General features: G+C 44.5%; 64 protein-coding genes (1 of these 64 running past the window's edge). 49 read left to right on the forward strand and 15 right to left on the reverse strand.

The window, feature by feature from the left end:
* Nucleotides 1-44 precede the first annotated feature (44 nt).
* The 4 genes from QVD32_RS04410 to QVD32_RS04425 are packed head-to-tail and all read right to left on the reverse strand — an operon-like array spanning nt 45 to nt 4,811.
* Complete coding sequence (locus tag QVD32_RS04410; protein WP_118686982.1) at nt 45-2,135, reverse strand: M3 family metallopeptidase; 2,091 nt, start codon at nt 2,133-2,135, stop codon at nt 45-47.
* A gap of 19 nt (nt 2,136-2,154) precedes the next feature.
* Nucleotides 2,155-3,231: an endonuclease/exonuclease/phosphatase family protein gene (locus tag QVD32_RS04415; protein WP_021891326.1), complete on the reverse strand. Its 1,077-nt coding sequence runs from the start codon at nt 3,229-3,231 to the stop codon at nt 2,155-2,157.
* Nucleotides 3,232-3,238: 7 nt separating this feature from the next.
* The gene (locus QVD32_RS04420) at nt 3,239-4,132 is read right to left on the reverse strand and encodes a rhomboid family intramembrane serine protease (protein WP_008862891.1); all 894 of its coding nucleotides are present in this window, start codon (nt 4,130-4,132) and stop codon (nt 3,239-3,241) included.
* Nucleotides 4,113-4,811, reverse strand: coding sequence for a rhomboid family intramembrane serine protease (locus QVD32_RS04425; protein WP_118686981.1), 699 nt, complete (start codon nt 4,809-4,811; stop codon nt 4,113-4,115). Before QVD32_RS04425 ends, QVD32_RS04420 begins: the two co-directional genes overlap by 20 nt.
* 252 nt (nt 4,812-5,063) lie before the next feature.
* Between QVD32_RS04425 and QVD32_RS04430 the strand changes: the two genes are divergently transcribed.
* Nucleotides 5,064-5,336 carry an HU family DNA-binding protein gene (locus QVD32_RS04430; protein ID WP_008862889.1) on the forward strand — a complete coding sequence of 91 codons (273 nt, stop codon included), beginning with the start codon at nt 5,064-5,066 and terminating at the stop codon, nt 5,334-5,336.
* Nucleotides 5,337-6,209: 873 nt separating this feature from the next.
* Here the strand turns inward: QVD32_RS04430 and QVD32_RS04435 are convergent.
* The gene (locus QVD32_RS04435; RefSeq protein WP_021891324.1) at nt 6,210-8,363 is read right to left on the reverse strand and encodes a cation:proton antiporter; all 2,154 of its coding nucleotides are present in this window, start codon (nt 8,361-8,363) and stop codon (nt 6,210-6,212) included.
* A gap of 315 nt (nt 8,364-8,678) precedes the next feature.
* On the opposite strand from QVD32_RS04435, the gene QVD32_RS04440 reads away from it, so the two are divergent.
* Nucleotides 8,679-9,683, forward strand: coding sequence for an aspartate-semialdehyde dehydrogenase (locus QVD32_RS04440; RefSeq protein WP_021891323.1), 1,005 nt, complete (start codon nt 8,679-8,681; stop codon nt 9,681-9,683).
* 196 nt (nt 9,684-9,879) lie between these two features.
* Here the strand turns inward: QVD32_RS04440 and QVD32_RS04445 are convergent, their stop codons facing one another.
* The 3 genes from QVD32_RS04445 to QVD32_RS04455 are packed head-to-tail and all read right to left on the reverse strand — an operon-like array spanning nt 9,880 to nt 14,995.
* The gene (locus tag QVD32_RS04445) at nt 9,880-12,378 is read right to left on the reverse strand and encodes a family 20 glycosylhydrolase (RefSeq protein WP_021891322.1); all 2,499 of its coding nucleotides are present in this window, start codon (nt 12,376-12,378) and stop codon (nt 9,880-9,882) included.
* A gap of 46 nt (nt 12,379-12,424) precedes the next feature.
* Nucleotides 12,425-13,654: a TPM domain-containing protein gene (locus QVD32_RS04450; RefSeq protein WP_118686980.1), complete on the reverse strand. Its 1,230-nt coding sequence runs from the start codon at nt 13,652-13,654 to the stop codon at nt 12,425-12,427.
* Between the two features lie 9 nt (nt 13,655-13,663).
* The gene (locus QVD32_RS04455; protein WP_040296300.1) at nt 13,664-14,995 is read right to left on the reverse strand and encodes a deoxyguanosinetriphosphate triphosphohydrolase; all 1,332 of its coding nucleotides are present in this window, start codon (nt 14,993-14,995) and stop codon (nt 13,664-13,666) included.
* 268 nt (nt 14,996-15,263) lie between these two features.
* Between QVD32_RS04455 and dut the strand changes: the two genes are divergently transcribed.
* The 6 genes from dut to QVD32_RS04485 are packed head-to-tail and all read left to right on the forward strand — an operon-like array spanning nt 15,264 to nt 21,950.
* The gene (gene dut / locus QVD32_RS04460) at nt 15,264-15,704 is read left to right on the forward strand and encodes a dUTP diphosphatase (protein WP_021891320.1); all 441 of its coding nucleotides are present in this window, start codon (nt 15,264-15,266) and stop codon (nt 15,702-15,704) included.
* Between the two features lie 25 nt (nt 15,705-15,729).
* Nucleotides 15,730-17,478: a tetratricopeptide repeat protein gene (locus QVD32_RS04465; RefSeq protein WP_021891319.1), complete on the forward strand. Its 1,749-nt coding sequence runs from the start codon at nt 15,730-15,732 to the stop codon at nt 17,476-17,478.
* Nucleotides 17,475-18,305 carry a lipoprotein insertase outer membrane protein LolB1 gene (gene lolB1, locus QVD32_RS04470; protein ID WP_021891318.1) on the forward strand — a complete coding sequence of 277 codons (831 nt, stop codon included), beginning with the start codon at nt 17,475-17,477 and terminating at the stop codon, nt 18,303-18,305. Before QVD32_RS04465 ends, lolB1 begins: the two co-directional genes overlap by 4 nt.
* Nucleotides 18,302-19,546 (forward strand): murein hydrolase activator EnvC family protein, encoded by a 1,245-nt coding sequence (locus QVD32_RS04475; protein WP_021891317.1) that lies wholly within the window; start codon nt 18,302-18,304, stop codon nt 19,544-19,546. The genes lolB1 and QVD32_RS04475 overlap by 4 nt, the downstream gene beginning before the upstream one ends.
* Before the next feature lie 17 nt (nt 19,547-19,563).
* Nucleotides 19,564-20,499, forward strand: a complete 936-nt coding sequence (locus QVD32_RS04480; RefSeq protein WP_118686978.1) for a GNAT family N-acetyltransferase — start codon at nt 19,564-19,566, stop codon at nt 20,497-20,499.
* A complete protein-coding gene (locus QVD32_RS04485) occupies nt 20,496-21,950 on the forward strand; it encodes an oligosaccharide flippase family protein (RefSeq protein WP_118686977.1) in 1,455 nt (484 codons plus the stop codon). The genes QVD32_RS04480 and QVD32_RS04485 overlap by 4 nt, the downstream gene beginning before the upstream one ends.
* On the opposite strand, the gene QVD32_RS04490 is transcribed toward QVD32_RS04485, so the two are convergent.
* On the reverse strand, nt 21,951-23,051 hold the full coding sequence (locus QVD32_RS04490) for a glycosyltransferase family protein (RefSeq protein ID WP_118686976.1): 1,101 nt from the start codon (nt 23,049-23,051) through the stop codon (nt 21,951-21,953).
* Entirely contained in the window at nt 23,029-24,132 is a 1,104-nt protein-coding gene (locus QVD32_RS04495) for a glycosyltransferase family protein (protein ID WP_118686975.1), read from the reverse strand. The genes QVD32_RS04490 and QVD32_RS04495 overlap by 23 nt, the downstream gene beginning before the upstream one ends.
* A gap of 426 nt (nt 24,133-24,558) precedes the next feature.
* On the opposite strand from QVD32_RS04495, the gene QVD32_RS04500 reads away from it, so the two are divergent.
* Entirely contained in the window at nt 24,559-25,134 is a 576-nt protein-coding gene (locus QVD32_RS04500; RefSeq protein ID WP_008862875.1) for a DUF4251 domain-containing protein, read from the forward strand.
* An 83-nt stretch (nt 25,135-25,217) separates the two neighbouring features.
* Nucleotides 25,218-26,162 carry a glycosyltransferase family A protein gene (locus QVD32_RS04505; protein WP_118686974.1) on the forward strand — a complete coding sequence of 315 codons (945 nt, stop codon included), beginning with the start codon at nt 25,218-25,220 and terminating at the stop codon, nt 26,160-26,162.
* Here the strand turns inward: QVD32_RS04505 and QVD32_RS04510 are convergent.
* Entirely contained in the window at nt 26,151-27,233 is a 1,083-nt protein-coding gene (locus QVD32_RS04510) for a M20 family metallo-hydrolase (RefSeq protein ID WP_118686973.1), read from the reverse strand. The genes QVD32_RS04505 and QVD32_RS04510 overlap by 12 nt on opposite strands.
* Nucleotides 27,234-27,510: 277 nt before the next feature.
* On the opposite strand from QVD32_RS04510, the gene QVD32_RS04515 reads away from it, so the two are divergent.
* The 3 genes from QVD32_RS04515 (at nt 27,511) to argB (ending at nt 31,304) form a co-directional block, all read left to right on the forward strand.
* Complete coding sequence (locus QVD32_RS04515; RefSeq protein WP_118686972.1) at nt 27,511-29,319, forward strand: AMP-dependent synthetase/ligase; 1,809 nt, start codon at nt 27,511-27,513, stop codon at nt 29,317-29,319.
* A gap of 84 nt (nt 29,320-29,403) precedes the next feature.
* Nucleotides 29,404-30,526 (forward strand): peptide chain release factor 2 gene (prfB, locus tag QVD32_RS04520; RefSeq protein WP_118686971.1). Its coding sequence is split into 2 segments (ribosomal slippage): nt 29,404-29,466 and nt 29,468-30,526, totalling 1,122 coding nucleotides; the frame shifts between segments, so codons are not numbered across the junction.
* A gap of 4 nt (nt 30,527-30,530) precedes the next feature.
* A complete protein-coding gene (gene argB, locus QVD32_RS04525) occupies nt 30,531-31,304 on the forward strand; it encodes an acetylglutamate kinase (protein ID WP_021891308.1) in 774 nt (257 codons plus the stop codon).
* A gap of 192 nt (nt 31,305-31,496) precedes the next feature.
* On the opposite strand, the gene QVD32_RS04530 is transcribed toward argB, so the two are convergent.
* Together QVD32_RS04530 and QVD32_RS04535 are read right to left on the reverse strand one after the other, a co-directional pair.
* Nucleotides 31,497-31,958: a hypothetical protein gene (locus tag QVD32_RS04530; RefSeq protein WP_021891307.1), complete on the reverse strand. Its 462-nt coding sequence runs from the start codon at nt 31,956-31,958 to the stop codon at nt 31,497-31,499.
* A gap of 314 nt (nt 31,959-32,272) precedes the next feature.
* Entirely contained in the window at nt 32,273-33,466 is a 1,194-nt protein-coding gene (locus QVD32_RS04535) for a putative sugar nucleotidyl transferase (protein WP_021891306.1), read from the reverse strand.
* A 179-nt stretch (nt 33,467-33,645) separates the two neighbouring features.
* Between QVD32_RS04535 and QVD32_RS04540 the strand changes: the two genes are divergently transcribed.
* From QVD32_RS04540 to rplQ, 36 genes are all read left to right on the forward strand, one after another.
* Nucleotides 33,646-33,891 (forward strand): hypothetical protein, encoded by a 246-nt coding sequence (locus QVD32_RS04540; RefSeq protein WP_008862866.1) that lies wholly within the window; start codon nt 33,646-33,648, stop codon nt 33,889-33,891.
* A gap of 22 nt (nt 33,892-33,913) precedes the next feature.
* The gene (locus tag QVD32_RS04545) at nt 33,914-35,602 is read left to right on the forward strand and encodes an asparagine synthetase B family protein (RefSeq protein WP_021891305.1); all 1,689 of its coding nucleotides are present in this window, start codon (nt 33,914-33,916) and stop codon (nt 35,600-35,602) included.
* Nucleotides 35,603-35,729: 127 nt separating this feature from the next.
* Nucleotides 35,730-36,278, forward strand: coding sequence for a dTDP-4-dehydrorhamnose 3,5-epimerase (gene rfbC / locus QVD32_RS04550; RefSeq protein WP_040296275.1), 549 nt, complete (start codon nt 35,730-35,732; stop codon nt 36,276-36,278).
* A gap of 250 nt (nt 36,279-36,528) precedes the next feature.
* On the forward strand, nt 36,529-36,933 hold the full coding sequence (gene rpsL, locus QVD32_RS04555; protein WP_008862863.1) for a 30S ribosomal protein S12: 405 nt from the start codon (nt 36,529-36,531) through the stop codon (nt 36,931-36,933).
* A gap of 167 nt (nt 36,934-37,100) precedes the next feature.
* Entirely contained in the window at nt 37,101-37,577 is a 477-nt protein-coding gene (gene rpsG / locus QVD32_RS04560) for a 30S ribosomal protein S7 (protein ID WP_008862862.1), read from the forward strand.
* 25 nt (nt 37,578-37,602) lie between these two features.
* Nucleotides 37,603-39,723: an elongation factor G gene (fusA, locus tag QVD32_RS04565; RefSeq protein ID WP_021891302.1), complete on the forward strand. Its 2,121-nt coding sequence runs from the start codon at nt 37,603-37,605 to the stop codon at nt 39,721-39,723.
* A gap of 19 nt (nt 39,724-39,742) precedes the next feature.
* Nucleotides 39,743-40,048, forward strand: coding sequence for a 30S ribosomal protein S10 (gene rpsJ / locus QVD32_RS04570; protein ID WP_008862860.1), 306 nt, complete (start codon nt 39,743-39,745; stop codon nt 40,046-40,048).
* 18 nt (nt 40,049-40,066) lie between these two features.
* Complete coding sequence (gene rplC, locus QVD32_RS04575; RefSeq protein ID WP_008862859.1) at nt 40,067-40,681, forward strand: 50S ribosomal protein L3; 615 nt, start codon at nt 40,067-40,069, stop codon at nt 40,679-40,681.
* Nucleotides 40,681-41,301, forward strand: coding sequence for a 50S ribosomal protein L4 (gene rplD, locus QVD32_RS04580; RefSeq protein ID WP_008862858.1), 621 nt, complete (start codon nt 40,681-40,683; stop codon nt 41,299-41,301). Before rplC ends, rplD begins: the two co-directional genes overlap by 1 nt.
* Before the next feature lie 17 nt (nt 41,302-41,318).
* Nucleotides 41,319-41,609 (forward strand): 50S ribosomal protein L23, encoded by a 291-nt coding sequence (gene rplW / locus QVD32_RS04585; protein ID WP_008862857.1) that lies wholly within the window; start codon nt 41,319-41,321, stop codon nt 41,607-41,609.
* A gap of 7 nt (nt 41,610-41,616) precedes the next feature.
* Nucleotides 41,617-42,441, forward strand: a complete 825-nt coding sequence (gene rplB, locus QVD32_RS04590) for a 50S ribosomal protein L2 (RefSeq protein WP_008862856.1) — start codon at nt 41,617-41,619, stop codon at nt 42,439-42,441.
* A 20-nt stretch (nt 42,442-42,461) separates the two neighbouring features.
* Nucleotides 42,462-42,731: a 30S ribosomal protein S19 gene (gene rpsS / locus QVD32_RS04595; RefSeq protein WP_008862855.1), complete on the forward strand. Its 270-nt coding sequence runs from the start codon at nt 42,462-42,464 to the stop codon at nt 42,729-42,731.
* Nucleotides 42,732-42,775: 44 nt separating this feature from the next.
* Complete coding sequence (gene rplV / locus QVD32_RS04600) at nt 42,776-43,186, forward strand: 50S ribosomal protein L22 (protein WP_118686969.1); 411 nt, start codon at nt 42,776-42,778, stop codon at nt 43,184-43,186.
* Nucleotides 43,187-43,193: 7 nt separating this feature from the next.
* Entirely contained in the window at nt 43,194-43,919 is a 726-nt protein-coding gene (rpsC, locus tag QVD32_RS04605; protein WP_008862853.1) for a 30S ribosomal protein S3, read from the forward strand.
* 13 nt (nt 43,920-43,932) lie between these two features.
* Complete coding sequence (rplP, locus tag QVD32_RS04610; RefSeq protein WP_008862852.1) at nt 43,933-44,364, forward strand: 50S ribosomal protein L16; 432 nt, start codon at nt 43,933-43,935, stop codon at nt 44,362-44,364.
* A gap of 3 nt (nt 44,365-44,367) precedes the next feature.
* On the forward strand, nt 44,368-44,565 hold the full coding sequence (gene rpmC / locus QVD32_RS04615) for a 50S ribosomal protein L29 (RefSeq protein ID WP_008862851.1): 198 nt from the start codon (nt 44,368-44,370) through the stop codon (nt 44,563-44,565).
* Between the two features lie 17 nt (nt 44,566-44,582).
* Nucleotides 44,583-44,840 carry a 30S ribosomal protein S17 gene (rpsQ, locus tag QVD32_RS04620; RefSeq protein WP_008862850.1) on the forward strand — a complete coding sequence of 86 codons (258 nt, stop codon included), beginning with the start codon at nt 44,583-44,585 and terminating at the stop codon, nt 44,838-44,840.
* Between the two features lie 2 nt (nt 44,841-44,842).
* Nucleotides 44,843-45,208 (forward strand): 50S ribosomal protein L14, encoded by a 366-nt coding sequence (gene rplN / locus QVD32_RS04625; RefSeq protein ID WP_008862849.1) that lies wholly within the window; start codon nt 44,843-44,845, stop codon nt 45,206-45,208.
* 21 nt (nt 45,209-45,229) lie between these two features.
* Nucleotides 45,230-45,550: a 50S ribosomal protein L24 gene (gene rplX / locus QVD32_RS04630; RefSeq protein ID WP_008862848.1), complete on the forward strand. Its 321-nt coding sequence runs from the start codon at nt 45,230-45,232 to the stop codon at nt 45,548-45,550.
* A complete protein-coding gene (gene rplE, locus QVD32_RS04635) occupies nt 45,550-46,107 on the forward strand; it encodes a 50S ribosomal protein L5 (RefSeq protein ID WP_008862847.1) in 558 nt (185 codons plus the stop codon). The genes rplX and rplE overlap by 1 nt, the downstream gene beginning before the upstream one ends.
* A 3-nt stretch (nt 46,108-46,110) precedes the next feature.
* Nucleotides 46,111-46,380 carry a 30S ribosomal protein S14 gene (rpsN, locus tag QVD32_RS04640; protein WP_008862846.1) on the forward strand — a complete coding sequence of 90 codons (270 nt, stop codon included), beginning with the start codon at nt 46,111-46,113 and terminating at the stop codon, nt 46,378-46,380.
* Nucleotides 46,381-46,438: 58 nt separating this feature from the next.
* Nucleotides 46,439-46,834, forward strand: a complete 396-nt coding sequence (gene rpsH, locus QVD32_RS04645; RefSeq protein ID WP_008862845.1) for a 30S ribosomal protein S8 — start codon at nt 46,439-46,441, stop codon at nt 46,832-46,834.
* Nucleotides 46,835-46,853: 19 nt separating this feature from the next.
* Nucleotides 46,854-47,408, forward strand: coding sequence for a 50S ribosomal protein L6 (rplF, locus tag QVD32_RS04650; protein WP_008862844.1), 555 nt, complete (start codon nt 46,854-46,856; stop codon nt 47,406-47,408).
* Between the two features lie 19 nt (nt 47,409-47,427).
* On the forward strand, nt 47,428-47,769 hold the full coding sequence (gene rplR, locus QVD32_RS04655; RefSeq protein WP_008862843.1) for a 50S ribosomal protein L18: 342 nt from the start codon (nt 47,428-47,430) through the stop codon (nt 47,767-47,769).
* A 5-nt stretch (nt 47,770-47,774) separates the two neighbouring features.
* The gene (rpsE, locus tag QVD32_RS04660) at nt 47,775-48,293 is read left to right on the forward strand and encodes a 30S ribosomal protein S5 (protein ID WP_021891301.1); all 519 of its coding nucleotides are present in this window, start codon (nt 47,775-47,777) and stop codon (nt 48,291-48,293) included.
* Nucleotides 48,294-48,308: 15 nt separating this feature from the next.
* Nucleotides 48,309-48,485 carry a 50S ribosomal protein L30 gene (gene rpmD / locus QVD32_RS04665; protein WP_008862841.1) on the forward strand — a complete coding sequence of 59 codons (177 nt, stop codon included), beginning with the start codon at nt 48,309-48,311 and terminating at the stop codon, nt 48,483-48,485.
* Nucleotides 48,486-48,515: 30 nt separating this feature from the next.
* On the forward strand, nt 48,516-48,962 hold the full coding sequence (gene rplO, locus QVD32_RS04670) for a 50S ribosomal protein L15 (RefSeq protein ID WP_021891300.1): 447 nt from the start codon (nt 48,516-48,518) through the stop codon (nt 48,960-48,962).
* A 4-nt stretch (nt 48,963-48,966) separates the two neighbouring features.
* Nucleotides 48,967-50,289, forward strand: coding sequence for a preprotein translocase subunit SecY (gene secY, locus QVD32_RS04675; RefSeq protein WP_008862839.1), 1,323 nt, complete (start codon nt 48,967-48,969; stop codon nt 50,287-50,289).
* Nucleotides 50,290-50,304: 15 nt separating this feature from the next.
* On the forward strand, nt 50,305-51,087 hold the full coding sequence (gene map / locus QVD32_RS04680; RefSeq protein WP_021891299.1) for a type I methionyl aminopeptidase: 783 nt from the start codon (nt 50,305-50,307) through the stop codon (nt 51,085-51,087).
* A gap of 7 nt (nt 51,088-51,094) precedes the next feature.
* Complete coding sequence (gene infA / locus QVD32_RS04685) at nt 51,095-51,313, forward strand: translation initiation factor IF-1 (protein ID WP_008862837.1); 219 nt, start codon at nt 51,095-51,097, stop codon at nt 51,311-51,313.
* 11 nt (nt 51,314-51,324) lie between these two features.
* A complete protein-coding gene (gene ykgO, locus QVD32_RS04690) occupies nt 51,325-51,441 on the forward strand; it encodes a type B 50S ribosomal protein L36 (protein ID WP_008862836.1) in 117 nt (38 codons plus the stop codon).
* Nucleotides 51,442-51,479: 38 nt separating this feature from the next.
* Nucleotides 51,480-51,860, forward strand: coding sequence for a 30S ribosomal protein S13 (gene rpsM / locus QVD32_RS04695; RefSeq protein WP_008862835.1), 381 nt, complete (start codon nt 51,480-51,482; stop codon nt 51,858-51,860).
* 9 nt (nt 51,861-51,869) lie between these two features.
* Entirely contained in the window at nt 51,870-52,259 is a 390-nt protein-coding gene (gene rpsK, locus QVD32_RS04700) for a 30S ribosomal protein S11 (protein WP_008862834.1), read from the forward strand.
* Nucleotides 52,260-52,379: 120 nt separating this feature from the next.
* The gene (gene rpsD, locus QVD32_RS04705; RefSeq protein ID WP_008862833.1) at nt 52,380-52,985 is read left to right on the forward strand and encodes a 30S ribosomal protein S4; all 606 of its coding nucleotides are present in this window, start codon (nt 52,380-52,382) and stop codon (nt 52,983-52,985) included.
* 11 nt (nt 52,986-52,996) lie between these two features.
* A complete protein-coding gene (locus tag QVD32_RS04710) occupies nt 52,997-53,989 on the forward strand; it encodes a DNA-directed RNA polymerase subunit alpha (protein WP_008862832.1) in 993 nt (330 codons plus the stop codon).
* 4 nt (nt 53,990-53,993) lie between these two features.
* Nucleotides 53,994-54,509 carry a 50S ribosomal protein L17 gene (gene rplQ / locus QVD32_RS04715; protein ID WP_021891298.1) on the forward strand — a complete coding sequence of 172 codons (516 nt, stop codon included), beginning with the start codon at nt 53,994-53,996 and terminating at the stop codon, nt 54,507-54,509.
* Nucleotides 54,510-54,512: 3 nt separating this feature from the next.
* Here the strand turns inward: rplQ and QVD32_RS04720 are convergent, their stop codons facing one another.
* A complete protein-coding gene (locus QVD32_RS04720) occupies nt 54,513-54,641 on the reverse strand; it encodes a hypothetical protein (RefSeq protein ID WP_021891297.1) in 129 nt (42 codons plus the stop codon).
* A 219-nt stretch (nt 54,642-54,860) separates the two neighbouring features.
* Nucleotides 54,861-56,372, reverse strand: partial view of a choice-of-anchor J domain-containing protein gene (locus QVD32_RS04725; protein WP_147401583.1) — the 3' portion only. The gene runs 387 nt beyond the window's last position; 1,512 of the gene's 1,899 nt are visible here — the last part of the coding sequence; its start codon lies beyond the right edge, outside the window; the stop codon is at nt 54,861-54,863.

A 56,372-nucleotide genomic window follows, 5' to 3' on the forward strand; every position in this document is an offset into this window, starting at 1 on the left:
GCTGTGCCGCGGCACAGCTCCCTTTTCCTGTATAGAGGAAATTGTTATTTCAATCCCCGATTGCGAAGCAGGGCATCGGGATTAGGCTCTGCTCCACGGAATTGGCGATAAAGTTTCATGGGGTCTTCGCTCCCGCCTTTTTCGAGAATGTTTTCACGGAATGCTTTGGCTGTCGCAGGGTCGAAGATACCGTGTTCTTTGAATGCGTCGAAAGCATCGGCATCGAGAACTTCGGCCCAGATGTAGCTGTAATATCCTGCACAGTAATCGTTGGTGAAGATGTGCGAGAAGTAGGTGCTACGGTAGCGATAGGTGATTTCGTCGATGAGTCCGACGGATTGCGCTACTTCTTTTTCGAATTGGCGCACATCGTATTCTTCAACTTCGTCTATTTCGTGCCAACGCATGTCGAGGATAGCCGCAGCTAAAAATTCGGTGGTGGCGAATCCTTGATTGAATTTAGAGGCTGCCTCCATTTTGGCGATTAACGAGTCGGGAATGACTTCGCCGGTTTGATAATGTTTGGCATATAATTTCAAGACTTCGGGGTGCGTTGCCCAGTGTTCGTTGATTTGCGACGGTAGCTCTACGAAATCGCGTGCGACACTGGTCCCGCTTACCGAGGGGTAGTGGCAACGGGTGAGCATGCCGTGCAGGGCATGTCCGAATTCGTGGAAAAGAGTTTGCACTTCGTCGATGGTAAGCAAAGAGGGAGTATCGGCGGTAGGTTTGGTGAAGTTTGCCACGTTGTAAACGATGGGGCGTACTTCTTTACCGTCTTGTACATAGGCTTCACGGAAGTTGTACATCCAAGCTCCGGCACGTTTCCCGGCACGGGGGAAGTAATCGGTATAGAATACGGCCAAATGTTTGCCGTCGGCATCTTTCACTTCGAATGCGCGGACATCGGGGTGATAGACCGGCATATCTTTCAATTCGGTGATAGTGATTCCGTATAATTTATTGGCAACCATGAACGCACCTTCACGTACGTTGTCGAGGCTGAAATAGGGTTTCAGTTCGTCTTCGTTCAAATCGTATTTGGCTTTGCGTACTTTTTCGGCATAGTACCACCAATCCCACGGGGCGAGTTTGAAACCGCCGCCTTCGGCGTCGATGATCTTTTGCATGTCGGCTACTTCTTCTTTTGCACGAGGTATCGCATAGGTCCATACCCGATTGATGAGATCGTTGACGTTCGCATCGGTTTTTGCCATGCGATCGTCGAGGGCAAAGTCGGCGTAGGTATTGAATCCCAGTAAATTGGCCTTCTTTAAACGGAGGTTGACCATTTTCGATACGATTTCTTTATTGTCGAATTCGTTGTCGTTGTCGGCTTTGTTGATATAGGCTTTATAAACTTTTTTGCGCAGATTGCGGTTGTCGGCGTATTGCAGGAATGGGATGCGGCTGGGCGCATCGAGGGTAAATACCCATTTACCGGCTTTGTTGCGAGCAGCCGCTTCATCGGCAGCTGCCGTGACTACTGCCTCGGGCAAGCCTGCGAGGTCGGTTTCATTGTCGATAACCAGTTCAAAAGCGTTTGATTCGGCTAAGGCATTGTCTCCGTATTGTATGGAAAGCATAGCTAATTCTTTGTTAATCTCGCGAAGCGTGGCTTTATCTTCTTCGGAGAGAAGAGCTCCCGCACGAACAAAGTCTTTGTAGTGGTTTTCGAGAACTTTCATCTGTTCGGTGTCGAGGTTCTCTTTATCCCGATTCTCGTATACCGTTTTAATTCGGGCGAAAAGTTCTCCGTTGAGCGAGATGTTGTCGTAATGCTCGGTCAGTTTGGGCGAAATCTCTTTGGCGATGGCTTGGAGTTCGTCGTTCGTTTCCGCCTCGGTCAAACTGCTGAATATCAGATTGACCTGAGTCAGTTGCATACCGCTGAATTCGAGCGGTTCGATGGTGTTTTTGAATGTAGGAGTCTCGGGGTTGGCAATGATTGCGGCAATTTCGGCATCGTGCTGACGGATGCCTTCTTCAAAAGCCGGCATGTAGTGCTCGGGTTTTATTTGTTCGAACGGCGGAACCCCGAAAGGAGTGCTGAACTCGCTAAGCAGCGGATTCTCTTTTTGATTGCAAGAGATCATCATAAGACAAGTTAACGATGTTACTAAAAGTTTTTTCATGAGGTATAATATTACTGTGTTAATGATTTTCGGAATTTTCCCATACAAACCTTGTGACAAGGGGATAATGATCTGAACTTTTATGTCGTTGGCGGACAAGCCATCGGGCTTCCATATTGCCTTTGTATAGGATATGGTCGATGCGGAACCAGAAGCGATTGGCGTGATATGTGATTCCCGGTCCTAATCCCAATTCGTTGTAAGCGTCGCGAAAACCTATACTGTGGAACTTTCGGACGGAATAGGACAAGGGTGAGTCGTTGAAGTCGCCGCAGACGATGATATTACCGGGAATGTTTTGTATTTTCTCGGCTGTTAGGTCGGCTTGGCGATTTCGAATCTCGGCTGCGTTCATGAGTTTGGACAACAAGTGTTTCTTTATTTCGTCCAGTCGGTCGGTATTGGGGTGTGCCGTGATTTCATGATATAGTTCTTTGTCGGTTTGAGTCAATCCAATAGATTCCATGTGTTGGTTGACAACGGTGACTGTATGGTCTTCTATCTTTACCCGGTAAATGGCGATGGCGCTCGACTCGGAATATACCGTATCGAACAACAATGTCGCCGGGTATTTCGACAGGAAATTCATACCGTGGGTCGTAGGAATGCGGTAGGGATACAGCGTGTTTACACTGTCTATTTGTTCCCCGGTGATTTTCAATCCCGGATTCGGAGCGATCAGACCCGGACTTTCCTGCAAGCAAACGAGATCGGCATTTTGCGAGAGGATAAAGGAAAGGGTCCGGTTTTGCCGGGTATCTGTTCCTTCATAATCGAGGAAGAAGTAGGCATTATAAGTCATCAGGGAAAAACCGGGTTGGCTGTTGTCTATCGGCTGAGGTTTATGTACCGGACAGTATCGGGCTATTCCTCCCCAAGAGATGACCAGTGCGGCGAGCGGAACCCATATATAACGGGGATTATAGGCGAGCCATATAAAAAAGAACGCTATGCAGGCAAACAGATTCAGCGGAAATAAGAGTTCGACCAGTATGCCTATGCGGGAGGGAAAGTATGCCGAGTAGGAGCCGATGACGAGCAAAAGCCCCCATAGCAGATTGAGCAGCAATAATATGACTTTGACGACATGTTTCATTACCACGTTATTTTTTCCCGGCTTCGAACAGTCTTTTCTTTTCTTCGGCAGAGAGCGAGGTATACCCCGATTTTTTTATTTTGTCGAGAATCGAATCGATTTCGTCGTTTTCTTTCTTTTTGCGGGCTCGGTATTCCATATCGGTCTCGGGCCGGGAAGAGGATCGGTTCGAAGGTCGTGACACTTTGATTTTCGGGCGGGGTTTGAATCCCGTTACGATTTTGTCGATGAGTTTGTTGACAGGCGCCGTCAAATCTTTCCCTTTTTCCCATCGCACAATAAACCAGTAACCGAGGAGGGCTCCTCCGAGGTGAGCGATGTGCCCTCCTCCGTTGGCCGATGTGACACTCAATAAGTCAATGACGATAGTAACCAGTGCGATGTATTTCAAAGATATAGCTCCGAGAAAAAGCAGGTTGACTTTGTAGTCGGGCATTCGGAATGCCGTGGCTACGACAATGGCGATTATCGAGGCAGAGGCTCCGCACATCAATCCCTCTTTGCCATCGAAATAGGGAAACAAATTGTACGAAAGCAGATATAATAAACCACCGGCTATACCTCCTAAAAGATATAGCCCTACCATTTGTTTTTCACTGAACGACATGAGAAATATTTGCCCGAACCAATATAGCCAAAGCATGTTGAACAGAATGTGCCATACATCGTAATGGACGAACATGTATGTGAGCAGAGTCCACGGATGGGTGATGAACTCATAGGGTATCGATGGCATTTCGATGAAGGGCAGTATGACATATCCGTCGATATTGAACAGCATCAAAACGACCCATGTGAGTCTCAGTAGCAGAAAGATCGCTACGTTGATATAGATGAGTTTCAGCAATACGGAGCCTTGCCGGAATTGCTGTTTCAGTTTGTCAATAATAGAATCCGCCACCGCCTATTCCTTTCTTTTTCCAATAACGAATCAAGAAGAAGCCGAAGAGCATGCCGCCTAAATGTGCAAAGTGAGCCACGCTGCTCATGCTTCCGCTGACACCGAAGAATAATTCGAGTAACCCGTAAAAGATGACAAAGTATTTTGCCTTGATGGGAATGGGTATGAATATGATGAACAACGGAGCATTCGGAAATAACATGCCGAAAGCCAATAAAATACCGAATGCTGCGCCAGAAGCTCCTACGGTTATAAAGTTGTTGAGTAGTTGGGGCGTTTGTTCCCAACCGTACAATGCTACGGTTTCCGATATGGCTGAACGTAGTTCGAAGTACCATGCCGCTTCTTGCACCAATGCCGCTCCCATTCCTGTGGTAATGTAGTAGAATAGAAAACGTTTCCCTCCCCATACGGCTTCGAGAGTTCTACCGAACATGAAAACGGAGAACATATTGAAGAAAATATGTTCTATTCCGCTGGTGTCGTGTAAAAACATGTAGGTAATCAATTGCACGACATTGAAATCGTCGGCTGCAAAATAGTGTAACCCCAGCCAATAGTTCAAATTTATTCCGGCAATTTTAGGTAGAGTTAAAGCTGCCAGCCACACGATGAAGTTAACGATAATCAAGTTGAGTGTCACCGGTGGTATAGATCCCAAAAATGACCTGTTTTGCATATATTAAATGTACTTATCTTACAAAGTGTAAACCATTCATTCCAAGCAGAGTAAATGTATTATACTCTGATTGTGCGGACAAAAGTAATGATTTTTCGAGTATTTAGTCAAATATAGCTTGCTTATATTATAAAATCGAGGCTTTTATTATATTTTTTTACTTTATTGTTTGCAGTATTTCATTTTAATCTTTACATTTGCGGTGCTGCTCTTCATGGAGAATTATTTACTTAACTTTAAATTATACGCGTTATGAACAAAACTGAACTTATCAATGCCATGGCAGAAAAAGCCGGTTTGAGCAAAGTTGATGCTAAAAAAGCATTGGATGCTTTCGTAGAAGCTGTTTCTGAATCTCTTGTTAAGGGTGACAAAGTGGCCCTTATCGGTTTCGGAACTTTCGGTGTTACTGAAAAAGCAGCTCGTACGGGTATCAACCCTGCAACCAAACAAAAAATCACTATCGCTGCTAAGAAAGTGGTTAAATTCAAAGCCGGTGCAGAATTGGCAGACAAAGTAAAATAAGCATTTATTTTATTATGGCATAGAAAAGGAAAGGCTGGGAAGGTCTCTCCTTTTTTTATTTATATTCCTCGACAGTCGTTTATAGCTCGGTCGATAGGTAGGGGGAATGGATCAGTCGATAATTGATGGGTATATCGATTCCGTAGGAAATCAGAGGGTATTGTCCTTTTATACCTCTACTCCCTCCATCAAAAATTATGTAATCTTTTCAACCCCCTTGCCCTGCGGGCACTCCCCCTCTATTTCCTTACAGAAACACCCCATAATGCTACGGGGCACGGCAGGGGGAGAGGTTATATAAATATTCCATTTTTTCTAACACTAATCAAAAATCTCTAAGATATTATTCTTAACCCCTCTCATCGTCGCTATCGCTCCTCTGTTTCTCCCCTATATTTTGCTGTGCAAAACACAGGGGAGAAGTGTGAATACCTTCGATAACGGGAACAGAGTGATGCATCTCCCTCTCCTCCTTGCCGTGCCCCGTAGCATTATGGGGTGTTTCCGAATAAACATCGGGGGAGAGTCCAGAGAACGAAGGGGTTAATACAAACAAAAACTTTACTCTCAAATATCCCGTTTTTATCGGGTGGTGAAAGCACAAGGAAATAGAAGGGAAGTACCCGCAGGGTGAAGGGGTTAAACTCCACAATCAAAGATTATGTAATCTTTTCGACCTTTCTCCGAAAAGACTGGAATGAGGTTGTCTGCGAAGATTTTATCGCTAAAATCCATGTCTATTCCACGGATTTTTTACTGAATCTTAGAAGCTGTTTTAAATTTATTCCGAGACAGGGGCTCAATATGGCCGGAACATACCTGCTTGCAATGATAATATTATTTCTCAATAAATTTAAAACAACTTCTTAATTATCAAAGGTTTATTTTCTTTTTGCGGTTACGGTGAGTCCACCGTTTTTTATAAGTGATAAGCTGTCTGAAAATTTTTTCGAGTCCTAATATCTCGGAGTGGTTGAGCATGTCGTGGGACAGCGGTTCCATGAAAGAGACGGGTGTCGGTTCTGCTGTGCCGAATTGTTCGGGATAGAGGACTATTAGATTGTTGTTGGCGAAATATTTGGAGAGGAAAGAAGGAATATTGTCGGCTTCGGAATTGAACGAAACCGATGTGGGGCGCGCACTGACAACGATAAATAGGTCGTCGTCGAGTACAACATTGGCAAGAAGCAGAATATCGTCCCAGCTTTCCAAAATTTCAAATTCGTTTCTGATGTTGTATCTTCCGGCTCGTAATCGGGCTTTCAAATAGGGAATGGTTTCGGCGTAAGCATAGAATATAGCACGGCAACCTATTTGTTTCGCCATGTTCGCCACTCGGTCTATCCACCGGGCGAATCCTGTTTCGTATTCAGCCTTGCGGGGAACGGCTATGACGATACGGGTAACCGTGTTTATGGGATTGACACATTTCGAAATGAGTATCATTTTATTCGTGCTTTTCAAGAGCGATTCTATTTTTGCGCCGAAAAACGTGTCAACGATATTTGCTTTGTGATGTAATCCGAGTACGACCTCCGTTATATTTTTTTCTTTCATGGTGTGGATAATCCCGCTGGTTATGTTCATGTCGTATCGGGCGATCGGGATTAATTTCGTATCGGCGGAAGATGCTACTTTCCCCGCATATTCGAGAACGGCTTGTGAGAGGAAGTTGCTTTTTTTATCGTCGTCGGTTACATGCAAAGCGTAAAGTGCAGATTTCTTTTGCGGAGATTTTAACAAGAGGGCCAGATTGATCAGGTTCTCGATTGTGTCGGGATTAGCCACAGGAATTAATATCTGCTCGTTCTGTATGGGTGACTTGTAACTGGCGGGTTCGTTATTTTGTATTTCGATAACTATGCGCCGGGCGGCCTTTTCGGTAACCAATGTACTGATAATGCAGGTCACTAAAATCATGACGATAGTGCCGTTGAGTATTTCTTCGTTGAAAAGTCCTATGTCGTGACCGATGATGACGGCCGCGAGCGTGGCGGCGGCCTGAGCGTTGCTCAGTCCGAAGATGAGTTGCCGGTCGGATTTCGTCATGTGGCAGGTTTTTTGAGTGAGCCATGCTGCCAACCATTTGCAGATGGTTGCCACTACCGACATGTTTACGGCGACGATGATCGTTTCGGTGCTTTTGAAAATTACTCTCAAATCGATGAGCATGCCTACACCTATGAGAAAATAGGGTATGAACAGGGCGTTGCCTACAAATTCGAGGCGGTTCATCAAGGGGGAAACGTTGGGGATAAAACGGTTCAGAACAATGCCTGCGAAAAATGCTCCCAAGATGGCTTCCAGCCCGATAACTTGCGCCATATAAGATGCCAGGAAGACAAGGGCCAAGATAAATATGAATTGCGTGACATTATCATTGTAGGTCTTGAAAAACCATCGGGTGAGCCGGGGATAAATGTATAGTATGGCTATGCTGTAAATTGTTATGTTCACCGATAGTCTGAGCCAGAAAAATTCGGTCAAGTCGCCTCGTACCATACCAGAAATTACAGCTAAAATAATCAAGGCTCCCAAAACTGTGAAAATGGTTCCGGCGATAGTGATAGGGACGGCTCGGCTACGGGATATTCCATATCTGCTGATAATGGGGTAGGCTATCAGCGTATGCGAGGCGTACATACTTGCCAATAGTATGGAAGTCATTAGGTTGAGATGGAGGGTGTAGTAACTGATCGCGGTTCCTAAAATCATGGGTATGAGAAACGTGTATAGCCCGAATATGATCCCGTCTTTTTTGCTTTTCTTGAAATCATACATGTCGATTTCGAGTCCTGCCAAAAACATGAGGTAAAGGATTCCCACGTTTCCGAAAATTTCAAAACTACTGTCGCGAGCCAATAGATTCAGACCGTTGGGGCCGATGATTACACCTGCTATGATCAGACCGATGATGTGGGGGACACGTATGCGGTTGAGTAATATCGGGGCAAACAAAATAATGACCAGCACGATGAAAAATATCAGCACCGGATTTTCGATAGGTAGAGTCGCGATACCGCTCATAACCCCTGTAATTTAAATGCGAAACTTATAAATGGTGACAAAAATAGAGTGACCCGAGTACGAAAGCAAATTGATTTGTTTCTGCCAAACGTGGAATCTATTTTCGCTTTGTGGCAAAATTAATGATAAAAGTTATTTCTTGCAAGGATTTTCGACCTTCTGTTCAAAATGTGTTACTGATGGCTAAAATACAGCGAGAATGATATAATAATGAGCGTTTTGTTATAGAATTTCATAAATAATTGTATATTTGCGCCAATTTTTAGTATTCTGGAATAATAAGGATTCCTAAGTAGTAATTATAAAAGAAAGAAAATGAAAGTCGCTATTGTGGGCGCCAGTGGCGCTGTCGGACAAGAGTTCCTAAAAGTTTTGGACGAGCGGAATTTCCCGATTGACGAGCTGTTGTTGTTCGGGTCCTCTCGCAGTGCGGGTCGTGAGTACACCTTCCGAGGTAAACAAATTACGGTCAAGGAATTGAAACACAATGACGATTTCAAAGGTGTGGATATAGCTTTCACATCGGCAGGTGCAGGAATTTCTAAGGAATTTGCCGAAACGATTACCCGATACGGTGCTATCATGATCGATAATTCGAGTGCATTCCGCATGGACGAAGATGTTCCTTTGGTTGTTCCAGAAGTGAACGGCGACGATGCATTCGTGCGTCCTCGTGGGATTATCGCAAATCCTAATTGTACTACCATACAAATGGTGGTTGCCCTGAATGCCATAGAGTCACTTTCTCATATCAAGAGAGTGCATGTCGCAACTTATCAGGCGGCGAGCGGAGCCGGTGCATCGGCGATGGCCGAGTTGAGAAAACAATATGAACAGATCGTTGCGGGTGAAACTCCTACGGTAGAGAAATTTTTCTTTCAGTTGGCCTATAATCTGATTCCTCAGGTCGATGTTTTCACCGACAATTTATACACGAAGGAGGAAATGAAAATGTTTCACGAAACCCGTAAGATCATGCATTCCGATATAGCCGTGAGCGCTACTTGCGTGCGAGTGCCGGTGATGAGGGCTCATTCGGAGGCTATCTGGATAGAAACAGAACGACCTGTTTCTGTGTCAGAAGCTCGTGAAGCATTCGCTCATGCGAAAGGTGTAGTCTTGGAAGACGATCCGGAGAACAGGGTGTATCCCATGCCATTGAATAAGGCAGGTAACGATCCTGTGTATGTGGGGCGTGTCCGGTCTGATATTTCTAATCCGAATGGCTTGTCTTTCTGGACTGTGAGCGATCAGATTAAGAAAGGCGCCGCCTTGAATGCCGTTCAGATCGCCGAGTATTTATTGGAGCATTCGAAGTAACAAAGTAGAGAATAGAGACTTCCGTGAGTTTTCGGTTGTGGGCTATATTCGTACTATTTTTTGTTTGTGAATATGGTTTGTGTTTCGGTATAAAACGGAGCAAACTTATTTCTACTTTCGTTTACTATTGTGATTGGTATATAATGAAGAAGGCTGTATAATTTATACAGCCTTCTTCATTTCTGTTTTTTATTGATTAATCGTTCTTGTAGTCTGTGGTGAGACTTTCTTTCCCAAGATAGAAAAGTTTTGCTTTGACAACTGTGGCACTGCAATCGACAGGAGCTTCCCAAAGCGTGGAGGTTGCGGTCGGTTCGCTTCCGTCGGTGGTGTATCTTATTTCAGCCTGCGGAATGGGAGAGTTGGCATATAGTTTTCCTTCGACAATTTTAATTCCGGGCTGTGCCACGCGGAAATTAAAACCGTCGGCAGCCAGACGGGGCAGTTCGATTTCGGCTATCTTGGCGTTGTAAATGGCCCGAGCCTTTTCATATAGAGCCTGTTTATCGTCGTTCGGGACAGGGGACCACTCGGGATAGGCATTCCAGCCGCGTTCTACCAGACCGAAAATTTTGGGGAATACATAGTATTGTACCATATCGAAACTGCCGATGGTCTCGGAGAAAAGTTGCGCCTGTACGCCTTTGATGCGTGGACGCGATTGTTCTGTGAGCTGTATCTTCCCTTTTCCGGCTGTTTTGAGATTGTTCTTTTCTCCTGCCGTATTTTCTCTTGCCGAGCAGTAAATGTTGTAGGGTAATATGTTGAACGATGTAAACTCATTGACGTAACCTCCCCATGTGAGTCCCGGTTCGTCTTTGTGCGGATTATAGGCCAAATCGATGTAAAGGTTGTTGACATTGCAAAGTATTACGTCGTATCCTTCGTTGGCTACGGTGTAAGGAACAACATCGCGTTTGCCGATCGTGCTCCAACAATATACACCGGCGAAGCGGGGAGCTATGCGGGCGTTCATTTCGGGAGAGTGGTGTAGAGCGACTTCTTGCCAGCCCGAAGTTTTCACTCCTTTTTTCGACAGCATTTCCGTGATGTTTTCCAAGAAGTATTCCGATAGCTCGTGGGTATCTTTCATGCCTTTTTCCTCCATGAATTTGTGGCAGAGCGGGGAACCTGTCCAAGACCCTTTGGGTACTTCGTCTCCTCCGATGTGAATCGTTGCCAAAGGTACACCGGCATCTTTGTACATTTTAATGATTTCGTCGCTGACTTTATCCATGAAACGATAGACGGAGGGCAAGGCTACATTCATAATATTGTCGGTATAGGCTTGTGCCGATACATATTTCGATGTGTCGGCCGATTCGGAAAGGAGATATTCCCGGGCTTTTTCCATGTCTTCTCCTTTCAATCGGTTGAATCGAGCTTCCATCGCTTTGATAGCCGCGCGTGCATGTCCCGGCGATTCTATTTCGGGTATGACGGTGATGTGTCGTTTTGCAGCGTATTGCAGTACCTCGATGAAATCTTCTCGGGTATAATATCCGTTTGCCGTGGCTGTGGTATCGTTTGGATTCCAGCCTCCGTAATATACGGGATACAGGCGTTGGCTTTCGTCTTCGGTGAATCCTCGGCGAGACCCTATTGCAGTGAGTTCTTCCAATCCGGGGATTTCTAATCTCCAAGCCTCGTCGTCGCTAAAATGGAAATGAAGCACGTTTATTTTATAAGCGGCGAGTTGGTTTATCAGTTTAAGCAAGTCGGCTTTTTTCGTGAAATTTCGTGCGATGTCGAGCATCATACCCCGATATAACAAGTCGGGATAATCATTGATCGCTATATTTTCGAATTTAGCGGGAATAGTCTGTTTTTTGAGTAATGAGACGAGGGTTTGAGTCCCGTTGAAAATAGCGTGTGGGGTTCCGCCACTGATGGTTATGTAATTGTCTTTTACGTCGAGACGGTAGTGCTCGTCGTTTTTGGCTTGCATGTTTTGGGGGAAATGGCACAGGGCTATAACGGTCTGACCTTTGTCTGTGACGTTGTATCCCATTTCTTTTAGATTTTGAATCAGTAGTTTCGCTTCGTCGGCAAAACCATCTTCGACACTCAAAGATATATCTTTGGATATTATACTTGTGCCTTCTCTCGGAGTTACTTCTTTCAGGGAAGGCAGCATGTCGTAGGTTTGTATCTTATATGTGGTTTCGAGGGCTTGATTGTCGGCGTATACTTTTTCCCCGTCGGGATAAGATGGAGCTATTCTCCCCTGAACCGTCCATTGTTCTTTGCGATCGAACGGTGCGATAGAGAGCGGGATAGAGATTTGTGTACCATTGTTCGTGACAAAAAATGGCGATTTGGGAGTGAATAAAGTTTGAGTAAAAATACCTTGATTCAAATAGCTTATTTTAATCGAGTCGCCGGGAGCCAATGGAGTCCATGATTCTGATGGCGCTATTTTGTAATAACCGGCATTTATCATCTCTATGATTACGGGGGAATCTTCGTTTACTTTTACTTGTCTGGGAGAGAGCTGAGTGTAATATATTTCCCAATCTGATTCCAATGGTTTAGTTGAAGTGTTGGTAATCGTAAACGAGCTTTCGTAAAATCCGGGAGCTGCTCCGTTTTTTACCATTTCCCATTGCAGGGAGACCGGACTTTCCTTTGTGTTGTTGCAAGCACAAAGTGCAGTGACAGTCGATGCGATAAGTAAATGTTTCAAATGTTTCATTTTCATGGTGAGTTATTTAGTGTGAATAATCATTAGTCGTTTGTATTTACCAACCGGAAGTCGAACCTCCGCCGCCTGTGGCTCCGCCCCCGAAGCCTCCACCGAATCCGCCTCCGAAACCTCCGCCTCTACGACCACTTCCGACAACTGCGGCGGCTACGATAATGGGTATGATATACTGTTTACAGTCTGTTTTGTGACAGTGAGCGCAATGATATCTTTTTTCTCCCAATCCGGTACTGACCGTCGTAGCTCTGCGTAGAATGTGGTCGCCTTCGAAACTGTAAGCCCGGCTGTGGCAGTACGGGCATTTCTGGTATTGAGTAAATTGGTTTTCATAAGGATATACCAATGTATTCCCGCAATGGTCGCAGAGCCATACGTCGTAATCTACCGAGTTCAGCCGTTCTTCCGTGTTTTCTTGCGGTGTGAGGTATCGGTTGTCTTCTTCTTCGTCGAGCTTTCTCATTTTGTTTCCGCAAGATTCACAATTGCGAGGCTTGTTGCGAAGACGCTTCAACCGTCGTCCGAGCCCTCCGTAAAGGAGAAGTACGAAGAATGGGAACAAAAAGCTGCCGGCTAAGAGATACGGGCGAAATCCGGCCAGCCGTTTGTATCGCTCGTAGGCGTCTTTTTTTGCATAATGAGCGATGTTCCAAAGCATAGCAAATAACAAAATGTGAGATACGACGAGGGAAACCGTGAGGTATATACCGATGATTCTCTCCCAGTCGATTCCTTTTTTTACCGGTGCGGCGGCAAGTTCTTTTACGGCCTCGGGAGTTGTTAAAATTCGGGTAATGACATTCATTCCGTCGAGGATTCCTTTATCATAGTCTCCTTGTTTGAATTGTGGTATAACGTATTGCGTTTGTATGCGTTTACAAATAGCATCGGGTAATATTCCTTCTATACCATACCCTGTGCGGAATGTAATTCTGCGTTGGTCGAGTATCAACAAAACCAGCAGTCCGTTGTCGTTTTGTTTTCCTATTCCCCATCGGGTAAAAAGTTCCGTGGCGAAGTCGTCTATGTCGTCGTCCCCAATGGACTGTAAGGCGACGACTGCAACTTCGGAAGTGTTGGCTTCTTGTAGGGAGAATAGCATTTGGTCGAGGGTGTTTACTGTCTCGGCCGATAAAATACCGTCTGGATTGCTTACGAAACGTCTCCCGTCATCGAGGTGCACATTGGGGACTTTATCGACCGTGTATTCAGTTGCCCGTATGAGCGGGCAGACGAGTAGCAATAAGGAGATTATAGCGATTTTTTTCATAATTCATATTTAGAGAGACGGCAAACTCATGCCGTTGATTTTTCGATAGAGGTCGAGGGCGTAGACATCGGTCATACCCGATATATAATCGATGACGGCCTGAACTTTACCGTATAGCGTGGTGGAATGTACTTCGTATTGTTCGGGTACTTTGTTCAGCAATAGTCTCGAATAGGCTTTGTCGGGGAATCGTACGGCATCCAAGAATTTGTCAAGCAGAACGGAAATGATGCGATTACCTGCTAACTCGATATCCAGAACATCGGACGATTTGTAAATTTTCGTCCATGCGGTGTCGGCGCAATTTTGGTAGGCCGTCCGGGGCCTTTCGGAAATGTGGTCCACCAAAGCTCCTTTGAATCTTCCCTCTAACAGCGCTTGTTCTTCCCGGCAAAACAGCGTGGAACATTCGTCTATGAGCGTGCCGATGACACATGACCGCAGATAAACGATTTGCTCGTTGAGGTCGCTCACTATTTCCAAAACTTCGTTGATGTGTTTCTTTCTGTCGTCATCGAAAAAGTCGAGGAATAGTTTCTTGACGGTTTCGGTTGTCAGGATTTTCAGTTTATGGGCATCCTCGATGTCCATGATTTGGTAACAGATGTCGTCGGCAGCTTCGACCAAATAGACTAACGGGTGGCGATGGTATCGTTCGCCGCTGTCGCCGTCCGGCAGTAATCCCAAGTCTCGGGCGATACGCAGGAAGTCTTGTTTCTCGGAGGTGAAAAATCCCGATTTTCCTTTTTTTGTCGATTGTATGGAGGAGTAGGGATATTTGACTATCGAGGCCAATGTCGAATAGGTGAGGGCGAATCCTCCGGGTCTCCGACCTTGAAATTGATGGGTGAGCAACCGGAAAGCATTTGCATTACCTTCGAAGTGCGTAAGATCTTGCCAATGATATTCGTTTTTCAGTTCTTGTTTTATTATTTGTCCGTTTCCCTCGGAAAAATAAGTTGCGATAGCTCTTTCGCCCGAATGCCCGAAAGGCGGATTTCCCAAGTCGTGGGCAAGACATGCCGCCGAGGTGATGGCTCCCAAATGGTTGAGTTTGTAACACCACGGTTCGTTTTTGTATTTTTCGCTGAGCACGGCCGACACGTTGTTTCCCAATGAGCGTCCTACGCATGATACTTCAAGGCTGTGGGTCAGTCGGTTATGGACGAAGATGCTACCCGGCAGAGGAAATACCTGTGTTTTGTTCTGTAATCGACGAAACGGGGCCGAGAAAACCAATCGGTCATAATCGCGTTGAAAATCGGTGCGAGTATGATGTCTGTCGTCATGGTATTGCTCCATGCCGAACCGTTTGGAGGTGATCAGTTTCTCCCAGTGCATTTGCGCGGTTTTTTCTTGGGCTTGTGCGTTCATAAGGGTTTTATCGTCAATCTTTGCAAAAATAGCGAAAGTAGGATAAAACAAGTTATTTGTTTTTCATACCGAATCTCTGCTATTTCACATTTTATGCAAATATAGTGAAAACCTCACCCGATTTACAGATGTATTGAATTAAAATATAAAAAATAGGCTGCTTTTTTGATAGGATTTCGTTATTTTCGCAAATTAAAAGAATAAAAATAAGAGTTCTCTATTAAAACATGCTCAGATGAAAGTTTCCGTCAAGATAGTCAATAAGTCGCATCATGCGTTACCTTCTTACAGTACTTTGTTCTCGGCCGGAATGGATATTCGCGCCAATCTGTCGGAGCCCGTCACGTTAGCTCCTATGGAGCGCCGGTTGATTCCTACCGGGATTTTTATCGCTTTGCCCGAAGGATACGAGGCTCAGATACGTCCGCGCAGCGGGTTGGCGTTGAAGCATGGTATCACGATACCGAATTCTCCGGGAACGATCGATGCCGATTATCGGGGAGAGGTAGGTATCATCGTGTTGAACGCTTCGGACAAGCCGTTTACCATCGAGGACGGCGAGCGTATTTGCCAAATGGTGGTGAAAGAGTATTGTCGGGTAGAGTGGAATGAAGTGGATAGCTTGGACGAGACCGAGCGAGGAGCCGGCGGATTCGGTCATACAGGTGTGAAATAGCAACCTCCGAGAAATGATGATGGAGATGGGAATACGGAAATATGGATTTACAAGAGGATTGACGTGCTTAATATTTGTTTTTATTTTGTGCGGCTGTGCCTCGACCAAAGGTATTGCGGATAAGTCGGGGGAGCTTTCTTCGGAGGATCGCCGGAAATTTGACTATTTCTATTTGGAGGCCGAGCGATTGAAAGCTATCGGAGAAAACGATGCCGCATTCGATTTGATGAGTCGGGCGGCCGATTTGGATACGACTAGTGCCGCCGCGCGCTTTTTCTTGGCTCCATATTATCTGAGAATGGGGTTTTACGAGCAGGCGAGGAAAGACTTGCGATATGCCGCTGAAAAATATCCCGATAATTATTGGTATAACGTAGTGTATGCCAATTTCTCACAGCAGAGCAACCGTCACGACGAGGCCATACGGATATGGACGCGGTTGCTGGAACAGAATCCCGATAAGCCCGAAATAAATTCGGCTTTGGCAGAAACTTATACGGCCAAAGGCGATATGAGGCAGGCTGTCGCCTGTTATGATCGAATGGAGTCATCGATGGGTATGATGGAGCCGATTACGATAGAGAAGTTGAAACTTTATGAGTATATGGGCGATAAGGAGGCTATGGTGGCCGAGGCGGAGAAGTTGCAACGGACTTTTCCCCGAAATACCGATTATATGAGACTGTTGGGCGATATTTATTTGGAGGCCGGAAACGATTCGGCGGCTCTGTCGATCTATAATAAAGCTTTGGATCTTGAACCCGAAAACGGATATATCTATTTGTCGAGAGCCGGATACTATGAGAAACGAGGCGATACGATCGCTTATAACAACGAAATACGCAATGCTCTGATGAACCGACGTATCGATGTCGATACCAAACTAAGTATTTTCAGTACGTATATCGTCGGCCTCATGAAGAAAAAACAAGAGTTGAACCGGGTCGATTCCTTATTTGCCGAGATGTTGGAACAGTACCCTCAGGAGGAACCTGTTCATCGTCTGTTCGGTATGTATCTGTCGAGCCGTAAAGATTTTTCCCGTGCCGAGGAACAGTATGCGATTGCTGCCGATTTGGCTCCTACCAATCCGGAAAACTGGTTGCAACTGATAGGACTGTATCTTTATCAAGAGAAATACGCCGAGGTGATACGAGTGGGAAAGAGGGCTATACAATATGTTCCCGACCAAAAGGATATATATATGTATGTGGCGGTAGCCAGCGCACAGACTAAAAGTTATGACGAGGCCCTCTCGATGTTGGAAACAGGCTTGAATTATGTAGAGGAGAATGATGCGGGTACAAAGTCGTTTTTTTACGGGCAGATGGGCGATGTGTACCATTCGGCGGGAGATAAGGAGAAGTCGTATGAAATGTATGAGAAAGCCTTGTCTTACAATGCATCGAATATTCCGGTGTTGAATAATTACAGCTATTTTCTCGCTATGGAGGGGCGGGATTTGGATAAAGCCGAGCGAATGAGTGCACAGGCCGTTAAGGCCGAGCCGGATAATGCTACTTATCTGGATACGTATGCTTGGATATTTTTCAAGCAGGGCAATTATTCTTTGGCACGGATTTATTTACAAAATGCGTTAGATAAGACGAAAGAGCCGAGTGCGGAGTTGTTCGAGCATTGCGGCGATATTTTGTTTATGCTGGGCGAAGTCGACGAGGCTGTGACCTACTGGCAGAAAGCTCTCGAAGCAGGTAGCGAATCGGCCGAGCTGTTGCAAAAGAAAATCAAGAACAAGAAATATATCGAGAAATGAATCACATACGAATCGCGGTCTGCTCGATCGTTCTGCTGATTTTGGCAGGGTGTAAGGGTGGGAAGGAATTGATTTCAGAGCGTCCTGTTTCACAAGAGGTGCGGAATAATTTCGAGTCGTTAATGGCCTCCTATCCCGATTGGAATACGTTTTCTGCCAAAGGCTCCGCCGATTTATCTTTCGGAGCGAGCGGTTCTTTGAGTGCATCTACTCAACTGCGTATGGTTCGGGGCGAAGTGTTGCAAATCTCGGTGAGAATCATTTTGGGCATAGAAGTCGCCCGGTTATATATGACACCCGACAGTTTGTTTCTGGTGAATAAGATGCAGAAACAGTATGTAGCGGCATCGTTGCAGGAGATAGGGGAAAAGCTGTCCAGTCCCGTTTCGTTGCAGACCGTTCAAGATGCTTTGTTGGGACGCATATTTTTATTGAATAGCGCGAACAATGCATATGGTATAGATGATTTCGAGGTGATGGAATCCGGTTCCTCCCGTTGGTCGCTTTCTCCGAAAAGGCAGGACGAGAGATTTGGTTACCGTTTCGATTTGGACGAAACAAAACTGCTTTCTACCCAAATGGGTTCGACGAGTGGGCACAAAGAGATTGTATGTCATTATACCGATTTTATTAAACAGGGACAGAGCGAGAATTTTCCTACGAAGATGAAAATCGCTTTGACGGGGTTGAGTGTCCCGGTTTCGTTGAATTTGAGATATGATTCCTCTTCGGTTTCATGGAATGGAAAAGTCGGTGTAGAGAAACCTGCTTTATCAAAATATACGCGTGTTTCGGCGGCGCAGATGTTAAAGAAATTGTCGATATGAAAAGGTGGTTGATTATATGGTGTTTGTTGTTCGGCTTTTCGGCTGCGGTTTTTTCTCAAACTCTCGAAATGGAGGATTTGCGGAAGAACCGGGAGCGGACTTTGAAAGAGTTGAATGAGACCAATAAAAAACTGAATAAAACGTTGAAGAGTGCCAAAAATTCTTTGAACGAATTAAACAGTATTACCGCAGAAATCAGGCAGCAACGGAATCTTATCTCGAAAATCAATAGGGAAATCGCTGTAATCAATCGCAGGCAAAGGGCTGTGAAAGATACTATTTATTTGTTGCAAAAGGACTTGACGGCTAAAAAAAGGAGTTATGCCAACGCGGTGAAACGCATGGGACATCAGCGGTCGGAGTATGATGAACTTATGTTTATATTTTCTGCATCTTCATTGAGCCAGTCCTATCGTCGCGCTCGTTATCTGAAAGAGTACTCGGCGTGGAGAAAGCGGCAGGCTGCCGAGATTGCGGAACGGAAACAGCAATTGGAAGTGTTGCAAAAACAACTTGCCAAAAGTGTAGCCGAAAAGAATGCGGTATTGAAGGAACGGAATGCCGAAGCCGAGGTATTGAAAAAACAAGAAGGCAGTAAACGAACGTTGATCGCCGGATTGAAGAAGCAAGAGAAACAACTGAAAAGGGAGATAGACCGGAAGCGGAAACAGGCCGAGGCGTTGGATCGCAAGTTGGAACAACTGATTGCCGAGGAAGAGCGTAAATCGTCTACCCGTGCTGACAAGACCGAGGGAAAAAATTCTACTGCACAGCAGCGGCCTACCAAAGGTTATAAGATGACCAAAGAAGAATTGGCCTTGTCGGGCAGTTTCGAGAAAAATAAAGGAAAGCTGCCGTTCCCTTTGTCGGGCAGTTATAAAATAGTCGCGCATTTCGGGCGGCAGAAGCACCCGGAGTTGCGTTATGTGCAGACCGAAAATAGCGGTATCGATATCGAGACTACGCCGGGAACAAAGGCTCGTGCTGTATTCAACGGAGTCGTTTCCCGCATTTTCGTGACACCGGGATACAACAGTACGATTATCGTGCGTCACGGTAATTATCTGACTATCTATGCCAATTTAAGCGAGGTATATGTACGAGCCGGCGAAAAGGTTTCGACCGGACAGAATCTGGGAAAGATTTATTCCGACTCTCAGGACGGCAATCGTACGATTCTTACTTTCCAATTGTGGAAAGAACGTACGAAACTGAATCCGGAGCTATGGCTGAATTTGTAAAATAAAACAAGATTCGTATGATAGAAATACATCGGTACACTGCGGCTTATCATAGGGATTGGAATGATTTCGTATCCGAATCGTCGAACGGTACGTTTTTGTTTTTGCGGGAGTATATGGAGTATCATGCCGATCGCTTTACGGATTATTCTCTCTTGGTTTATGACGGTAATAAATTGTTGGCCTTGTTACCGGCAAACCGTTCGGGCGATGTGTTGTACTCGCATGCCGGACTGACTTACGGCGGGTTGATCGTGACTACTCGGAATACGACGGCGCAGGTTCTCGAAATCATGCGGTCGATTGCCGATTTTTTGAAAAAAGAACGGTTTGTCAAATGGGTGTATAAATGTATTCCACACATCTATCATCGTTATCCTTCTGAGTCGGACTTGTATGCTTTATTTCGATTAGAGGCTCGATTGATGGGGCGCAATATATCTTCGACCGTGCAGTTGGATAATCCGATCCGATTACGTGCCGACCGGCGCAGCCGAATGAAGAAGGCCGAGCAAGCCGGGTTGCGGGTAGTCGAGACCACCGATTTCTCTCCTTTTTGGAAAGTTTTAGATGCTAATTTGCAAGAGCGGTTTCATGTGAAACCTGTTCACTCGTTGGACGAAATCGAGTTGTTGCATAGTCGGTTTCCCGATCGGATTCGTCATTTCGTGACGATGAGGGGTGACGAGACTTTGGCGGGGAGCGTCATTTATGATACGGGAATCGTGGCGCATGCGCAATATACTTCTGCTTCGGCAGAAGGGAAAGCATCGGGTGCTCTCGATTTGTTGTACGCCCGGCTTATAGGTGAGGTTTTCGCCGATAGGAAATGGTTCGATTTCGGTCAGTCGACGGAAGATATGGGGCACTATCTGAACGAAGGGCTTATCGCTCAAAAAGAGGGATTCGGCGGGCGAGGGGTTGCTTATGATATATACGAGATAACGCTATGACCGGCGGGGAGGAGAAAAAAAATATCTATCGCACGATTGTGAAGGCTACCGGACTTTTCGGCGGTACACAGGTATTTACCATTCTCTGCTCGATTATCAAAACGAAATTGGTCGCTATATGGTTGGGAGCCGAGGGTGTGGGTATCATCGGGCTGTATAATAATACTGTCGAGATGATTTCCTCGTTGACAAGATTGGGAATCGGAACGAGTTCCGTGAGGGATTTATCCAAAGCGTTTAAATCGGGGGACGAAAGTCGGTTTGCCGAACTGGTGTCTGTCGTGCGTCGTTGGATTTGGTTCACCGGGTTGTTGGGGGCGGTGGTTATGCTGACTTTCGCTCCGTTGTTAAGCCGATATACGTTTGGTGACGATGCCCATATATGGGGGTACGTTTTTTTGTCGTGTACGTTGTTGTTTACGACTCTTACCGAGGGGGAACGGGCGGTGATTCAGGCATCGGAACGTTTGCGGGTTTTGGCAAGATGCTCTGTTTTAGGGTCTTTTTTCGCTTTATTGTTCTCTTTACCCTTGTTCTATTTTTTCGGTATTTCGGGTATTGTCCCCGCCATTATCGCACATACATTTTCCATTTGGGTCGTGACTGTTTCGTTGGGTAGGAAGATGAAGATAAAGCCGGTGAAAATGAGTTGGACCGAGACTTACCGGCAGGGAAAGAATATCGCTTCGTTGGGTATTTATATGACGGTAAGCGGGTTTGTCACGACCTTGTATTCCTACCTGTTCGTCGCATGGCTCAACGATAGAGGAGGAACCGGAGAGGTAGGTTTTTTTCAAGCGGGTTATACGTTGGTCATGCAGTATGTGGGGTTGGTTTTTACGGCTATGTCTATGGAATATTATCCCCGTTTGTCGGCTGTCTGCGAGGATAAAGTATTGTTGTCGGAACATGTGACCCGGCAAGTGGAAACGTCGTTGTTGATATTGGCTCCTGTCATTTCGTTATTCCTGATTTTTCAGAATTTGATTATACATATATTATATACATCTGCGTTTTTAGCCATCAGCGGGTATATTTCGTGGGCTGTATTGGGCATGCTTTTCCGGGCATTTTCGTGGAGCGTGAGTTTTGTTCTGCTGGCGAAGGGAGCAGGCCGTATTTTTTTAATAACGGAAATCGTAGCCGATTCCTTGATGTTCGTAATGTATCTTGTCGGGTATACCCATTGGGGGTTACAGGGTGTCGGGGTGGCCTATTTGTTGGCCTATCTGTTTTCGATGACAGGGATTTACATGGTTTGTCATCTGAAATTTGGGTTACATATTCCGGTGCGAATGTTCGTTTCTCTTTTTGTTTATAGTTCTTTATGTTATTTCGTTTGGCTGTTGTGGTCGAACGATTGTTTGGCGGGGGCTTACAGCCTGACCGCATTTATTTGTCTTTTTACCGGATTTCAGTTGAAAAAGAAGATATTCTGTAAATCGAAATAATTAGTGCTTCTCCCAAAATTCGAGATATTGCCGGGCTACTTTTACGTGGTCGTGATATTTTTCTACGAATTGTCTACTTTCGGTCGATAGTCTCGGTAATTGATCCCGATGTATAATCAGATTTTCCAGTTGTTTGAATATATCGTTTCGGTCGGGTAACACGTTGATAATAGGCCGTAGTTTTTGCTCGCCGATAAAATTATAAAATTCGGGTTCGGCTCCGCTTACGGCTATAATGCCTCGTGCCATAGCAGCCAGCGCATTGGTGGCGGGTGTATAGGAATAGAGTTGGTCCAGAAGGATATGACAATCTACCAGTAGTTTGTTGTATTCGTCGAACGGTACGGAAACGACTTTTTGTATATGGCTTTCGCGGGGGTATTTATCATGAATTTCTCGGAGTACGTCGAGTAATATGTCGGTTCCTTTTATCGCTGTGCGGTGTTGTTGTATTCCGATGAAGAACTTAACGACCTCCGGTGTGCTTTTTATCGGGTGGAAAGGATTGATCGACAGGTCGATGGGTATGGGGATATAGGCTAACTTATCGGCATATTCGGGCTGGTATGCTGCATAATATTCATATAGACAGGCAATGATACCATTGGCTTCTTGGGCCATTTCGATGTTGGGTCGCTCGTTGGGACCGCCTATCCATGCCGCAAGCATTTTTTCTCGTTCGGGATGCGGGAGCGGTCGGTCTCCGACGAAGAAGTCGGAGTAACGAAAGGTTTTGCCGTCCAAGCATGCTTTTACATAATAGTGGTCTATGGCGAGAGCATCGAGGAATATCTTTTTGTTGTGCTTTTTCAGGTATTTAAAAATAGCCCAATTCTTTTCTGGACGTAAATCGAAAAAGACAGGATTAGTTACTTGGACAACATCATAACCTCTCATTTGCGGGAGATGTCGTATAATATCCGCCATGTACTGTATGGAATGAAACAGATCATATCCTCGACGAACGATACTGACATCTCGTTTGTTGTTGAGCCAGTGGCTACCGTGAGAAACGACTGTCACCGTGTGACCATTGGCTCGAAGCCCTTCGGCCAATGTCCAGTGTAAGTTGCTGGCTTCACCGATCAGTAGGATTTTCATGTAGAGTTAAGTTATAGATTTGTTGGTAACATAGAATCGTTTTTTGTGCGATAAGTTCCGTATTCATATTTTGTCGGGCAAATTCTGCATTCTTTTCTCCATATCCTGTATTTGCTAATTGTCGGGCATGAGCGACAGCTTCGATGACCGAATGACTGTCGGTGAGGTCGAAAGTAGGATTTCCCGTCAAATCGAGAAGTTCGCCGATATTCCCGAATTTGGGTCCTGCGACGACTTTATGAAAGAAAAGAGCCATAGGAACATTGCCCGAGTTGAGAATCTCTTTACGTTGAATCAGAACGATATCTGCGGCCGAGAAGTAGTAAGGAAGCTCGGTATTCGATATTTTCTCGTGTAGTTGTAAAGCTCTATTCGTGTCGAGCCGGAATTTCTTTTTTTGAGTTCGGTATCGCAGCAGATTTTGTATGGGTGTTTTACGGTTGGTAAAACAACTGTTGTAGAAACCGGGAGCCAATAGGAACTTATCCGACATGGGTAGATGCTCGAAAGCATCGACGACAAGGCGCTGTTCTTCTTCGTTGCGGTAACTTCCAAAAGTGAGAATGATGAATTTATCGGTCGGTAGTCCCAGCTTATTGCGGGAGGTCAATTTCGAAGGGAATGCATATCCACATGAATCGTATATGTGATGAGGTATGACGAAATGCCGAGCCGTGTTTTCGGGATATATACGGGCGAACTCTTGTCGGCTATATTCTCCCAAATGAATAATCGCATTGCTTTGAGTTTCGACGATACGATATAGTTCCAATTTGTTTTTGTCCGTGCAATAATGCGGGATAGCGTCATGGCGGGTATATACGATTTTGGTTCCCATGCTTTTCAGTCGAGCGATTCGTTGTCGTAGAGCTTTTAACCCGTTATCGGAGGGTTGCCGCCATTTGAAAATGACTTCGGGAAACTGAATGTGAACGATGTCGTATTTTCGGGGGGAATTCCAAAAGGCATCGATACTACATTCTACGGAGCCATTTTGTCGTCGTATCTCCTCGCATAGGGACTTGACGTACAAATTGTCGTTTTGAATGATTTTGTCGAAGTAGACGAAAAGTATGTTCATGGCTATGCTTGGACGATGTTTCGTATATCGACAAAAGTAATAAAATTTTGTAGAAATGTCCCGACGGAAAGATTGAAATGAGTATTGTGCAGAAATTTATCTTCAATCGAGGAAAATTGTCTTGGTTTCGAGTGTTTTCGAGATTGAGAAACAGAGCTTATGTAAAGATGCCGAAGCGAACAATATGAACCTTCGAAGCATTGTATAAATAGGTAACATTATTTATCTGGAATTACAGATTGCTCGACCGCCGTTATTGGTTCGGCTGAATGCGGTATTCGATAGCTCTACGTTTGCCGGTCTATGATTAGTAATGTATTGGTGGAGGGTGTGAATGATTTGATTTTGCGGAAGATATACTTCGATTCAATTTTATATGTGGCATATTTTTTGCAATTATGTTATCGTTAATTTAAAATTTGGAATATGAACAGATTATTTCTTTTTATGACAATATTGGTGCTGGGTGTGCCGGTATATGCTCAGTCGGAAAAACGTATAGATACGAAAGAGAAACAAGAGAATGTAAACAGTCGTGAACTGAAAAAACAGTTGGCTGCTATCCAAGATTCGATTAATTATAAGAATGCGGTGAGTGCTTTGGAAAAATCGAATTTTGTATTGGAAGCAGATCAGTTGCTGTTTAAAAGGGGCGGGACTGCTTTCGTATCGTCCAATACGAATTTTGTTTCTTTGTCGGATAATAGGGCGATCGTACAGGTGGCTCCGTTTAACGGTGGAGGCCCGAACGGGGTGGGTGGTATAACTGTGGAAGGTAGTGCTTCGAATGTAAAAGTACAGACGGATAAGAAAGGGAATACGACTCTTTCCATGAATGTCATGGGAACCGGTATTTCTGCTACGGTCAATATCTTTTTATTCAAAGGGAGTAACTATGCGTCTGTGGTTATTAGTCCCAATTATAATTCGAATCGGATTACTTTGAGGGGACGACTTGTTCCCAAAGAGTATTCAACTGTTTTCAAGGGTTCCTCGTTTTAGATTTTTGTTGTAGATAGATGGATTCTGTATGAAAAACATACATGCGTATGTTTTTCATACAGAATCTGTTTATATTTGCATAGATGAAACAAGCAGGAATAGGGATAGTTATTCCCGTGTATAATCGAGAACGGGAGTTGCGGCGGACATTCGATTCTGTCGTTGCACAGACTTATCGCCCTATCCATGTGGTATTGGTCGATAACGGTTCCACCGATGGGTCGTTGGCTTTATGCCGGGAGTTAAAGGGGGCATATGAGACCGATGATTTTCGGATAACGGTTGTCGAAGAGGCTAAACGAGGACCATCGGCAGCCCGGAACCGAGGTCTTGCTTGTGTGACGGAGGAGTTTGTGGCTTTTCTCGATAGCGACGACGAGTATATTCCCGAGTCAGTTTCGCTGTATATGCAGGCTTTCGAGAGTAATCCATCGGCGGATATTGCGGGGTGTACCATACGACTTATACCGGAACAGGGCAAACCTTATTCGGCAAAGGCGGTTTTCTCCAACCGGGTGGAACCTCATTTGTTCCATAGTACTTTGGGTACGGTACGTTATGCGGTGCGGACGACAGTGCTGCGTGCAGTGGGCGGTTGGCCTGAGGATTATATGCGTTGGGAGGATTGGGGTTTAGGAATCAAATTGTTACTGTTTACAGACCGAATCGTCTGGGTTCAAACACCTCCGTTGGTGAATGTATATCTCCATGCCGACAGTATTACGGGTTATCGTTATGCTCCTAATGTCCCCGATATTTTAAGAGCGATTGCGCAAGCTCACGAAGATGTGGAGCGAAGCGATTCTGCGCAGAAAGCCCGTTTGCATAAATTGTTGCTTTATAAACAAATGGTTGTGGCCGGACTTTGTCGAAAGGAAAAAAGTCCGTTGGGTACTGAGATTTATCGCTCGACGATGGAGACAGCGGGTAAAGACAGGACGATGCGCTGGTTCTTACCGATGGTTTATCGATATGTCTCTTGGGGAGGTCGAGGATCGGCTATCCTTGCCAACCGATTATTGCGCTGATTTCTCGATTTGAAGCCGATCGAGTAAGCAAATGTATACTTCAATGGCTTCTCGTATTTCTTCTAATATAATGTATTCGTCGGCGGTGTGCGAGCGTGACGAATCGCCCGGACCCATTTTTACCGAGGGGAATGGCATGAGGGCTTGATCGGAGAGGGTGGGAGAACCGAATGGTTCATATCCGGCAAAGAGTGCTCTGCGGACAAACGGGTGCTGTATGGAAATTGCCGATGAATTGAGCCGTAAGGAGCGAGGTGTGATTTCCACTTCGGGAAAACGGGATTTGAGAATCTCGACGGCTTCGGCATTGGTGTAGCGGTCGTTGGTGCGTACATCGACTACAAAATCGCAACGGTCGGGGATAACGTTGTGTTGTGTTCCTGCCTGAATTTGGGTGACAGTCAGTTTTACTTTTCCCAATAAATCGGAAGCGAGCGGAAACTCGAATGTTCGTAGGGCTTCGATCGTTTCGGTGGCTTTGTACAAGGCGTTGATTCCTTCGTTGCGAGCGGCGTGTCCCGACTTTCCATATGTGGAACAATCGAGTACAAGCAACCCTTTTTCGCAGACGGCGGGCTGCATACCCGTGGGTTCGCCTACCACGGCGAAATCGATAGTCGGCAGTTGTTCCAGAGCCTTGACAATACCGTTTTGCCCGGAGACTTCTTCCTCGGCGGATGCCAAAAAGACAAGGTTGTAGGGCTGTTCGGTTTCGGAAAGGTGAATGAATGCGCTTAACAAAGAGACGACACTTGCTCCGGCATCGTTGCTTCCTAAGCCATATAGCCGGTTATCTTCTTCGATCGGAACAAAGGGCGGGCGACTCCAACTGTCTGTGGGCTTTACCGTATCTATGTGCGAGTTGAGGAGAACGGTAGGTTTTTCTGAATCGAATTCGCGGGCGAAAGTCCATACGTTATTGCCGGCTCGATATGGTGTGAATCTGTTTTTTTGCAAGGTCTCACAGATTATTTGCGCTGCCGCATCTTCCTCCCGACTGATGGAAGGTGTCCTGATTAACCGATGTAGCAAATCTATGGCAGAATAATATAGTTCGTCTTTTGAGTTCATTTCCGATTTCGATTTTCACAAAAGTAGTTTATTTTTATCGGTTTCGATAATTTCTGACCGGATTTATTGGGGGCGATATGGGTTTGAATATTAACTGATATTAACTATTCGGATTTGAATGCTTATTTGTGGGGAAAGGTTGATGTACAAATGATATAAAGCCGAATTTTGCAATGTCGACTTAACAAAATGAAATATATATTCTACTTAAAACTTATTAAAACGGGAATCGTACCGATATAATCTGTAACTTTGTCGCAGATTTATAGTTATATTTATGGTAAATCAATTGACCTCGTTGGTCCGCAGGCAGGCTGCAAAATATGGCAACCGTGAGGTGTTCAGCCACAAGGACTATTCAACCAATCGATGGGTTTCTACTTCTTGGAACCGTTTCGCAGAGCAAGTATCGGACATGGCGAAAGCTATGGTAATATTGGGTATTCGCGAAGAAGAAAATATTTCTACATATACACAGAATAAGCCGGAAGGTCTTATCGTGGATTTCGCTGCATTCGATAACCGTGCGGTGACAGTGCCCCTTTACCCGACTAGTTCTTTGGATCAGATAAAGTATATTATCGATGAGGCAGAGATACGATTCTTGTTCGTTGGCGGCCAAGTGCAGTACGACAATGCGATTATCGCCTTGCGGGAGTGCCCGACGTTAGAAAAGCTGATACTTTTCGATCCCGATATAAAACGAGCAGAGAGCGATAGCTCGTCTGTCTATTTCGAAGACCTGATAGCAATGGGGAAATCGGCGGACGAGAAAGTCAGCGAAGAAGTGGAGCGGCGTAGAAATGCCGGTTCGCCCGACGATTTGGCTACGTTGATTTATACCTCGGGAACGACCGGAGAGCCCAAAGGAGTTATGTTGGCGCATTCCAATTATGACGAGGCTATTCGTATACATCTTCAACGTTTAGTAACCTGTTCGGATAAAGACGTTTCGCTTTGTTTCCTTCCGTTGACACATGTATTCGAGCGGGCGTGGTCTTATTATTGTTTGACCGTGGGCATGCGTGTCGCTATCAATGTCGATCCGAAGGATATACAGAACACGATTCGAGAGATACGGCCGACTATTATGTGCAGTGTCCCCCGTTTTTGGGAGAAGGTTTACTCGGCCATACAGGATAACCTGTCTAAGATGAAAGGTGTTGCCCGTCGCTTGGCAGAGCGGGCGTTCGTGATAGGTCGTCGGCGCAATGTGGAATATTTGCGGGCGGGGAAACGTGTACCGCTGTGGCTCGAATGCCAATACAGATTTTACGACAAGTTCGTTTTCTCGAAAATTCGTCGGGCTGTCGGGGTAGAAAACGGGAATATCTTTCCTACGGCGGGAGCTCCGTTATCCGACACGATTAACGAGTTTCTGCATATTTGCGGTATCAATATCGTTTATGGTTATGGCCTTTCCGAGACGACAGCGACGGTGAGTTGCTTCGATTTGGTGGGATATGAATTCGGAACGGTAGGCTCTTTAATGCCCGATATTCAGGTGAAGTTGGGTGAGAATAACGAAATATTGGTAAAAGGAAAGACCGTAATGAAGGGTTACTACCGTAAACCCGAAGAGACGGCCAGAGTCTTTACCAAGGACGGTTGGTTCCGTACGGGCGATGCCGGCAAGGTAAACGAACAAGGGGCATTGGTGTTGACCGAGCGTTTGAAAGATTTGTTCAAAACGTCCAATGGGAAATATATCGCTCCGCAGGCGTTGGAAACCCGTCTGGGTGAAGATAAGTATATCGACCAAGTGGCGGTGATAGGAGACCAACGGAAATATGTGACGGCTATTATCATTCCGGCTTATGAGGCTTTGAAAGAGTATGCCGCTCAGAAACAGATACAATATCGAAATTTGGAAGAGCTGGTAAAAAACCAGAAGATACAGGCTCTTATTTCGGAACGGATAGATGCGTTGCAAAAGAATTTCGCCCGGTTCGAACAAATCAAGCGGTTCACGCTATTGCCGCAGGCTTTCAGCATGGAAAAGGGCGAGTTGACCAATACGTTGAAAATTCGTCGGTCGGTTATCAATTTATTGTATAAAGACGAGATAGAGGCCATGTATGCTTAAAAACGAAATATGAAATTTGGTAAATAGGCGGAGGGTGTATATTTTTGTACACCCTTTTGTCATATCATAAGGAAGCCTATAAATATGATTACACAAGAACAATTAAAAGAGACGGAAGAACGCAAGTTGGCGTTGAGGAGGTATCTTTGACATCGATTCGAAGAAAATCGAGGTAGAAGAGGAAGAGTTGCGTACCCATGTGCCCGATTTTTGGGAAGACCAAAAAAAGGCGGAAGCGCAGATGAAGAAAGTAAAAGCCTTACATTTCTGGATAGACAGTTATACCGAAATAGAAAAGTCGGTAGAAGAATTGAGGCTGGCTTTCGATTTCGTGAAAGAAGGTATCGTGTCGGAAGAAGAGGTGGACGAGATTTACAAACGCACTACGGAGCTTATCGAGAATCTCGAACTTCGCAATATGTTGCGCCGGGAAGAGGATAAATTGGGTGTCGTTCTGAAAATCAATTCGGGAGCCGGAGGAACCGAGTCGCAAGACTGGGCATCGATGTTGATGCGTATGTATTTGCGATGGTGCGAACAGCATAACTATAAAGCCTCTATCGCCAATATATTGGAGGGCGATGAGGCCGGTATCAAATCGGTGACGATACAAATCGAAGGTGATTATGTATACGGCTATTTGAAAAGCGAGAACGGTGTGCACCGGTTGGTGCGGGTATCGCCGTATAATGCGCAAGGAAAGCGCATGACTTCTTTTGCATCGGTATTCGTCACGCCGTTGGTCGACGATACGATAGAAATCAATATCAATCCGGCGAATATTTCGTGGGATACATTCCGATCGAGCGGGGCCGGGGGACAGAATGTGAATAAGGTGGAGTCGGGCGTGCGGTTGCGCTATCAGTTCAAAGACCCTTATACCGGAGAGGAAGAAGAAATCTTGGTCGAGAATACCGAGACACGGGATCAGCCTAAAAACCGGGAGAATGCCATGCGCCAGTTGCGCTCTATTTTGTATGAGAAAGAGTTGCAACATCGTATGGCCGAACAAGCTAAAATCGAGGCCGGCAAGAAAAAAATCGAGTGGGGGTCGCAAATACGCAGTTATGTATTCGACGACCGTCGGGTGAAAGACCACCGTACCAATTATCAAACTTCGGACGTGCAGGGCGTCATGGACGGTAAGATAGACGATTTTATCAAAGCCTATTTGATGGAGTTTGCCGGGGAAGAAAATAACGGTTAGACTAATGGACAAACTGACACTGATAAAAGTAGGGGGTAAAATAGTGGAGGAGCAGGAGACGTTGAGTCGCCTGCTTGTCGCTTTTGCTGCCATTCCCGAGAAAAAGGTCTTGGTACATGGTGGCGGTCGGTCGGCCACCGCTATGGCCTCCCGCTTGGGGATAGAGAGCCGAATGGTAGGCGGTCGTCGCATTACGGATAAATCTATGCTCGAAGTGGTGACAATGGTTTACGGCGGTTTGGTAAACAAAAGCATTGTAGCCGGATTACAGGCAGTGGGTGTGAATGCTTTGGGTATGACGGGAGCCGACATGAATATTTTGCTGTCGGACAAACGTCTGGCAGGAGAGGTCGATTACGGTTATGTAGGCGATGTGCGTCATGCCGACGGCAAAGCTCTTACAGGTCTAATCGAGATGGGGGTCGTTCCCGTAATCGCTCCGCTTACCCATGACGGTAAAGGCTCTATGCTAAACACCAATGCCGACACTATGGCGGGAGAAACAGCTAAGGCTTTGGCCCCTTATTACGATGTCTCACTGGTCTATTGCTTCGAGAAAAAAGGAGTGTTGCGAGATGAGAAGGACGACGAGAGTGTTATCCCGGAAATCGATTTTTCTTTATTTCAAGAATATCGGGAGAAAGGAATTATACAAGGCGGCATGATCCCTAAACTCGAAAATGCATTCGAGGCTATTCGGCACGGGGTATGCGAGGTAATCATTACTCGTGCCGATTGTATAGGGCAGAAGGATAGGGGGACAAGGATTGTAGGATAAGCGTTTAGAATGGAACTGCTTATGTCATTGGATTAATTCTGAGTTGATCCATCTTTAAGGGTAATCATTTTGCAGGAATTGGGAAACGAATAGTCGTCTATAAATAAAATACAAGGGTTATTCCGAAAGGAATAACCCTTGTCGTTAAGGATAGCTTATCGTTTATTTAAATGAAGTCCCCTCGGTGAAATTTTAGTATCGATCTATCCATTCCCAACCGGAAGGTGTATATTCCGATGAAAGAATAATGATTCCCTCTTGATTTCGGAGAGATTCTATGACTAAGAAATATCCGCAATGGTTCTGTATTCGAGAAGAACTTTTCCATGCTTGATGTACAAAATAAAGATGCCCGATTTGAGGATAACAGTATGATTCTCCTTCTTGTGGAATGTCAATGGCATTCAGGTCTATATCTTCTGTTTCCCGTTTTCCTAAATCGGTAAAGGTGGTTATTCTGTTTTCTTGTCCTTCGACTTTTCCGTTATTCCATGAGATGATAATATTCTTATTGAGAAACTCGAAGGGGGACTGGTCGCTGATCAATCCCCTTGTCCATACGGTATCGACGTTGGTTGGATATTCTTTCTCGCATGAGGTGAAAGAGATGAGTAAAAGTAAAAAGATAGAGATTTGAAATGTTAAATGTTTCATAAAATAAAAAGGTAAATATCCGACCGGTTCCAAAATCGGATTGTTTGAAAATGGATTGTAGACGGATATAAAAAAGACGCGGAACCTAACTTTATCGTATCTCAAGGTTCTGGAATACCCTATTAAGCAATAAAGTTAAGCCCACGTCATGCGACGCAGGCGTTATAACTCTATATCCTTGCTTAATGTTTATAGAATTTTCCAGATTCTGAGATACAAGAATAAAAGCTAACGCTCTTTTATATATGTCTTAAAAACGATAAGTTATTTACATAGGCTCTTGTGTTTTATTTGTTTGCGCAAATATACGGATTTTATTTCAATTGTTCCGCTTGATTGTAAATAGCTTCGAAAATGGTTTTGTCGGCCTCGGTTAAAGTGCGTCCGCGGCGAGCCATCATTTTCTCGGCGATAGCATAAAATTTGGTGAGTTGTACGTCGGTGAATCCGGCGGTTCCCCCTTCGCTGAACGAGGCGACAAAGTTACGTGGAAATCCGGCTCCGTGTATATTCACGCCTACACCTACTACCGTCGCTGTGTTGAACATGGTGTTGATTCCGGCTTTGGAGTGATCGCCCATGATAAGTCCGCAAAATTGCAGGTTCGTGCGGAGGAAGCGGCGGGTAGGATAATTCCACAATTTAATTTCGCTGTAATCGTTTTTGAGATTGGAGGATACAGCTCCGGCGCCCAAGTTACACCATTCGCCAATAACGGCATTCCCTAAAAATCCATCGTGGGCTTTATTGGAGAATCCGAACATGACTACATTATTCAATTCTCCGCCTACCTTACAATATGGCCCCAACGTGGTCGCTCCATAAATTTTAGTACCCATGTTGACAACGGCGTGTTCGCAGGCAGCGAATGGTGCACGAATGCAACTGCCTTCCATGATTTCGCAGTCTTTCCCTAAGTATATGGGACCGTTTGTGACGTTGAAAATTGCACATTCGGCATGTGCTCCCGGTTCTAAAAATATCTTGGGAGTTCCGTCTGGGAAGCAGGGCTCGCCGATGATACGGTTCGAATCGCTGAGTTTCTCGCTCGTTCGTCCGTTTGTAATGAGTCGGAAATCGGCTTCCAGACATTCTCCGTTCATCAGAAATATATCATAAAGATGTCGGATACATTTCAGCGTGTGGCCGTACTCTATCGTGCGATTGTATCGTTCGTTTCGGAAATCGGCTTCATTTCCTCGAAATGCAAGCAGTTCTTGATTGCAGACGATGGCTTCTCCGGGATCCAAATCGGATATTTGTTTTACCAATGAATCGTCGGGAAGAATGTGGCTCGCGATAAAAATGTTATCGTCCGAGAGAGCCGCCGGATATTTGGCTGCCATATATTCGGGTGTGAGATAGGAGTACATGCCGGGTAACCGGTGTTCCCATTTTTCTCGTATGGTAAGAATTCCTATTCTAATGTCCGAAACCGGACGGGTGAATGCCAGCGGTAAAAGATCGAAATGCTGTTGATTAACGTCGAAAAGAATGATATTTTTCATAACCAAATGTAATTTGATACTTCAAAGGTAATGTAAATCTTAGAAATAGGTTCGGTTTTTTTAATAAATATTTCATACAGAGGGGTGTGCAGTAGAGCGAGGTGGCGAATGAACGGCAGTTTGTGAAATCCTTTGAACAAATGAGGCCATATAGTCGTTTATGAGGGAAAAAGGGATATATGGAGAAGAATCGTTTTGTGCAGTTGGTGGCCGATATGCTGTATCGGACGGATCGGGAATCTTTGAATTTGGAGACTCGTTATAAAAGTCTGGAAGAGTGGAATTATTTATTTGAGGTTTCTTTGGCTATGATGCTCGAAGAGGAATATCAAGTAGAGGTTACTCCTGAGGATTTTGATTGCACGAGAACGTTGGGTGAGTTGTTCCATCGGGTTTGTGAACCCAGTTTGGCTGATAAAAACTAAAAAAATCGGAGGAATAGAAAATATGTGCGGATTAGCCGGGATAGTGGGAGAGGTGGATTTGATGGAGCAAGTATTGCTTCATATGTCTGCGGCACAAAATCACAGAGGGAAAGAGACTCCTAATAGTTGGGTCTCTTCTTTTATTGATGCTCGGGTGGGATTGATGCATAATCGCATGAAAACCATCGATATGGCCGTGGCTCCTAAACAACCGTTCGAAGATAACGATACCGGATTGGTCGTTATGTTAGATGGTGAAATATTTAATTATGAAGACGTCCGGCGCCAGCTCGAAAATTATTATTCTTTTACGACTCGTGGAATGTGCGAGGTGATTACAAAAGCGTATGACCGTTGGGGAGATGGTTGTTTCGACCGGTTCGAGGGATACTTTTCTATCGTTATATACAATCGCTGGTCGGAGGAATTGTTGCTTTGCCGAGACCGGTTTGGCATAAAGCCCTTGTATTATGCCACCCAAAGGGGTAACTTATTTTTCGCATCCGAAATCAAAGCTTTGTTTGCCGGTGGAATTCGTTCTTTGTTGTCGGCGGAACGATGGGCGAGTTACTTGGCCTATTCTACTTATGGCAGTCCTTATGAAACTTTTTGGGAAGGTGTGCATCAGCTCCCTGCCGGATTTTTGTTGCATTATAATGGTTATTCGCTGGTGGAGAAACGTTGGTATGAGTTTGAAAAAAGAGTCTCATTGTGGAGCGAGGAGTCACCCGAGCGATTGCCGGAGGCTTTTCTGGAACAGATGTACAGGAGTGTCGGATACAGCTTGATGGGAGAAATGGAGAAAGGTTTGTCGCTAAATGGTAGTTTGGAGTCGGCGTTATTTATTTCTCTGATGAAGGAAATAGGACTTCCGAGGTCGTTGAAGAGCTATATGCATTATCGGGGGAAACTGCATCAAAGCGGAGTTTTGTGGAGTGCCGAGATGCTTGCGGAGACACCTTTGCCAATGGAACAGGTGAAAATTACCAAATCGATGTTGTTGAAGGAGCTCGATTATCTGGCGAGATGGCAAGAGGAACCTATCGACGGTTTGAACACAATTACCTACTCTGCTTTTTTCAGGGTTATGCACAAGCGCGGACTTTCGGTGCTTAGTGGCGGATGGGGACTTAATCATTTTTTAGGCGGGGTTTCGTTGCCGGGTGACAGTTCTACATCATTGGTCCCTTCGGAGGTTCTGTCGGCCGATTTCAGGCGATTGGCGCGGAAACCCGAATATCGACGTTCGTTTGTTTCGGAAAATGAAAATTTACGGTTTTGCGATTTGTGTTACGAACGTATACCGCATTTGTTGAGAAGTGTCGATAAAATGAGTATGTATTACGGGGTTCAAATCAGGAATGCTTTTTTAAATCACAACTTGATCGAAATCGCTTTTGCATTGGCCGATGGAAGTTCGGGTAAGCATCGAAAGGCTTGGTTTTCGGATAAAATCGTGATGCCTTTACTTCCTGAAAAAATAAGGCTTGCTCCCAAAAATGAGGTAGAGGGACTTTATGATATTCCCACGGAATTAAAAGGCTGGGCCGATGAAGTGGTGCATGATTTGCGATTCGGGCAAGTTTCGGAATGGTTTGATTATCCCCGGTTGGAAAGAGCGTGGGAGAATCCTGAAAGCGGAGTTTTCTCCGATCCGGTAAAGGCCTGGAAGTTGTTGTCTCTGTGTTTACAGTTGAAAAGTTTGACTTGAATTGATCGTGCTCATGTAGCGGTTCTGATAAATTTTATCTTTTGTTGTAAAACTTTTGCGTTTAGAGGAGATTGTATTTGTTTCTCCTCTCGGCTTGCGCTATCTTTGTCTTCCAAAATATATTTCGATGAAATTTACAGAACAGAAGTTAAAGGGGGTTTTTGTCATAGAACCGCAGGTGTTTGGCGATAGCCGGGGATATTTTATGGAAAGTTATAAGAAGGAACTTTTCGAGAAGTATATAGGGGTTGTCGATTTTATTCAAGACAACGAGTCGCGGTCGAGTTATGGCGTAGTGAGGGGGCTCCATTTCCAAAGGGGTGAATGGTCACAGTCCAAATTGGTGAGAGTGACACAGGGGCGTGTCTATGACGTGGTTGTTGATTTGCGTCGTACGTCCCCTACGTTCGGGCAGTATGTAGGGATAGAGCTGTCCGATGAAAATAAAAAGCAACTTTTTGTTCCCAGAGGGTTTGCTCACGGTTTTGCTGTATTGAGTGAAACTGCCCAATTCTGTTACAAGGTAGATAATGTATATGCTCCTCATGAGGAAGTGACATTGTTTTATAACGATCCTCATGTGGCCGTGCAATGGCCTATAAAGGCCGAGGAAATGTTGCTCTCGGAAAAAGATAAGAAGGGACTCGGATTTGAGGAAATCGAGGTTTTCGAATAAAACGAAAATTTTATATTCGTTTTTTTAATGTTTATGGCATAAAGAGAAAAAGCTGAAAAATAATCCCAATATGTTTGGTTTTTAATGATTTAGTCTTTATCTTTGCACCACTTTTGATGCCGTAGAAGGTCGATATTTTTATATAATCGCTTGATTATGTGAAAGTAATGGCTGGTTTTGGTGTCGTGGATAAAGAGAAAAATAAGAAGAGTTATAAGTAAAAGATTTTTTAAAAAAAAAGTTCTAAGAAATGCCTACAATTCAACAATTAGTAAGAAAAGGACGGGTTGTATTGGAAGACAAGAGTAAATCTCCCGCATTGGATTCATGTCCTCAAAGACGTGGCGTGTGTGTGAGAGTTTACACGACGACTCCTAAAAAACCTAACTCTGCCATGCGTAAAGTAGCTCGTGTGCGCTTAACCAACGGGAAAGAGGTGAACTCTTATATACCGGGTGAAGGTCACAATTTGCAAGAGCACTCTATTGTACTTGTCCGTGGCGGTCGTGTGAAAGACCTTCCCGGTGTGCGTTATCACATCGTTCGTGGTACATTGGATACCGCAGGAGTGGGAGGACGTACGCAACGCCGATCCAAGTATGGCGCTAAGAGACCGAAAGCGGGCGCTGCACCTGCCGCAAAGGGTAAAAAATAAGAATCCCCTTTTTATAAAGGCCAGCAAAGAGAATTAAAGAATTAGTGTCGAACACTGGTTCTCGTTTATTGGATAGGCTGATTGGGTTGAGTAAATGAGGTCGGCGGACTTCGTTGAAGATGTAAAGGACAGCAACCAAAAACAAGAACGACAATTTATTGTAAAAAATGAGAAAAGCAAAACCAAAGAAACGGGTTGTATTACCAGATCCCGTATTCAATGATGTGAGGGTTTCGAAGTTTGTAAACCACTTGATGTATGACGGCAAAAAGAATATTGCCTATACTATTTTCTACAGTGCATTGGAGATTGCGAAATCTAAGTTGCCGAACGAGGAAAAATCTGCCCTCGAAATATGGAAGAAAGCCCTAGAAAATATTACACCTCAAGTAGAGGTTAAATCTCGCCGTGTGGGTGGTGCTACTTTCCAAGTACCTACGGAAATCCGCCCCGATCGTAAGGAATCTATTTCAATGAAAAATCTTATTATCTATTCTCGTAAAAGAGGAGGCAAAACGATGGCCGACAAATTGGCTGCCGAGATTGTCGACGCTTTTAACGAACAGGGTGGTGCGTTTAAACGTAAAGAAGATATGCACAAGATGGCAGAAGCTAACCGTGCATTCGCTCATTTTAGATTTTAATTGAATAAAATAAGAAATAAAGAAAATGGCAAAATCTGACGCTCATTTGAAATATACCAGAAACATTGGTATTATGGCACACATCGATGCCGGTAAGACAACGACTTCGGAACGTATTTTGTTCTATACGGGGTTGACGCACAAGATCGGTGAAGTACACGATGGTGCTGCTACAATGGACTGGATGGAGCAGGAGCAAGAACGTGGTATAACCATTACATCTGCCGCTACTACCGCTTTCTGGAATTATAAGGACGAGAAGTTTAAAATCAACTTGATCGATACTCCGGGGCACGTGGACTTTACCGTAGAGGTAGAGCGCTCTTTGCGTGTATTGGACGGAGCTGTGGCTGCGTTTTGTGCGGTCGGCGGTGTTGAACCTCAGTCCGAGACTGTATGGCGCCAAGCCGATAAATACAATGTTCCTCGTATCGGTTACGTGAATAAAATGGACCGTTCGGGTGCGAATTTCTTTGAAGTTGTCCGTCAGTTAAAAGACGTTTTGGGTGCGAATCCTTGCCCCATTCAAGTACCTATCGGTGCAGAAGAGACGTTCAAAGGCGTGGTCGACTTGGTGAGAATGAAAGCTATTTATTGGCATGACGAGGCAATGGGTGCTGATTATAGTGTGGAGGAAATTCCAGCTAGTTTGCAAGCCGAGTGCGATGAATGGAGGGACAAACTGCTTGAAAAAATAGCCGAGTGTGATGATGAGTTGATGGAGAAGTATTTCACGGATCCTTCGACTATCACCGAAGAGGAAATTATGCGTGCAATTCGTAAAGGAACGTTGGCTATGCAGATTGTTCCTATGATTTGCGGTTCTTCTTTCAAGAACAAGGGTGTACAGCCTCTGCTCGATGCCGTGTGTGCGTTTTTACCCAGCCCGGTAGATACTCCTGCCGTAGTGGGACACGATGTGAATGATCCCGAAAAGGAAATCGTTCGTCATCCTTCTTTCGATCAGCCGATGTGTGCGCTCGCTTTCAAGATTGCAACCGACCCTTATGTAGGTCGTCTCTGCTTCTTCCGTGTGTATTCGGGAGAAGTCGTAGCGGGTTCTTATGTGCTTAATTCCCGTTCGGGTAAGAAAGAGCGTGTTTCCCGTTTGTTCCAAATGCACTCGAATAAACAAAATCCGAAAGAATCTATCGACTGTGGCGATATTGGCGCAGGAGTAGGTTTCAAAGATATTCGCACGGGTGATACGTTGTGTGCAGAAGATGCTCCTATCGTTCTCGAAGCTATGGATTTCCCTGCACCTGTGATCGGTATTGCAGTTGAACCTAAGACACAGAAAGATCTCGATAAGTTGGGTATCGGCTTGCAGAAATTGGCCGAAGAAGACCCGACCTTTACCGTGGCTACCAATGAAGAGACCGGACAAACGGTTATCAGTGGTATGGGTGAGCTTCACCTCGAAATTATTATCGATCGTTTGAAACGTGAGTTCAAAGTCGAGTGTAATCAAGGCCGTCCTCAGGTTACTTACAAAGAGGCTATTACCAAACCGGTTGAGTTGCGTGAAGTGTTTAAAAAACAAACCGGTGGTCGTGGTAAGTTTGCCGATATTATCGTACGTGTAGAACCTTCTACTCGTGAAGAAGGCGGATTGGAATTTGTCGATGAAGTAAAAGGTGGTAATATTCCTAAGGAATTTATTCCTTCTATTCAGAAAGGTTTCACTACCGCTATGAAAAACGGTGTGTTGGCCGGTTATCCCGTAGACAGTTTAAAAGTTACTGTAATCGATGGTTCGTTCCACCCGGTGGACTCTGACCAGCTTTCGTTCGAACTTTGTGCTATCCAAGCATTTAAAAAGGCTTGTGAAAAGGCCGGTCCCGTATTGTTGGAGCCAATCATGAAGATCGAGGTTGTAACTCCCGAAGAAAGTATGGGTGATGTGATTTCGGACTTGAATAAACGTCGTGGTCAAATCGAAGGTATGGAATCCAGCCGTTCGGGTGCTCGTATCGTGAAAGCCACAGCACCTCTTGCCGAGATGTTCGGTTATGTAACAGCGTTGCGTACCATTACTTCCGGTCGTGCTACTTCGACGATGTCGTTCTCGCATTATTCCGAAGTAAGTTCTTCGATTGCAAAGAATGTATTGACAGAGGTGAACGGTAGAGTAGATTTATTGTAATTAACTATCAAATATCAATATGAGCCAAAAAATCAGAATTAAATTGAAGTCTTACGATCATAACTTGGTTGATAAATCGGCCGAGAAAATCGTGAAGACGGTGAAAGCTACGGGAGCAGTAGTGAGCGGGCCGATTCCTCTACCTACTCACAAACGTATTTTCACGGTAAACCGCTCGACTTTCGTAAATAAAAAATCGAGAGAGCAATTCGAGTTGTCTTCATTCAAACGTCTTATTGACATTTACAGTTCTACTGCAAAGACTGTGGATGCGTTGATGAAGTTGGAATTGCCGAGCGGAGTAGATGTAGAAATTAAAGTGTGATTAAAAAATTAAGTAGAAATGCCAGGATTATTAGGAAAAAAAATCGGAATGACATCCGTTTTCAGTGCCGAGGGTAAAAATGTACCATGCACTGTTATCGAAGTTGGTCCTTGTGTAGTTACGCAATTGAAAACCGTTGAAAAAGACGGGTACGAGGCTGTGCAAGTAGGATTTATCGACAAGAAAGATAAACACACTACCAAGCCCGAAGCCGGTCATTTCAAGAAAGCAGGCGTAACGCCCAAGAGACACTTGGCCGAGTTCAAATTCGACACCGAATATAAATTGGGCGATACGATTGCTGTCGATTTGTTTGAAGGTGCGGAGTACGTAGATGTAATCGGCGTATCAAAAGGAAAAGGTTTCCAAGGTGTAGTTAAGCGTCATGGCTTCGGTGGTGTGGGACAAACCACTCACGGTCAGCATAACCGCTTACGTGCCCCCGGTTCTATCGGTGCATGTTCATATCCAGCCCGTGTATTCAAGGGTACACGTATGGCCGGCCAGATGGGTAATCACCGCGTAACCGTGCAAAACCTCCAAGTGTTAAAAGTAATACCCGAACACAATCTTTTGCTTATTAAAGGATCTGTGCCCGGAAGTAAAGGTTCAATCGTAATAATTGAGAAATAATGGAACTGAGCGTATATAACATTAAAGGTGAGGACACAGGTAAGAAGGTTGTTTTGGACGATGCTGTATTTGGTATCGAACCCAATGATCACGCCGTATATCTCGATGTGAAACAATACTTGGCAAACTTGCGTCAAGGTACTCACAAATCAAAAGAAAGAAGCGAAGTATCTGGTAGTACCCGTAAGTTGAAAAGACAAAAAGGTACGGGAGGTGCTCGTAGCGGAGATATCAATTCTCCTGTGATGGTAGGTGGTGGCCGTGTATTCGGTCCTAAACCTCGTGACTATCGTTTCAAATTGAACAAGAAAGTAAAAGCGCTTGCTCGTAAATCGGCATTGACTTACAAGGCTCAGGACAATGCGATCGTAGTAGTCGAAGACTTTTCTTTCGATGCTCCTAAGACCAAAGAGTTCGTGAACTTGCTCAAAAATTTGCAAGTTGCTGATAAAAAGTCACTTTTGGTTTTATCGGAACAAAATAAAAACGTATATTTGTCGTCCCGTAATCTCACGGGAGCAAATGTTATAACGGTTTCGGAACTCAATACATACAAAGTGTTGGATAACAAGGCTTTGGTTTTGACTGAAAGTACGGTAGCCGCTATAAATAACTTTTGATGTAAGGAGGCTTGAATATGGGAATAATAATTAAACCTATCGTAACGGAGAAAATGACAGCCATGGGCGAAAAATATAATCGTTATGGTTTCCGCGTTGATCCGAAAGCAGATAAACTGCAAATTAAAAAAGCAGTTGAAGAAATGTACAATGTTACTGTTGTATCGGTAAACACGATGAATTATCGTGGAAAAAACAAGAGCCGTTATACCAAGACGGGCCTTATTTCCGGTAGAACGGCTGCTTATAAAAAAGCCCTAGTTACATTGAAAGAAGGAGAAACTATTGATTTTTATAGCAATATCTAATTGAACAATGGCAGTAAGAAAATTAAAGCCCACAACACCGGGGCAAAGACACAAAATTATTGGTGCATTTGATACTATCACTGCTAGCGCGCCAGAAAAATCTCTTGTAGTAGGTGTCAGAAAATCGGGTGGTCGTAACAATGAAGGGCATTTGACAATGCGCTATATCGGAGGCGGTCACAAGAGAAAATACAGACTTATCGACTTCAAGAGAAATAAAGACGGTGTACCCGCTACTGTAAAGACAATCGAATACGATCCTAACCGTTCGGCTCGTATCGCGTTGTTGTTTTATGCAGACGGTGAGAAACGTTACATTATTGCACCCAACGGCTTGGAAGTTGGAGCAACCTTGATGTCTGGCGAAAATGCGGCTCCCGAAGTAGGAAATGCATTGCCGCTGAAAAACATACCTATCGGTACTGTTATTCACAACATCGAGTTACGTCCGGGACAAGGAGCCTTTTTGGTTCGTTCGGCCGGTACATTCGCTCAGTTGACTTCGAGAGAAGGCGATTATGCAATTATCAAATTACCTTCTGGAGAAACCAGAAAGATCCTCGCAACCTGTAAAGCTACTATCGGTAGTGTAGGAAATTCGGACCACGCACTCGAACGTTCGGGTAAAGCCGGCCGCTCTCGCTGGTTGGGCCGTCGTCCTCGCAACCGTGGTGTTGTGATGAACCCTGTTGATCACCCCATGGGTGGTGGTGAAGGACGTGCATCAGGAGGACACCCCAGATCTAGAAAAGGTTTGTATGCAAAAGGTTTGAAGACCAGAGCTCCGAAGAAACACTCTTCGAAGTATATTATTGAAAGAAGGAAAAAGTAATCTGATAAATTGACAACAACATGAGTCGTTCATTAAAAAAAGGCCCATATATCAGTGTGAAGCTGGATAAAAAAGTTGCTGCCATGGAGGCATCAGGCAAGAAGTCTGTTATCAAAACATGGTCGCGTGCATCTATGATTTCTCCCGATTTCGTAGGTCATACTTTTGCAGTACACAATGGTAATAAATTTATTCCCGTATATGTTACCGAAAACATGGTGGGGCACAAACTCGGTGAGTTCGCTCCTACACGCACATTCCGCGGCCATGCAGGTAACAAGAAAAAATAAGGCCTGAGGGAATGCGAGTTTTAATACAATTAAAGAATTGAAAAATGGGTGCAAGAAAAAGAGAATCAGCCAATAGAAGGAAGGAAGCTCTGAAAACTCAATATTTCGCCAAGTTGAATAATGTTCCCACATCTCCCCGTAAAATGCGTTTGGCCGCAGATATGGTAAGAGGTATGGAGGTATTCAAAGCTCTCGGCGTGTTGAAGTTCTCGAATAAAGAAGCTTCGCAAAGACTGGAAAAACTGTTGCGTTCTGCCATTGCCAATTGGGAGCAAAAGAACGAACGCAAAGCCGAAAACGGAGAACTTTACATCTCTACGATCTATGTGGATTGTGCAGCGATGCTTAAACGTCTTCGTCCGGCTCCGCGAGGAAGAGGTTACAGAATTCGTAAACGTTCGAACCATGTAACATTGTTTGTTGATACAATAAATAAAAACGATAACAAAAACTAATTGCTGGATGGGACAGAAAGTAAATCCGATAAGTAACCGTTTGGGAATCATCAGAGGTTGGGATTCCAATTGGTATGGCGGTAAAAACTATGGTGACAGGTTGTTGGAAGACAGCAAGATCCGCAAGTATTTGAATGCCCGTCTTGCAAAAGCCAGCGTTTCACGCATAGTTATAGAACGTACGTTGAAATTGATAACCATTACCGTGTGTACCGCTCGTCCGGGACTTATTATCGGTAAAGGTGGCCAAGAGGTAGACAAACTCAAAGAAGAATTGAAGAAAATTACCGATAAGGACGTACAAATCAATATCTACGAAGTAAAACGCCCCGAGCTTGATGCCGAAATAGTAGCTAGTAATGTCGCTCGTCAAATCGAAGGCAAGATAGCTTACCGTCGTGCTGTCAAAATGGCTATCGCATCGACTATGCGAATGGGAGCCGAAGGTATCAAAGTGCAAGTATCGGGTCGTTTGAACGGAGCTGAGATGGCTCGTTCCGAAATGTACAAAGAAGGTAGAACCCCCCTTCATACATTGCGTGCCGATATTGACTATGCATTGGTAGAAGCTCATACGAAAGTGGGAGTTATCGGTGTTAAGGTTTGGATTTGCCGTGGCGAAGTTTACGGAAAAAAAGACCTTGCTCCTGCATTCACCAACAGTGCCAAAGAAGCACGCGGTGGAAATGGCGCTCCGAAAAAGGGCTTCAGAAAACCCAAAACTAACCGCTAAACGAAATTGAACTATGTTACAACCGAAAAAAACTAAATTCAGAAGACAGCAAAAAGGTCGCCAAAAGGGTAACGCCCAAAGAGGTAACCAGCTGGCTTTCGGATCTTTCGGCATCAAGTCGTTAGATACTAAATGGATTACAGGTCGTCAAATCGAGGCCGCTCGTGTTGCTGTAACTCGTTACATGCAACGTCAAGGACAGATTTGGATCCGTATATTCCCCGATAAACCTATTACTAAGAAGCCGGCCGATGTACGTATGGGTAAAGGTAAAGGTAATCCCGAAGGATTCGTATTCCCTATTACTCCGGGTCGTGTAATCATCGAAGTAGAAGGTGTGCCTTATGAGATAGCCAAAGAAGCTTTACGCCTCGGTGCACAAAAGCTTCCTGTAACTACTAAGTTCGTTGTTCGTCGTGACTACGACGCCAGTCAAAATGTGTAAGTTATGAAAAAAGCAGAAATTAAAGAATTAGGCTCCAAAGAGTTACAAGAAAGATTGGATGCAGCGGTAGCTGCTCTCAACCAGTTGGAGATCACCCACAGCATTTCGCCGTTGGATAGTCCTGCTAAAATAACTCACGAACGCAGGATGATTGCGCGTATGAAAACCGAGTTGCGCAAACGGGAACTTAATAAAAAATAATCAGCCACATATCTAAGATGGAAAGTAGAAATTTAAGAAAAGAGAGAATCGGTGTGGTTTCCAGCAACAAGATGGAAAAAACGATCACGGTGACCGTGAAGTGGAAAGAAAAACACCCGATTTATGGTAAATTCGTGAATAAGACGAAGAAATACCATGCTCATGACGAGAAGAACGAATGCAACATCGGTGATACCGTGAGGCTGATGGAAACTCGTCCTTTGAGCAAAACAAAGAGATGGAGATTAGTAGAAATCATCGAAAGAGCTAAGTAATTATGATACAACAAGAATCAAGACTTACAGTAGCTGACAACAGCGGAGCTAAGGAAGCTCTTTGTATTCGTGTGTTGGGAGGAACGGGACGTCGTTACGCTTCGGTAGGCGATGTTATCGTCGTAGCGATAAAGAGCGCTATCCCTTCGAGCGATGTGAAAAAAGGTGCCGTATCGAAAGCTATTATCGTGCGCACGAAAAAAGAAATCCGTCGTCAAGACGGGTCGTACATTCGCTTCGATGACAATGCATGCGTATTGTTGAATAATGCAGGTGAATTGCGCGGCAGTCGTATTTTCGGCCCGGTGGCAAGAGAGTTGCGTGCCGTGAACATGAAAATCGTGTCGTTAGCACCCGAAGTACTTTAATCGAATAAAGTTAAAGATTAAATGAGCAAGTTACATATTAAAAAGGGAGATACAGTCTATGTAAACGCCGGTGAAGACAAAGGCAAGACCGGTCGTGTCCTGAGCGTGTTGGTGAAAGAACAACGTGCTATCGTAGAAGGTATCAATATGGTCTCCAAGAGTACCAAACCTAATGCCAAAAACCCTCAGGGAGGTATAGTGAAAAAAGAAGCTCCTATTCATATTTCCAATTTGAATCCTCTGGATCCGAAGACGGGTAAACCCACTCGTATCGGCCGGAAGAAAAATGAAGCAGGCGTTTCAGTACGTTATTCTAAAAAATCAGGAGAGGAGATTAAGTAATGAGCAATACCGCAAATCTGAAAAAAGATTATCTCGAAAGAATCGTGCCCGCCTTGCAGAAGGAGTTTAATTATTCCACGGTTATGCAGGTGCCTGTTTTGAAAAAGATCGTGATCAATCAAGGTCTTGGAGAAGCTACGGCCGACAAGAAAATCATCGAAACCGCCATCAATGAGTTGACGGCCATCACCGGTCAGAAAGCAGTGGCTACACTCTCGCGCAAAGATATTTCGAATTTTAAACTTCGTAAAAAAATGCCTATCGGCGTGATGGTAACCCTCCGTCGCGAACGCATGTACGAGTTCCTCGAACGTCTGGTGCGTGTGTCTCTTCCCCGTATCCGCGACTTCAAAGGTATCGAAAGCAAACTCGATGGGCGAGGAAATTATACCCTCGGAATTCAGGAACAAATTATTTTCCCTGAAATTAATATCGATAGTATTACCAAAATTATGGGAATGAATATTACCTTTGTAACCTCTGCCAAAACAGATGAAGAAGGGTATGCTCTTCTCAAAGCATTTGGTTTACCTTTTAAAAACGCAAAAAAAGACTAAGATATGGCAAAAGAATCGATGAAAGCTCGTGAAGTGAAGAGAGCCAAATTAGTTGCCAAGTATGCCGAAAAGAAAAAACAGCTTAAAGCAGAAGGTAATTATGAGGCACTTCAACTGTTGCCGAAAAACGCTTCGCGTGTACGTCTGCACAACCGTTGTAAAATCACCGGTCGTCCCAAAGGATATATCCGTCAATTCGGGATATCCCGTATACAGTTTCGCGAAATGGCTTCGGCTGGACTTATCCCGGGCGTAAAAAAAGCAAGCTGGTAATTATTTTTAGTGTTAAATATTGTCCGGAGAATCCGGATCAATTTAAACAAATTTTTATATGACAGATCCAATAGCAGATTATCTGACAAGATTGAGAAACGCCATCAAAGCTCATCACAGAGTTGTTGAAGTGCCGGCCTCGAAATTGAAAAAAGAAATCACGAAAATCCTTTTTGAAAAAGGCTACATTCTTAATTACAAGTTTGTAGAAGACGGTCCCCGAGGCACGATCAAGATTGCCTTGAAGTATGACCCCGTAAACAAAGTGAGCGCAATCCAGAAACTCATTCGCATATCGAGTCCGGGTTTGCGTCGTTACACCGGTTATAAAGATATGCCGCGTGTATTGAACGGTTTGGGTATTGCGATTCTCTCTACCTCGAAAGGCGTTATGACTAATAAAGAAGCCAGCGACCTGAAAATAGGTGGAGAAGTATTATGTTACATTTACTAATTAAAAGGAGGTATATATTATGTCAAGAATAGGAAAATTGCCCATAGTAATACCCGCCGGAGTTACCGTTACTATTTCCGGAAATGAGGTAAAAGTAAAAGGACCCAAAGGGGAATTGGTACAGACCGTATCGCCCGAAATTAAAGTTGAAATGGTAGACGGGGAAATTCATGTGACCCGGCCTAACGATGAGAAACAAACTCGCGCCCTTCATGGCCTTTACCGTGCGTTGATTCACAATATGGTAGTCGGCGTATCCGAAGGTTATAAAAAAGAGTTGGAACTTGTCGGTGTAGGTTACCGTGCACAAAGTCAAGGTCAAGTGCTTGAACTTTCGCTCGGTTATTCTCACGCCATCTTTTTGAGACTTCCTGCCGAAATAAAGGTAGAAGCAAAATCAGAGAGAAATAAAAACCCGTTGATTATTCTCGAATCGTGCGACAAACAACTGATCGGCCAAGTATGCGCCAAAATCCGTTCGTTCCGCAAACCTGAACCTTACAAGGGTAAAGGTATCAAGTTCGTTGGTGAGGTAATCCGCAGAAAATCGGGTAAATCGGCAGGCGCCAAATAATCATTAAACAGGTATTATCATGACAACGAAGATAGAAAGAAGAATTAAAATCAAAACCCGTATACGTGGTAAAATATCCGGTACGGCCGAGCGTCCTCGTATGACGGTGTTTAGAAGTAATAAGCAAATATATGTGCAATTGGTCGACGACCTTGCCGGGAAAACGCTTGCCGCAGCCTCTTCGAGGGGTATGGAAGCCGCTCCTAAAAAAGAGTTGGCTGCAAAAGTGGGACAGGAAATCGCCAAGAAAGCACAGGAAGCCGGTATTACCTCGGTTGTTTTTGACCGCAACGGTTACCTGTATCATGGGAGAGTAAAAGAATTAGCTGATGCTGCCCGCAATGGCGGCCTTAAATTTTAATCGTCATGACAGGAAAAAATAATAGAGTAAAGTCAACAAATGACATTGAGTTGAAAGACCGTTTGGTTGCTATCAACCGTGTAACGAAAGTGACCAAGGGTGGTCGTACTTTCAGCTTTTCGGCAATTGTTGTGGTAGGTAACGAAGCCGGTATCGTAGGCTGGGGCTTGGGTAAGGCGAGCGAAGTAACCACGGCTATCGCCAAAGGCGTGGAAGCTGCTAAGAAAAATCTCGTGAAAGTTCCGGTGCTCAAAGGTACTATCCCTCACGATCAATTGGCAAAATTCGGTGGAGCTCTCGTATATATCAAGCCCGCTTCTCCGGGTACTGGAGTAAAGGCCGGTGGTGCTATGCGTGCCGTTCTTGAAAGTGTGGGTATTACCGACGTGCTTGCGAAGTCGAAAGGTTCGTCCAATCCTCACAATTTAGTGAAGGCTACGATCGCTGCATTGTGCGAATTGAGAGATGCTGCTACAGTCGCTCAAAACAGAGGTATCTCTGTTGAAAAAGTCTTTAAAGGTTAATACGGAGGACAAGCAATGGAAAAAATAAAAATCAAACAAGTTAAAAGCCGCATCAATTGCCCTGCTGTACAGAAAAAGACTCTTGATGCACTGGGCCTTAAAAAACTCAACAGTGTTGTAGAGCACAACGCTACTCCCCAAATCTTGGGTATGGTAGAGAAGGTTAAACACCTTGTAAAAGTAGTTGAGTAATTTTATCCATCGATTAAAAAAATAACAAATATGGACTTGAGTAATTTAAAACCCGCCGAAGGGTCAACCAAAACAAGAAAGAGAATCGGTCGTGGACCGGGTTCGGGTTTGGGCGGAACTTCTACCAGAGGTCATAAAGGAGCAAAGTCGCGTTCGGGTTACAAACGTAAGATCGGCTTTGAAGGTGGTCAGATGCCACTTCAACGCCGAGTTCCGAAATTCGGTTTCAAGAATATAAACCGTGTAGAATATAAAGCTATCAATATCGATACTTTACAAGCTCTGGCCGATAGCCAAAGGCTCGATAAAATTGGTATTGAAACACTTGTCGCTGCCGGATTTATTTCGTCGAAACAGTTAGTGAAAATTCTTGGTAAAGGAGCTCTTACGGCTAAATTGGAAGTCAGTGCCCACGCATTTTCCAAAACAGCCGAAGCTGCTATCGTTGCCGCAGGTGGAACAGTAGTCAAACTCTAATACAATGAGAGCAATAGAAACTATAAAAAACATTTGGAAAATCGAAGATCTGCGTAAGCGTATCATCACCACGATTTTGTTGGTGCTGGTATATCGCGTTGGATCATACGTCGTGCTTCCCGGTATCGATCCTGCTAATTTGGACGCATTGCGCAGCCAAACGAGCAAAGGGTTGATGCAGTTGCTCGATATGTTTTCGGGAGGAGCATTCTCCAATGCTTCTATATTTGCATTGGGTATTATGCCTTATATCACCGCCTCGATTGTTATCCAACTCTTGGGTATGGTGATGCCCTCGTTCCAGAAGCTGCAACGCGAAGGCGAGAGCGGTCGTACGAAACTTAACCAATACACCCGCTATTTGACCGTTATCATTCTGCTCATGCAAGGACCTGCCTATTTGGTGAACCTTAAAGTGCAGATGGGTTCGGCCTTATTCCCCTCCGGTTGGTTGTTTATAGTTTCTTCTACAATCGTGCTTGCCGCTGGTAGTATGTTTATTATGTGGTTGGGCGAACGTATTACCGATAAAGGTATTGGAAACGGTATTTCGTTTATAATCCTTGTCGGTATTATCGCACGTTTGCCGCTGGCTTTCGCCGCTGAGTTTACGAGCCGTTTGGCCTCTAAACAAGGTGGTCTTGTGATGTTCCTTATCGAGATTATTTTCTTGTTGGCCGTAATCGCCGCAGCGATACTTCTTGTACAAGGTACACGGAAAGTCCCCGTACAATATGCTAAACGTATTGTTGGAAATAAACAATATGGAGGAGCCCGCCAGTATATTCCGTTAAAGGTAAATACAGCCGGTGTAATGCCTATCATTTTTGCTCAGGCGATTATGTTTATACCCATTACAATCGCGGGATTCAGCGCCTCGAATGCAAGCTCGTTTTGGAGTTCTTTCATGTCGATGACAGGGTTTTGGTATAACTTCGTGTTCGCAATCCTTATTATCCTCTTTACCTACTTCTATACGGCAATAACGGTTCAGCCTACACAAATGGCGGAAGATATGAAACGAAACAACGGCTTTATCCCCGGTGTCAAACCCGGAAAGAAAACAGCCGATTATCTCGACTCTATTATGTCGAGAATCACGTTGCCCGGTTCTATCTTTTTGGCTATTGTAGCTATTTTGCCCGCTTTTGCTCAAATATGCGGAGTCAGCGCCGAGTTCTCACAATTCTTCGGTGGAACCTCTCTCCTCATTTTGGTAGGTGTGGTATTGGATACCTTGCAACAGATTGAGAGCCATTTAATGATGCGCCATTACGACGGCCTGATGAAATCGGGTAAAATAAAAGGACGTAGCGGAGCTTATTAAAAAAGGATACAGGTAATGATTTATCTTAAAACAGATGAAGAGATAGAGTTGATGCGAGAGAGTAATCTCTTGGTGGGTATGACTTTGGGCGAAATGGCCAAGTGGATCGCACCGGGGATTACTACGCTGAAACTCGATAAGATAGCCGAAGAATTTATCCGGGATCATGGTGCTCAGCCAGGATTTCTGGGTTATGGAGGCTTTCCCAATACGCTCTGCATCTCAGTGAATGAAGTGATTGTGCACGGCATTCCCAACAGCTATGCATTGAGAGAGGGAGATATTGTTTCTATTGATTGTGGTGCTGTAAAGAATGGATTTAACGGAGACTCGGCCTACACATTTTGTGTGGGGGAAGTAGTCCCGGAGATCAGACAATTGCTCAAAACCACGAAAGAATCGCTCTATTTAGGCATCGAACATGCTGTTGAAGGAAAACGTATAGGTGATATCGGCCATGCCGTCCAGACCTATTGTGAAGCCCGTGGATATTCTGTCGTGAGAGAGTTGTGTGGACATGGTATCGGAAAAAAACTTCACGAGGAGCCCAACGTCCCCAATTATGGACGACCGGGAACAGGTCCGTTACTGAAAAATGGCATGTGTATTGCCATTGAGCCTATGATAAATATGGGATCACGCAATATTGTCATCGAACGAGACGGTTGGACGACCCGTACAAGAGACCGTAAACCGGCGGCCCACTTCGAGCATACGATAGCGATCAAGGGAGGGAAAGCCGATATACTATCTTCTTTTGAATACGTAGAGCAAGTTTTAGGAGAAAAATCAATATAACTAATATATGGCGAAACAATCTGCAATAGAACAAGATGGTGTAATCGTGGAAGCATTGTCGAATGCTATGTTCCGCGTGGAGTTGGAAAACGGGCATGAAATAACCGCCCATATTTCGGGAAAGATGCGTATGCACTTTATAAAGATACTCCCGGGAGATAAGGTAAGGATAGAAATGTCTCCTTATGATTTAACCAAAGGAAGAATTGCTTTTAGATATAAATAAAAAACAATAATATGAAAGTAAGAGCATCATTGAAAAAACGTACGCCCGATAGCAAAATCGTGAGAAGACACGGCCGCTTGTACGTAATTAACAAGAAAAATCCTAAGTATAAACAACGTCAAGGATAATTTTATTATTAATTTTGCAAATTAAAAGATTCTAATATATGGCAATAAGAATTGTTGGTGTAGACCTGCCGCAAAATAAAAGAGGAGAAATCGCCTTGACCTATATCTATGGTATCGGTCGTAGTGCGGCGAATTCTATTTTGAGTAAAGCCGGCATTGACAGAGACATCAAAGTTAAGGATTGGACCGACGATCAGTCGGCAAAGGTACGTGAAATCATTAGTACCGAGTATAAGGTGGAAGGTGACCTTCGTACCGAAATACAATTGAATATTAAACGTCTTATGGATATCGGTTGTTATCGTGGTATCCGTCATCGTATCGGTTTGCCTGTGAGAGGCCAAAGTACCAAGAATAACGCCCGTACGCGTAAAGGTAGAAAGAAAACCGTTGCAAATAAGAAAAAAGCTACTAAATAATAAGTAAGTATGGCAAAGAAAACAGTCGCAGCAAAGAAGAGGGTTGTTAAGGTTGATGCCGTTGGCCAAGCCCATATCCATTCTTCGTTCAACAACATCATTGTAACGCTTGCCAATAGCGAAGGACAAGTGATCTCTTGGTCTTCGGCAGGTAAAATGGGCTTTAGAGGCTCTAAGAAAAATACTCCTTATGCCGCTCAAATGGCCGCACAAGATTGTGCAAAGGTGGCTTTTGATTTAGGTTTGAGGAAAGTAAAGGCCTATGTAAAAGGTCCCGGAAACGGTCGTGAATCGGCTGTGAGAACTATACATGGCGCTGGTATCGAAGTAACCGAGATTATCGATGTTACGCCGCTGCCGCACAATGGTTGTCGTCCTCCTAAAAGAAGAAGAGTTTAATTTTTCTTTATTTGTAAACAGAGAATCCCGAACAGTGAATAGATTGCATATTAATCCTCTCTGCAATCGCGGCTGCACTTTTCTCGGTTCGCAATATTATAATTATTAAAAATTTTAGAAATGGCAAGATATACCGGACCTAGAACAAAAATCGCTCGTAAATTCGGCGAAGCTATTTTTGGCCCCGATAAAGTTCTTACGAAAAAGAACTATCCCCCGGGACAACATGGCATCAATAAAAGAAGAAAAACTTCTGAGTATGGTGTTCAGCTTCGTGAGAAACAAAAAGCTAAATACACGTATGGTGTATTGGAAAGACAATTTAGGAATCTGTTTGAGAAAGCTTCGCGTACTAAGGGTGTGAAAGGTGAAGTGCTCCTTCAATTGCTCGAAGCTCGTCTCGACAATGTCGTATTTCGCTTGGGTATAGCACCCACACGTGCAGCTGCCCGTCAGCTCGTTTTACATCGTCATATCGTAGTCGATGGCAAAGTGGTGAATATCCCGTCGTATTCGGTAAAACCGGGACAAGTAGTAGGCGTTCGTGAGAAAGCCAAATCTTTGGAGGTAATAGCCGATGCACTTGCTGGATTTAATCACAGCAAATATCCTTGGTTAGAATGGGACGAAAGCTTGAAAAGCGGTAAATTGTTGCATTTGCCCGAGAGAGCCGATATCCCTGAAAATATCAAAGAACAGTTGATCGTTGAGTTGTATTCTAAATAATAATTGATTCCATGGCGATATTAGCATTTCAAAAACCCGATAAAGTATTAATGCTGGAAGCGGACAATTTTTTCGGTAAATTCGAATTCCGTCCGTTGGAGCCCGGTTACGGTGTTACCGTAGGTAACGCTTTGCGCCGTATTCTCCTCTCCTCGCTCGAAGGCTTTGCGATTACGTCGATTCGCATCGACGGGGTAAAACATGAGTTTTCTACGATTCCCGGTGTAATCGAGGACGTGACGAATGTGATTCTGAACCTTAAAAAGGTGCGGTTCAAACAGGTCGTTGAAGAAATCGAGAATGAAAAAGTAACCATTACTGTTTCGGGTACGGAAGTGTTCAAGGCAGGAGATATCGGTAAGTCTCTTACCGGTTTTGAAGTTTTGAACCCCGACTTGGTTATTTGCCATTTGGATTCAAGCGCAAGTTTTCAAATAGATATCACTATCAACAAAGGCCGTGGTTATGTCCCCGCTGACGAGAACCGCAATCCGGCCGATGATGTAAATGTAATTCCCATCGACTCTATTTACACACCGATTCGGAATGTGAAATATGCTGTTGAAAACTTCCGTGTAGAACAGAAAACGGACTACGAAAAACTGATTTTAGAGATTACAACCGATGGTTCCATTCACCCCAAAGAAGCGTTGAAGGAAGCCGCTAAAATTCTTATTTATCACTTTATGTTGTTCTCTGACGAGAAAATTACGCTCGAGACCAATGATGCCGATGGTAATGAAGAATTTGATGAAGAAGTATTGCACATGCGTCAGTTGCTTAAAACCAAACTGGTCGATATGGATTTGTCAGTACGTGCGCTCAACTGCTTAAAATCGGCCGATGTCGAAACTCTTGGCGAATTGGTAGTATTCAATAAGACCGATTTATTGAAATTCCGTAACTTCGGTAAGAAGTCGTTGACAGAGCTCGATGAACTTTTGGCGAACTTGAATCTTTCGTTCGGAATGGATATCTCGAAGTATAAATTAGATAAAGAGTAAAACGATGAGACATAATAAAAAATTCAACCACTTGGGTCGTACCAAAGCTCACCGCGACGCTATGTTGTCCAATATGGCTACTTCTTTGATTCTTCACAAAAGAATCTTTACCACGTTGGCCAAAGCCAAAGCGTTGAGAGTGTACGTTGAGCCTCTGATCAATCGCGCAAAAGAAGATACTACCGCTTCTCGTCGTGTAGTTTTCCGCTATTTGCAGAGCAAAGAGGCTGTTACAGAATTGTTCAAAGAAATTTCGGTGAAGATAGCCGATCGCCCCGGAGGGTATACCCGTATTTTGAAGACAGGTAATCGCTTGGGCGATAACGCTAAAACTTGCTTCATTGAGCTTGTTGATTACAATGAAAACATGCTTAAAGAAAAAGTCGCTAAGAAAGCAACTCGTACGCGTCGTTCCAAAAAGAGTGCCGCTCCTGCTGCTGTGACTGCCGAGGCTCCTGCGAATGAGGCTCCTGTATCCGAAGCACCTGCAACTCCTGTCGAAGAGAAAGCAGCAGAATAAACTTTATTGCTTCATATATGGAAAAGAAAAGGCTCCCGATAACGGAGCCTTTTCTTTTTTAGGAAGGAGTATAGAGGGTATCAGAGAGAGTATCGTTCCTTCTGCCGGTTCTTTGTTATGGTAGAGAAACATTTTTTCTGTGTATTATTGTACCGTAGAGAGATTGCTATGTATTATACTATATGGCTTATGATAATGCCGTTGTTCATAGGCTCATAGGGTCGCAAATGTTTCTGAATGAATTTGTGTTTTGTAGATGGGTAAAAAAAGGAACTGAAAATACAATTCAGTTCCTTTTTTATGATTACATTTCGTATTACCGAAATGGATATAAGTCTTGTTACAGGCTTGTTATTTCACGACAACTTTGGTTGCGAATTGGCCGACTTTTACGATATAAATGCCGGGAATCGTCGTTAAATGACAATCTGTCTCTGTGACTTTTTGTGTAGAGATAAGTCGTCCGTCAGGTGTGAAAATAGAGAGCGTTTGTCCATTTGCTCCTGTTACGATAATTTTTCCTGTACCTCCGTATATTTTAGTAGAACTATCGACGATTGTTTCGATTCCGCTTCCATTTAGATTGTCGATACGGATATTGTCGATGAGTATATAGGGCAAGAGAGCGTGATGCGAAAAGAGTCTCAGTTGTATAATTTGGTCTTTATAGTCGTTCAGAGAAACCTCGACTTTTACCCACCCGTCTTTGTCGGACAGCTCGTACATTTTGAATGTTTTCAGAAGAGTAGGGTTTCCGTTGTGTACGACCGATACGCTTAGCTCGTTATTGTTTACTTCGTCTTCTCCTATGATATTGTATATATAGAACGTTAAGGTAGGAGTGGTGAGCCCGCTAAGGTCTATTTTCCCGGTGTCGAAAGTTCCGGTATCTTCTGAGTAAGAGCCCTCCGAACCCAGAAATCCGTTGTCTCCATCTTGCGATTCAATCTCCGAGTCTTCGGTTGTATAAGTACTCCATAAAGCATAGTCTTCGGGGTAAATACCGAAGATGTGGGATGCTTTCCCTTCTGCGAATGATTCGTGATAGGGGGTGGAATAAGCCGGTCCGATGGGTAAGAGGGGAGAATAGACGTAGTTTGAGATTCCTCCTTTGGTCTCGGCGACTACCGAATATTGGACAAAGGTTTGAACGGAGGTGTCATCGAGTGCTTTGAATGTTTTGGAAGTCCCGCTGATGTTTGAGAACAAAAGATTCGACTGGGAGCCTTCGCTGTAAATTCGGTAAGTTACAAATTCGGGATCGAGATTATTTCCTCGTATGTCGGTGGTAACGGGAGTCCAGCCGATAGTTACTTCTCCGGGAGTAGATGTTTCTACGAGCGTGATTCCGGTAGGATCCGAAGGTTCGAGTGTGCCTACGAATGCTTTCGTTTCGACGGCAGGGCTTTCTCCCGAAGCATTTACAGCAATGGCAGAATAAGTGTAACGGGAGCACTCGGGGACTTCGTCCACGAATGTCAGTTCCGAACCGGGTTCAGGGGTAGAGAATGTTTTTATCAGATTGCCGTCTCGCATGAGTTTCACACTTTCGAGCTCTGTTAGATCTTGTCCGTTCAGGTCAAGAGTAGGAGCCGTAAGGGATATATCGGCTTTCAGCTCGCCGTTGGTACGAGTATTAACCACGAGATTCGATGGGGCGGAAGGAGTAGAGGCTCCGGCGGCAGCGCCAACGGTTAAGTTGTTAACGGATATGGAGTATGTGTCGGCGGAGCTACAACCATGAATGCCGATATAATAAATCCCACTTTCTGTTGGTGAGATAGTTCCGGTATAAGCCTTGTAAACCGTATGTGCTATCGAAGTTTTTTCTATAATGGGGTTGACCAGAGCTTCGGGTGTTTT

Source organism: Barnesiella sp., from assembly GCF_022723415.1.
GTDB classification, from domain to species: domain Bacteria; phylum Bacteroidota; class Bacteroidia; order Bacteroidales; family Barnesiellaceae; genus Barnesiella; species Barnesiella intestinihominis.

Coding starts and splice junctions, on each gene's coding strand:
- rplQ (WP_021891298.1), top strand. CDS start 53,994: ATGAGACATAATAAAAAATTCAACCACTTGGGTCGTACCAAAGCTCAC.
- QVD32_RS04485 (WP_118686977.1), top strand. CDS start 20,496: ATGACCGGCGGGGAGGAGAAAAAAAATATCTATCGCACGATTGTGAAG.
- rpsG (WP_008862862.1), top strand. CDS start 37,101: ATGAGAAAAGCAAAACCAAAGAAACGGGTTGTATTACCAGATCCCGTA.
- QVD32_RS04530 (WP_021891307.1), bottom strand. CDS start 31,958: ATGAAACATTTAACATTTCAAATCTCTATCTTTTTACTTTTACTCATC.
- QVD32_RS04430 (WP_008862889.1), top strand. CDS start 5,064: ATGAACAAAACTGAACTTATCAATGCCATGGCAGAAAAAGCCGGTTTG.
- rpsS (WP_008862855.1), top strand. CDS start 42,462: ATGAGTCGTTCATTAAAAAAAGGCCCATATATCAGTGTGAAGCTGGAT.
- fusA (WP_021891302.1), top strand. CDS start 37,603: ATGGCAAAATCTGACGCTCATTTGAAATATACCAGAAACATTGGTATT.
- QVD32_RS04500 (WP_008862875.1), top strand. CDS start 24,559: ATGAACAGATTATTTCTTTTTATGACAATATTGGTGCTGGGTGTGCCG.
- QVD32_RS04540 (WP_008862866.1), top strand. CDS start 33,646: ATGGAGAAGAATCGTTTTGTGCAGTTGGTGGCCGATATGCTGTATCGG.
- QVD32_RS04465 (WP_021891319.1), top strand. CDS start 15,730: ATGGGAATACGGAAATATGGATTTACAAGAGGATTGACGTGCTTAATA.
- rpmD (WP_008862841.1), top strand. CDS start 48,309: ATGGAAAAAATAAAAATCAAACAAGTTAAAAGCCGCATCAATTGCCCT.
- rpsQ (WP_008862850.1), top strand. CDS start 44,583: ATGGAAAGTAGAAATTTAAGAAAAGAGAGAATCGGTGTGGTTTCCAGC.
- dut (WP_021891320.1), top strand. CDS start 15,264: ATGAAAGTTTCCGTCAAGATAGTCAATAAGTCGCATCATGCGTTACCT.
- rplX (WP_008862848.1), top strand. CDS start 45,230: ATGAGCAAGTTACATATTAAAAAGGGAGATACAGTCTATGTAAACGCC.
- rpsD (WP_008862833.1), top strand. CDS start 52,380: ATGGCAAGATATACCGGACCTAGAACAAAAATCGCTCGTAAATTCGGC.
- rpsN (WP_008862846.1), top strand. CDS start 46,111: ATGGCAAAAGAATCGATGAAAGCTCGTGAAGTGAAGAGAGCCAAATTA.
- QVD32_RS04410 (WP_118686982.1), bottom strand. CDS start 2,135: ATGAAAAAACTTTTAGTAACATCGTTAACTTGTCTTATGATGATCTCT.
- rpsE (WP_021891301.1), top strand. CDS start 47,775: ATGACAGGAAAAAATAATAGAGTAAAGTCAACAAATGACATTGAGTTG.
- QVD32_RS04535 (WP_021891306.1), bottom strand. CDS start 33,466: ATGAAAAATATCATTCTTTTCGACGTTAATCAACAGCATTTCGATCTT.
- rplV (WP_118686969.1), top strand. CDS start 42,776: ATGGGTGCAAGAAAAAGAGAATCAGCCAATAGAAGGAAGGAAGCTCTG.
- rplO (WP_021891300.1), top strand. CDS start 48,516: ATGGACTTGAGTAATTTAAAACCCGCCGAAGGGTCAACCAAAACAAGA.
- QVD32_RS04545 (WP_021891305.1), top strand. CDS start 33,914: ATGTGCGGATTAGCCGGGATAGTGGGAGAGGTGGATTTGATGGAGCAA.
- QVD32_RS04480 (WP_118686978.1), top strand. CDS start 19,564: ATGATAGAAATACATCGGTACACTGCGGCTTATCATAGGGATTGGAAT.
- QVD32_RS04475 (WP_021891317.1), top strand. CDS start 18,302: ATGAAAAGGTGGTTGATTATATGGTGTTTGTTGTTCGGCTTTTCGGCT.
- rplF (WP_008862844.1), top strand. CDS start 46,854: ATGTCAAGAATAGGAAAATTGCCCATAGTAATACCCGCCGGAGTTACC.
- map (WP_021891299.1), top strand. CDS start 50,305: ATGATTTATCTTAAAACAGATGAAGAGATAGAGTTGATGCGAGAGAGT.
- infA (WP_008862837.1), top strand. CDS start 51,095: ATGGCGAAACAATCTGCAATAGAACAAGATGGTGTAATCGTGGAAGCA.
- QVD32_RS04445 (WP_021891322.1), bottom strand. CDS start 12,378: ATGAAACATTTGAAACATTTACTTATCGCATCGACTGTCACTGCACTT.
- QVD32_RS04455 (WP_040296300.1), bottom strand. CDS start 14,995: ATGCACTGGGAGAAACTGATCACCTCCAAACGGTTCGGCATGGAGCAA.
- rpsM (WP_008862835.1), top strand. CDS start 51,480: ATGGCAATAAGAATTGTTGGTGTAGACCTGCCGCAAAATAAAAGAGGA.
- QVD32_RS04440 (WP_021891323.1), top strand. CDS start 8,679: ATGAAAGTCGCTATTGTGGGCGCCAGTGGCGCTGTCGGACAAGAGTTC.
- QVD32_RS04425 (WP_118686981.1), bottom strand. CDS start 4,811: ATGCAAAACAGGTCATTTTTGGGATCTATACCACCGGTGACACTCAAC.
- rpmC (WP_008862851.1), top strand. CDS start 44,368: ATGAAAAAAGCAGAAATTAAAGAATTAGGCTCCAAAGAGTTACAAGAA.
- rplD (WP_008862858.1), top strand. CDS start 40,681: ATGGAACTGAGCGTATATAACATTAAAGGTGAGGACACAGGTAAGAAG.
- QVD32_RS04515 (WP_118686972.1), top strand. CDS start 27,511: ATGGTAAATCAATTGACCTCGTTGGTCCGCAGGCAGGCTGCAAAATAT.
- QVD32_RS04415 (WP_021891326.1), bottom strand. CDS start 3,231: ATGAAACATGTCGTCAAAGTCATATTATTGCTGCTCAATCTGCTATGG.
- rplP (WP_008862852.1), top strand. CDS start 43,933: ATGTTACAACCGAAAAAAACTAAATTCAGAAGACAGCAAAAAGGTCGC.
- ykgO (WP_008862836.1), top strand. CDS start 51,325: ATGAAAGTAAGAGCATCATTGAAAAAACGTACGCCCGATAGCAAAATC.
- QVD32_RS04505 (WP_118686974.1), top strand. CDS start 25,218: ATGAAACAAGCAGGAATAGGGATAGTTATTCCCGTGTATAATCGAGAA.
- QVD32_RS04710 (WP_008862832.1), top strand. CDS start 52,997: ATGGCGATATTAGCATTTCAAAAACCCGATAAAGTATTAATGCTGGAA.
- rplC (WP_008862859.1), top strand. CDS start 40,067: ATGCCAGGATTATTAGGAAAAAAAATCGGAATGACATCCGTTTTCAGT.
- rplE (WP_008862847.1), top strand. CDS start 45,550: ATGAGCAATACCGCAAATCTGAAAAAAGATTATCTCGAAAGAATCGTG.
- QVD32_RS04435 (WP_021891324.1), bottom strand. CDS start 8,363: ATGAGCGGTATCGCGACTCTACCTATCGAAAATCCGGTGCTGATATTT.
- secY (WP_008862839.1), top strand. CDS start 48,967: ATGAGAGCAATAGAAACTATAAAAAACATTTGGAAAATCGAAGATCTG.
- lolB1 (WP_021891318.1), top strand. CDS start 17,475: ATGAATCACATACGAATCGCGGTCTGCTCGATCGTTCTGCTGATTTTG.
- argB (WP_021891308.1), top strand. CDS start 30,531: ATGGACAAACTGACACTGATAAAAGTAGGGGGTAAAATAGTGGAGGAG.
- QVD32_RS04450 (WP_118686980.1), bottom strand. CDS start 13,654: ATGAAAAAAATCGCTATAATCTCCTTATTGCTACTCGTCTGCCCGCTC.
- rplB (WP_008862856.1), top strand. CDS start 41,617: ATGGCAGTAAGAAAATTAAAGCCCACAACACCGGGGCAAAGACACAAA.
- QVD32_RS04495 (WP_118686975.1), bottom strand. CDS start 24,132: ATGAACATACTTTTCGTCTACTTCGACAAAATCATTCAAAACGACAAT.
- QVD32_RS04490 (WP_118686976.1), bottom strand. CDS start 23,051: ATGAAAATCCTACTGATCGGTGAAGCCAGCAACTTACACTGGACATTG.
- QVD32_RS04510 (WP_118686973.1), bottom strand. CDS start 27,233: ATGAACTCAAAAGACGAACTATATTATTCTGCCATAGATTTGCTACAT.
- rpsH (WP_008862845.1), top strand. CDS start 46,439: ATGACAGATCCAATAGCAGATTATCTGACAAGATTGAGAAACGCCATC.
- rpsC (WP_008862853.1), top strand. CDS start 43,194: ATGGGACAGAAAGTAAATCCGATAAGTAACCGTTTGGGAATCATCAGA.
- rplW (WP_008862857.1), top strand. CDS start 41,319: ATGGGAATAATAATTAAACCTATCGTAACGGAGAAAATGACAGCCATG.
- rpsK (WP_008862834.1), top strand. CDS start 51,870: ATGGCAAAGAAAACAGTCGCAGCAAAGAAGAGGGTTGTTAAGGTTGAT.
- rplN (WP_008862849.1), top strand. CDS start 44,843: ATGATACAACAAGAATCAAGACTTACAGTAGCTGACAACAGCGGAGCT.
- rplR (WP_008862843.1), top strand. CDS start 47,428: ATGACAACGAAGATAGAAAGAAGAATTAAAATCAAAACCCGTATACGT.
- rpsL (WP_008862863.1), top strand. CDS start 36,529: ATGCCTACAATTCAACAATTAGTAAGAAAAGGACGGGTTGTATTGGAA.
- QVD32_RS04720 (WP_021891297.1), bottom strand. CDS start 54,641: ATGTTTCTCTACCATAACAAAGAACCGGCAGAAGGAACGATACTCTCT.
- rpsJ (WP_008862860.1), top strand. CDS start 39,743: ATGAGCCAAAAAATCAGAATTAAATTGAAGTCTTACGATCATAACTTG.
- rfbC (WP_040296275.1), top strand. CDS start 35,730: ATGAAATTTACAGAACAGAAGTTAAAGGGGGTTTTTGTCATAGAACCG.